General features: G+C 52.9%; 49 protein-coding genes and 1 pseudogene. 23 read left to right on the top strand and 27 right to left on the bottom strand.

What is annotated here, in order from left to right:
* From NP596_RS03630 to NP596_RS21975, 5 genes are all read left to right on the top strand, one after another.
* Window positions 1-1,983: GltB/FmdC/FwdC-like GXGXG domain-containing protein (locus NP596_RS03630; RefSeq protein WP_256613869.1), on the top strand; the 1,983-nt coding region annotated here is incomplete at its 5' end.
* 141 nt (window positions 1,984-2,124) lie between these two features.
* Window positions 2,125-3,864, top strand: a complete 1,740-nt coding sequence (locus NP596_RS03625; protein WP_256613868.1) for a diflavin oxidoreductase — start codon at window positions 2,125-2,127, stop codon at window positions 3,862-3,864.
* Window positions 3,865-4,063: 199 nt separating this feature from the next.
* Window positions 4,064-4,627, top strand: a complete 564-nt coding sequence (locus tag NP596_RS03620; RefSeq protein WP_256613867.1) for a hypothetical protein — start codon at window positions 4,064-4,066, stop codon at window positions 4,625-4,627.
* Window positions 4,628-4,641: 14 nt separating this feature from the next.
* Window positions 4,642-5,160 (top strand): gluconate 2-dehydrogenase subunit 3 family protein, encoded by a 519-nt coding sequence (locus NP596_RS03615; RefSeq protein ID WP_256613866.1) that lies wholly within the window; start codon window positions 4,642-4,644, stop codon window positions 5,158-5,160.
* The gene (locus NP596_RS21975; RefSeq protein ID WP_256613865.1) at window positions 5,157-6,827 is read left to right on the top strand and encodes a GMC family oxidoreductase; all 1,671 of its coding nucleotides are present in this window, start codon (window positions 5,157-5,159) and stop codon (window positions 6,825-6,827) included. Before NP596_RS03615 ends, NP596_RS21975 begins: the two co-directional genes overlap by 4 nt.
* Before the next feature lie 93 nt (window positions 6,828-6,920).
* Here NP596_RS21975 and NP596_RS03605 read toward each other — a convergent pair whose 3' ends face one another.
* From NP596_RS03605 to NP596_RS03530, 16 genes are all read right to left on the bottom strand, one after another.
* Entirely contained in the window at window positions 6,921-8,234 is a 1,314-nt protein-coding gene (locus NP596_RS03605; protein ID WP_256613864.1) for a hypothetical protein, read from the bottom strand.
* A gap of 82 nt (window positions 8,235-8,316) precedes the next feature.
* Complete coding sequence (locus NP596_RS03600; RefSeq protein ID WP_256613863.1) at window positions 8,317-9,258, bottom strand: YbgA family protein; 942 nt, start codon at window positions 9,256-9,258, stop codon at window positions 8,317-8,319.
* A gap of 8 nt (window positions 9,259-9,266) precedes the next feature.
* Window positions 9,267-9,785 (bottom strand): lipocalin family protein, encoded by a 519-nt coding sequence (locus NP596_RS03595; RefSeq protein ID WP_256613862.1) that lies wholly within the window; start codon window positions 9,783-9,785, stop codon window positions 9,267-9,269.
* A gap of 7 nt (window positions 9,786-9,792) precedes the next feature.
* Complete coding sequence (locus NP596_RS03590; RefSeq protein WP_256613861.1) at window positions 9,793-11,160, bottom strand: cryptochrome/photolyase family protein; 1,368 nt, start codon at window positions 11,158-11,160, stop codon at window positions 9,793-9,795.
* A 6-nt stretch (window positions 11,161-11,166) separates the two neighbouring features.
* Entirely contained in the window at window positions 11,167-11,679 is a 513-nt protein-coding gene (locus tag NP596_RS03585) for a hypothetical protein (protein WP_256613860.1), read from the bottom strand.
* 5 nt (window positions 11,680-11,684) lie between these two features.
* On the bottom strand, window positions 11,685-12,599 hold the full coding sequence (locus NP596_RS03580) for a TIGR01777 family oxidoreductase (protein WP_256613859.1): 915 nt from the start codon (window positions 12,597-12,599) through the stop codon (window positions 11,685-11,687).
* Between the two features lie 30 nt (window positions 12,600-12,629).
* Window positions 12,630-13,271, bottom strand: a complete 642-nt coding sequence (gene msrQ, locus NP596_RS03575) for a protein-methionine-sulfoxide reductase heme-binding subunit MsrQ (protein ID WP_256613858.1) — start codon at window positions 13,269-13,271, stop codon at window positions 12,630-12,632.
* A complete protein-coding gene (gene msrP / locus NP596_RS03570) occupies window positions 13,271-14,230 on the bottom strand; it encodes a protein-methionine-sulfoxide reductase catalytic subunit MsrP (RefSeq protein ID WP_256613857.1) in 960 nt (319 codons plus the stop codon). The genes msrQ and msrP overlap by 1 nt, the downstream gene beginning before the upstream one ends.
* Window positions 14,231-14,279: 49 nt before the next feature.
* Complete coding sequence (locus NP596_RS03565) at window positions 14,280-15,107, bottom strand: sterol desaturase family protein (RefSeq protein WP_256613856.1); 828 nt, start codon at window positions 15,105-15,107, stop codon at window positions 14,280-14,282.
* A 33-nt stretch (window positions 15,108-15,140) separates the two neighbouring features.
* Window positions 15,141-15,593 (bottom strand): PAS domain-containing protein, encoded by a 453-nt coding sequence (locus NP596_RS03560; RefSeq protein ID WP_256613855.1) that lies wholly within the window; start codon window positions 15,591-15,593, stop codon window positions 15,141-15,143.
* Between the two features lie 36 nt (window positions 15,594-15,629).
* Window positions 15,630-16,112 (bottom strand): SRPBCC family protein, encoded by a 483-nt coding sequence (locus NP596_RS03555; RefSeq protein WP_256613854.1) that lies wholly within the window; start codon window positions 16,110-16,112, stop codon window positions 15,630-15,632.
* A 167-nt stretch (window positions 16,113-16,279) separates the two neighbouring features.
* Window positions 16,280-16,711, bottom strand: coding sequence for a hypothetical protein (locus NP596_RS03550; RefSeq protein WP_256613853.1), 432 nt, complete (start codon window positions 16,709-16,711; stop codon window positions 16,280-16,282).
* A 72-nt stretch (window positions 16,712-16,783) separates the two neighbouring features.
* Window positions 16,784-18,685: an ATP-dependent zinc metalloprotease FtsH gene (gene ftsH / locus NP596_RS03545; RefSeq protein WP_256613852.1), complete on the bottom strand. Its 1,902-nt coding sequence runs from the start codon at window positions 18,683-18,685 to the stop codon at window positions 16,784-16,786.
* A gap of 16 nt (window positions 18,686-18,701) precedes the next feature.
* Complete coding sequence (gene hflC / locus NP596_RS03540) at window positions 18,702-19,562, bottom strand: protease modulator HflC (protein WP_256613851.1); 861 nt, start codon at window positions 19,560-19,562, stop codon at window positions 18,702-18,704.
* Window positions 19,562-20,719, bottom strand: a complete 1,158-nt coding sequence (gene hflK, locus NP596_RS03535; protein ID WP_256613850.1) for an FtsH protease activity modulator HflK — start codon at window positions 20,717-20,719, stop codon at window positions 19,562-19,564. Before hflK ends, hflC begins: the two co-directional genes overlap by 1 nt.
* Window positions 20,720-20,861: 142 nt before the next feature.
* Window positions 20,862-22,127 carry a sigma-70 family RNA polymerase sigma factor gene (locus tag NP596_RS03530; RefSeq protein ID WP_256613849.1) on the bottom strand — a complete coding sequence of 422 codons (1,266 nt, stop codon included), beginning with the start codon at window positions 22,125-22,127 and terminating at the stop codon, window positions 20,862-20,864.
* Between the two features lie 91 nt (window positions 22,128-22,218).
* On the opposite strand from NP596_RS03530, the gene NP596_RS03525 reads away from it, so the two are divergent.
* Both NP596_RS03525 and NP596_RS03520 read left to right on the top strand, forming a co-directional pair.
* Window positions 22,219-23,121 carry a MerR family transcriptional regulator gene (locus NP596_RS03525; RefSeq protein WP_256613848.1) on the top strand — a complete coding sequence of 301 codons (903 nt, stop codon included), beginning with the start codon at window positions 22,219-22,221 and terminating at the stop codon, window positions 23,119-23,121.
* Between the two features lie 80 nt (window positions 23,122-23,201).
* Window positions 23,202-23,735 (top strand): hypothetical protein, encoded by a 534-nt coding sequence (locus NP596_RS03520; RefSeq protein ID WP_256613847.1) that lies wholly within the window; start codon window positions 23,202-23,204, stop codon window positions 23,733-23,735.
* Between the two features lie 260 nt (window positions 23,736-23,995).
* Here the strand turns inward: NP596_RS03520 and NP596_RS03515 are convergent, their stop codons facing one another.
* Window positions 23,996-27,343 carry an EAL domain-containing protein gene (locus NP596_RS03515; RefSeq protein ID WP_256613846.1) on the bottom strand — a complete coding sequence of 1,116 codons (3,348 nt, stop codon included), beginning with the start codon at window positions 27,341-27,343 and terminating at the stop codon, window positions 23,996-23,998.
* Window positions 27,340-29,187: a PAS domain-containing sensor histidine kinase gene (locus tag NP596_RS03510; protein ID WP_256613845.1), complete on the bottom strand. Its 1,848-nt coding sequence runs from the start codon at window positions 29,185-29,187 to the stop codon at window positions 27,340-27,342. The genes NP596_RS03515 and NP596_RS03510 overlap by 4 nt, the downstream gene beginning before the upstream one ends.
* 345 nt (window positions 29,188-29,532) lie before the next feature.
* On the opposite strand from NP596_RS03510, the gene NP596_RS03505 reads away from it, so the two are divergent.
* From NP596_RS03505 to NP596_RS03455, 11 genes are all read left to right on the top strand, one after another.
* Window positions 29,533-31,392, top strand: a complete 1,860-nt coding sequence (locus NP596_RS03505; RefSeq protein WP_256613844.1) for an ATP-binding protein — start codon at window positions 29,533-29,535, stop codon at window positions 31,390-31,392.
* A gap of 18 nt (window positions 31,393-31,410) precedes the next feature.
* On the top strand, window positions 31,411-33,273 hold the full coding sequence (locus NP596_RS03500; protein ID WP_256613843.1) for a response regulator: 1,863 nt from the start codon (window positions 31,411-31,413) through the stop codon (window positions 33,271-33,273).
* Entirely contained in the window at window positions 33,270-34,271 is a 1,002-nt protein-coding gene (locus tag NP596_RS03495; protein WP_256613842.1) for a response regulator, read from the top strand. Before NP596_RS03500 ends, NP596_RS03495 begins: the two co-directional genes overlap by 4 nt.
* A 142-nt stretch (window positions 34,272-34,413) precedes the next feature.
* Window positions 34,414-34,752: an ArsR/SmtB family transcription factor gene (locus NP596_RS03490; protein ID WP_256613841.1), complete on the top strand. Its 339-nt coding sequence runs from the start codon at window positions 34,414-34,416 to the stop codon at window positions 34,750-34,752.
* A gap of 30 nt (window positions 34,753-34,782) precedes the next feature.
* Window positions 34,783-35,262, top strand: a complete 480-nt coding sequence (locus tag NP596_RS03485) for an arsenate reductase ArsC (protein ID WP_256613840.1) — start codon at window positions 34,783-34,785, stop codon at window positions 35,260-35,262.
* A gap of 16 nt (window positions 35,263-35,278) precedes the next feature.
* Complete coding sequence (gene arsD / locus NP596_RS03480) at window positions 35,279-35,635, top strand: arsenite efflux transporter metallochaperone ArsD (RefSeq protein WP_256613839.1); 357 nt, start codon at window positions 35,279-35,281, stop codon at window positions 35,633-35,635.
* A 12-nt stretch (window positions 35,636-35,647) separates the two neighbouring features.
* The gene (gene arsA, locus NP596_RS03475) at window positions 35,648-37,423 is read left to right on the top strand and encodes an arsenical pump-driving ATPase (RefSeq protein ID WP_256613838.1); all 1,776 of its coding nucleotides are present in this window, start codon (window positions 35,648-35,650) and stop codon (window positions 37,421-37,423) included.
* 1 nt (window position 37,424) lies between these two features.
* Window positions 37,425-37,964, top strand: a complete 540-nt coding sequence (locus tag NP596_RS03470; protein WP_256613836.1) for an arsenate reductase ArsC — start codon at window positions 37,425-37,427, stop codon at window positions 37,962-37,964.
* Entirely contained in the window at window positions 37,961-38,404 is a 444-nt protein-coding gene (locus NP596_RS03465) for an ArsI/CadI family heavy metal resistance metalloenzyme (protein WP_256613835.1), read from the top strand. The genes NP596_RS03470 and NP596_RS03465 overlap by 4 nt, the downstream gene beginning before the upstream one ends.
* Window positions 38,405-38,524: 120 nt before the next feature.
* A complete protein-coding gene (arsB, locus tag NP596_RS03460) occupies window positions 38,525-39,697 on the top strand; it encodes an ACR3 family arsenite efflux transporter (protein ID WP_256613834.1) in 1,173 nt (390 codons plus the stop codon).
* A gap of 462 nt (window positions 39,698-40,159) precedes the next feature.
* Entirely contained in the window at window positions 40,160-40,723 is a 564-nt protein-coding gene (locus NP596_RS03455) for a YqaA family protein (protein WP_256613833.1), read from the top strand.
* A gap of 286 nt (window positions 40,724-41,009) precedes the next feature.
* Here NP596_RS03455 and NP596_RS03450 read toward each other — a convergent pair whose 3' ends face one another.
* The 8 genes from NP596_RS03450 to tusD form a co-directional block, all read right to left on the bottom strand.
* Complete coding sequence (locus tag NP596_RS03450) at window positions 41,010-43,736, bottom strand: ParA family protein (protein WP_256613832.1); 2,727 nt, start codon at window positions 43,734-43,736, stop codon at window positions 41,010-41,012.
* A complete protein-coding gene (locus tag NP596_RS03445; RefSeq protein WP_256613831.1) occupies window positions 43,733-44,155 on the bottom strand; it encodes a hypothetical protein in 423 nt (140 codons plus the stop codon). Before NP596_RS03445 ends, NP596_RS03450 begins: the two co-directional genes overlap by 4 nt.
* Window positions 44,156-44,607: 452 nt before the next feature.
* Complete coding sequence (locus NP596_RS03440) at window positions 44,608-45,393, bottom strand: hypothetical protein (RefSeq protein ID WP_256613830.1); 786 nt, start codon at window positions 45,391-45,393, stop codon at window positions 44,608-44,610.
* Complete coding sequence (locus NP596_RS03435) at window positions 45,390-46,130, bottom strand: type III pantothenate kinase (RefSeq protein ID WP_256613828.1); 741 nt, start codon at window positions 46,128-46,130, stop codon at window positions 45,390-45,392. The genes NP596_RS03440 and NP596_RS03435 overlap by 4 nt, the downstream gene beginning before the upstream one ends.
* Window positions 46,127-47,119, bottom strand: coding sequence for a bifunctional biotin--[acetyl-CoA-carboxylase] ligase/biotin operon repressor BirA (gene birA, locus NP596_RS03430; RefSeq protein WP_256613827.1), 993 nt, complete (start codon window positions 47,117-47,119; stop codon window positions 46,127-46,129). The genes NP596_RS03435 and birA overlap by 4 nt, the downstream gene beginning before the upstream one ends.
* A 38-nt stretch (window positions 47,120-47,157) precedes the next feature.
* Window positions 47,158-47,739 carry a PilZ domain-containing protein gene (locus NP596_RS03425; protein WP_256613826.1) on the bottom strand — a complete coding sequence of 194 codons (582 nt, stop codon included), beginning with the start codon at window positions 47,737-47,739 and terminating at the stop codon, window positions 47,158-47,160.
* Between the two features lie 75 nt (window positions 47,740-47,814).
* Entirely contained in the window at window positions 47,815-48,171 is a 357-nt protein-coding gene (gene tusC, locus NP596_RS03420; protein ID WP_256613825.1) for a sulfurtransferase complex subunit TusC, read from the bottom strand.
* Window positions 48,172-48,177: 6 nt separating this feature from the next.
* On the bottom strand, window positions 48,178-48,567 hold the full coding sequence (tusD, locus tag NP596_RS03415; RefSeq protein WP_256613824.1) for a sulfurtransferase complex subunit TusD: 390 nt from the start codon (window positions 48,565-48,567) through the stop codon (window positions 48,178-48,180).
* A 130-nt stretch (window positions 48,568-48,697) separates the two neighbouring features.
* Here tusD and NP596_RS03410 point away from each other — a divergent pair, with 130 nt between their 5' ends.
* The 5 genes from NP596_RS03410 (at window position 48,698) to recG (ending at window position 55,585) form a co-directional block, all read left to right on the top strand.
* Window positions 48,698-50,152 carry a M48 family metalloprotease gene (locus tag NP596_RS03410; RefSeq protein WP_256613823.1) on the top strand — a complete coding sequence of 485 codons (1,455 nt, stop codon included), beginning with the start codon at window positions 48,698-48,700 and terminating at the stop codon, window positions 50,150-50,152.
* Window positions 50,153-50,609: 457 nt separating this feature from the next.
* Window positions 50,610-50,852: a DNA-directed RNA polymerase subunit omega gene (gene rpoZ, locus NP596_RS03405; protein ID WP_256613822.1), complete on the top strand. Its 243-nt coding sequence runs from the start codon at window positions 50,610-50,612 to the stop codon at window positions 50,850-50,852.
* A gap of 8 nt (window positions 50,853-50,860) precedes the next feature.
* Window positions 50,861-53,038: a RelA/SpoT family protein gene (locus tag NP596_RS03400; RefSeq protein ID WP_256613821.1), complete on the top strand. Its 2,178-nt coding sequence runs from the start codon at window positions 50,861-50,863 to the stop codon at window positions 53,036-53,038.
* A 2-nt stretch (window positions 53,039-53,040) separates the two neighbouring features.
* Window positions 53,041-53,436, top strand: a complete 396-nt coding sequence (gene ridA, locus NP596_RS03395; protein ID WP_256613820.1) for a deaminase RidA — start codon at window positions 53,041-53,043, stop codon at window positions 53,434-53,436.
* A gap of 37 nt (window positions 53,437-53,473) precedes the next feature.
* Window positions 53,474-55,585, top strand: a complete 2,112-nt coding sequence (gene recG, locus NP596_RS03390; protein ID WP_256613819.1) for an ATP-dependent DNA helicase RecG — start codon at window positions 53,474-53,476, stop codon at window positions 55,583-55,585.
* Window positions 55,586-55,603: 18 nt separating this feature from the next.
* On the opposite strand, the pseudogene NP596_RS03385 reads toward recG, so the two are convergent.
* Window positions 55,604-56,442: pseudogene (locus NP596_RS03385) on the bottom strand (hypothetical protein); the annotation flags it as partial.

Here is a 56,442-nt window from a genome sequence, read left to right as displayed (position 1 = left end):
GTGGCCGGCAACACCGGCGGCACCGGCGCGGCGGCGGTTACCAGCCTGAAAAACACCGGCCGTTCGCCGGAAATCGGCATCGCCGAAGTGCATCAGGCGCTGGCGGCAAACGGCTTGCGCGACAAAGTCGTGCTGCGCTGCAGCGCAGCACACCAAAACGGCGTCGACGTGGTCAAATCAGCCATACTCGGCGGCGACTCCTTCGAATTCGGCACTACCGCGCTGATGATGCTGCGCTGCGTGATGGCGAAAAACTGTAACATCCGCTGCCCGGCCGGCTTGACCACCGCCCATGAAGAATTCAAGGGCGACCCGCGCGTTTTGGCCCAGTTTTTCATGAATCTGGCTCATGAAGTGCGCGAAATTCTGGCCAACCTCGGCTACGGCAGCCTGCGGGAAATTCGCGGCAAAACCGAACTGCTGCACTTAATCAACCACTCCAGCATGGTCGGTCAAATTCATCTGCACAAACTGTTGGCGGAAATCCAGGAAATTAAAATCGAAAAACCGATTTATCTGGAAAAAGATTTTGCCATTGACGACAAAATTTTCGCCCAAGTCAAAACGGCCCTATTCGAACAAGGCCAAAAACAGGTGGTCGTCGAAGGCGACGAATTCAAACTGAACAACCGCAACAAAACGGTGGGCGGACAAACCGCCATCGACATCGAGCGTTTATTGCAGTACGGCCTGGATGCCGACCAACTGGCCGCGTCAAAAATCATCTATACCAACCAGCATGGCCGCCGCTATCTGGCCGACGACACCATCATCGTCCGCACCCACGGCTCCGCCGGACAAAGTTATGCCGCATTCAACAACGACGGCATGCGCATGGAACACACCGGCACCTGTAACGACGGCGTCGGTAAAACCGCTTGCGGCGGCACTATCGTCATCAAATCGCCCGGCGGCGGTTCCCAAAAACCGGGCGAAAACGTGCTGATAGGCAACTTCGCACTGTTCGGCGCTTCCGGCGGCAGAACGTTTATCAACGGCGAGGCCGGCGACCGCTTTGCGGTACGCAACTCCGGCGCCATGGCCGTTGTGGAAGGCGTCGGCGACTTCGGCTGCGAATACATGATCAACGGCGCGGTTTTGAATCTGGGCGGCTTCGGCAAAGGTTTCTGCACAGGTATGTCCGGCGGCAACGCCTACCAGTACGACCCGGAAAACCGCCTGGGGGACCTGTACGATAAAACCTCCGTCAGCATACACAGCCTCGCCGACGGCTCCGAGGCGGCCGCCAGCCATGAACAATTCGTTCTGTACATGCTGGAGCAACACATCGAGCACACCGGTTCGGAAAAAGCCAAAACCATTCTGAGCAACTGGCCCGAAGAGCGCCGGCATTTCAAATTCGCGCTGCCGTTGTGGCTGAACAGAACCCAAACCGCGGAATTCCTCAGCCAATCCATGGACCGCAAGGCCATGATCGAGGAATTATCCGTGGCTTACGCGCAGAAACAAATCGAGCTGATCAAACAGGCTTATAAAAATAACACCACGTTATTTAACGGCGCCATCCCCGGTTACGGCGATATCGACAGCGAATTGACCTTAAAGCTGATCAATAGCTACGCCGTTATCGACAAGGCGCAACAAATTGCCAAGGACCAACTGGACAAAGCCGGCCAGCCGCTGACGGAAGCGCTGATCGACAAACACGCCCGCAAATTGGTGATGGACAGACCGCGCAAACTGCAGGACGCCTTGATCAAGAATATCCGCGAAGCCTATAGCCAATACGACGACGGCCAGTTGGCGACCCTGATGGCGGAAAAACGATTGAACGACTACAAAACCACCCTGATGCTGCGCGACGTGCAAAGCATCTATTCCATCGGCTCTACAGCCTGGATCATCGAACAGGACAAACTCAACCGTCAGGCCCTGGCCGGGTTACCGTCCATCGATAAAAACCTGGCAAGCCTGGAAAGCATGGCCATAGTCAAGGACATGCTGGAAAACGAAGCAGCCTAATAAACTGATTAGGTAAGCTGGGTTAAGCGAAAGCTCAACCCAGCTTAATAACCTCTGCCGGGTTTCGCTCTGCTCAACCCAGCCTACGTTGAAATATATAGTGATCGATCCGCACAGAATCGGCTCAAAGTTGGTAAATAAATGAAAGCACCTTTTATCCCATTAAACGCCCCTTACAGTGATACTCAACGCGCCTGGCTGAGCGGCTTTTTCGCCGGCATGCACAGCCATATGCTGCATAGCGCCGGCAGCATTAATCAAGCCGATGCCCGTATTCTGCATATTCTTTACGGCAGCCAGACCGGCAATTCCGAATCGCTGGCCAACGATGCCGCCGCCAGGGCCAAAAGCCACGGCCTGCACCCCCTTGTTAAAAGCATGGACGAAGTGGAAATCGGCCAACTGGCTAAAATGGAATATTTGCTGATCATCACCAGCACTTACGGCGAAGGCGCCATGCCGGATAATGCCGAAATGCTGTGGGAAGCCGCCAACGGTGACGATGTCCCGCGTCTGGAAAATCTTAAATACTCGGTACTGGCCTTGGGCGATACCAGCTACGACTTGTTCTGCCAAGCCGGCATAGATTGGGATAACCGCTTGGCGGAATTAGGCGGCAAACGCCTGTTCGAGCGGGTCGATTGCGATGTCGACTTCGAATCGCCGGCTGAAAAATGGCTCAGCGAAGTGATTCCGCTGATGGCGGAAGGCGCCGCTACCGTGGCGGTCATCGATACCGAAAGCCATGCCGCAAAATCCGCTTATAACCGGAAAAACCCCTTCCCGGCCAAACTCAGCGTCAACCGTATTATCACGGCACTGGATTCATCCAAGGAAACCCGCCATTACGAAATCTCGATCGCCGGTTCCGGCTTGAGTTACGAAGCCGGGGACGCCATGTGCGTGATCCCCAGCAACTGCCCCGAACTGGTCGCCGCTATGTTAACGGCCCTGGGCTGCAGCGGAAACGAAGAAGAGCCGGTCAACGGCGAATTGATGCAGCTTTCGGAGGCCTTGCGCACGCAGTTTGAAATCAAGTTGCCCAGCAAGGAACTGCTGGAAGAAATCGCCAAACGCTCCGGCGATCACGATCTTAATGCCTTGCTGAGAGCGGGCGACAAAGACAAACTGAACGATTATTTGTGGGGGCGCGACACCCTGGACTTACTACTGCAATTCCCCGCCGTCGAATTTTCCGCAGCCGAGTTTTTACGCTTGCTCAAGCCGCTGCAACACCGCGCCTACTCCATTTCATCCAGCGGTAAAAAATATCCGGACAGCGTGCATCTGACCGTCGCCAGCGTGCGCTACGATGCTCACGGCCGCCACCACAAAGGCGTTTGCTCGACCTATCTGGCCGACTTGGCCGGCGAAGGCGGCGAAGTAAAAATTTTCTTTACCCCCAACAATAATTTCCGGGTACCCAACGACGATAGTCTACCGATGATCATGGTCGGCCCCGGCACCGGTATCGCGCCGTTCCGCGCCTTCCTGCAGGAACGCGAATTCCGCAATGCCGCCGGTAAAAACTGGCTGTTCTTCGGCGATCGCAACGCCGCCACCGACTTTATCTACCGCGAGGAAATCGAAGCCATGCAAACCAGCGGCCTGCTGACCAAACTGGATTTGGCTTTTTCCCGCGATCAGGCCGAAAAAATCTATGTGCAAGATCGCATGCTGGAAAACGGCGCCGAGTTATACGCTTGGCTGGAGCAAGGCGGCTACTTCTTCGTTTGCGGCGACGCTTACCGCATGGCCAAGGATGTCGACCAGGCCTTGCACGACGTGGTCCGCATCCACGGCAACAAAACCGTCACCGAAACCGTCGATTACGTCAACCAGCTGAAAAAGGACAAACGTTATGTGCGCGATGTCTATTAATAACCGGTTTTAACGGTATTTGTAAAAAGCCGTGGTTTCTACCGGAAGCCGCGGCTTTTTTTACTCATGTAATACTTACAACCGAGTAAACGTTTTCACATTAACCTAACCGCCGCGAAACCTTAAATCCTACTCGGAATTTTCGTTAGGCGAGTTATTTGCTATCATGCCGCCATTGCCGTCAATTAGGGATAACTCTATGTCTTTCAAAAATGTATTTTATTTTTCCGGGCTATTGGCCTGTCTCGGTGTTCCGGCCGCCGTGGCCGGCTTCGCGTCTGTTACGCCAACCATTACGACTTCAGGAGCATCAACCGTAGGTGTCGATAACGGCTATGCCGGTTTGAAATGGACCCTGGACGGTGGGTTTGCCCCGGCGATCGTGGTCGGCTATCGCCATGCCGAAGTCACTACTGGCGGGAACGCCCAAGGCGCGGATGTATCTTTCAGCTTCAATATTTTTAACGGCTTTGAACCCGGTAAGCTGCGGGTCAAATACTTCAACGGCCAAGAAAATATCCAGGGCGAAGTGGGCGCCGGCTATGATTTCAGCAAGGGTTTATTCGCCGGCATAGGCGCCCAGGGGCCGTTCTCTAATCTCGGCGTCGATTATAACTTTACCGATAGCAACCATTGGGAACCTTACTTCATTATCAATACCCTGGGCGAATACAATAAACCCAGCAGAAACACGATTATTAGCTGCCCGGCAAACTCAACCTATAATAATGCGACGGGTTTATGCGTCTTTAATCCGGCTTAAGTTCTCCGCTGGGTATGAGTTGCTATTTAGGGGGGCTGTTTTCAAAGGATAACCTCTGGTCCAGGCGCCGCTGGCTGAATAGCATTGCCATACTGTGCGGCGCTTGGCTGGGTAAATTCTCCGATACCGACGCTAAAGATTACGAACTCTCCCGCCATGAAGACACCCTACGCATCTTGGTGGACAGCATCCTTCCCGCGGACGATCTCACTCCCGCCGCCAGTACATTGTCCGTACACAGTCAACTTCTCGCAATCGCGCAACAGGATGCAACTCTGGGCAGGCTGATTTCTCAGGGCTGCGGCTGGCTGGAACAAACTTACGGTGCTTTGAGCGCGCTGAATACCGCCCAAATAGAGCAACTGTTGCAAGCCATGAGCGTAGCCGATTGGGAATCCGGCCCGCGGGTGTTTTTTCATGAAATTCGCGATCGTTCCGTACAACTTTATTATGCCGACTCGCGGTCATGGGCGGGATTGGCCGTTAACCGTCCGCCCCAATACCTCGGTTATCCCGCCGCCGTCGAAAAGTGAAATCCGCGGACGTAATCATTATCGGCGCCGGGGCCGCTGGCGCGGCCATGGCTTGGCGGCTTACTCAGCATGGTTTGAACGTGTTGATGCTGGATGCCGGCCCCCGTTATCAGCCGGACCGCGACTATAGGCTGCACACCGATGACTGGGAAATGGCGCAATTTCCTTACAAAGCGCATTCGAAAGGTCAATATAGCTTCGACATCGGTGCCTCGTTATCCCCTGAATGGGAAAATTTACGCTCATGGAACCTTGTGGCCGGCCCGCTGAATCGAACTAGAGTGCGAGCCGTGGCCGGCTCCGGCTACCATCACGTCCGCGGTATAGGCGGCAGTACCTTGCATTATACCGGCGAAGCGCATAGGCTAAATCCGCAGGCCATGAACCTTTATAGCCGGCATGGTGTTGGGGCCGATTGGCCGGTCAGCTACGCCGAGCTGGAACCCTATTATGTCATTGCCGAAAATCTGATCGGCGTGGCCGGACCCGACGACCAGCCGTTCCGCTGGCGCAGCCAACCATACCCATTGCCCGCTCATCCGTTTTGCAAGGCGTCCCGCCGCATAGCCGCAACCGGACCTCTGCTGGGCATGCGCTGGCAAGCCAATAGTCGGGCGGCCCTGTCCAAACCTTTCGACGGCCGTCCGGCGTGCAATTATTGCGGCAACTGCGGTTACGGCTGCCCGATAGGCGACAAGGGGTCGGCGGATGTTACCTTTATCCGTCATGCCTTAAACTCTGGGCGTTGCCTGATTGCAGCCGAAACAGTGGCAACCCGTTTGATCAGCGACCCCGGCGGACGCATAACAGGGGTCAACGTTATCGAAAACCAACAAACCAGCAAAAAATTGGAGGCCCCTATTGTTGTTTTGGCTGGAGGTGCCGTGGAAACCCCCCGTTTACTTTTAAATTCGGCAAATCGTGAGTTTAATCAGGGTCTAGCCAACAGCAATGGCCAAGTTGGCCGTAATTTTATGGACTCCCTGATTTGGGTCAGCACCGGCATGCTGGACACATCGGCGGATAGTTTCCAAGGCCTGCCCGCCGACGCCATTTGTTGGGATTTCAATGCGCCCGATGCCATCCCCGGTGTGGTCGGCGGTTGTCGATTTACCTCCTCTACCCAGGAAATCGGTTTGACGGGGCCTATCAACTATGCCAGACGAATTGTTCCTGGTTTCGGAGCTGCATTAAAGGCCGGGATTCGCAACTCGCTTGGCCACGCGGTATCGGTCTCCAGCTTTGGTGAAATGCTGCCCAACCCGGAAACCCGTATTGATATTGACACCAAGCAAACCGATGCATTCGGCTTACCCCTGGCGCGCATCCGTTCCCGGTTAACAGAAATGGATTTAAAGCGTTTGCGCTTCATGGCCCAGCAATGCCGGCGAATTATAGAAGCGACAGGCGCCGGCCGTTTGGTGGAGGAATTCGGCAGCTACGACCATTTCAGCGCCACCCATGTATTCGGTTCCTGTCGAATGGGAAACGACCCCAAAAGCTCGGTTGTCAACGCTTGCGGACGCGCGCACGAATCGAGCAATTTATACATAGCCGATGCCAGCATTTTCCCCAGTAGCGGAGGCGGCGAAGCGCCTTCGTTGACTATCCAGGCGCTAGCCTTGCGAATTGCCGACCTCATTGCCAGCAATGCAAAGGATTCATGAGGGTCATCGAAAGCCTCCGATCCCAAGGAATAGCGGCTTCTATTTTACTCGTCCGGAAAATGGCGGGCCGTTAGCCGGAATTTAACAAAGACATCATTTTTTAGCTTTGAATCCACCGAACAATCCGCTCAACTGCGAAGCGGCTTTATTTGCCTTACCGGCGGGTTTCCCGGCTTCCGCTTCGGTTTCTTGCGCGGCGGCCGGAGCCGATGCGGACTCGGCCTCCGTTTTTGCCGGCTGAGGCGGAGATTTTTTAAAACCGCCAAGCAAACCGGATAACCTGTCGTTTAAGCCCTTATCCGGTTGGGTATTTTTAACCGGCTCGGCCTGTTCCAAGGCTTCGACCCTTGCCTCGGCCACCGCCGGCATGTCCGCAACTTCGGCCGCTTCCGCTTCGATAACGGCCTTGCCCGGACTACCCAATTTTTCGTCCATTTTGGAGAATTTATCCATCGCCCGGCCGAACAGACCCTTCATTTTATGACCCGCCGCCGGTTTGGCTGATTCCGCCGCCGACGCTTTTGAAACAGCGGCTTGCGGTTTTGGCGTTACAGGGGCAGGTTCCGGTTTAATTGCCGGCGCGACCGGTCCGGTTTCCGGCGGCTTAACCGGCTCCGGCGCTTGTTGAACCGCCGTTTGGGCAGGCGCCTGAGCAACTGCCGCCGCCGCTGCCGGTTTTTCGTACGCTTGCTGGCGCGGCACGTCCGCATGCCGGTGTTGCAGTTGTTGCGCCAGTTGCAGTTTGTCCTGCTCCAACTGTTTTTGCGCCGCTTCGTATTGTTCGACGGCCAATTCCAATTTGACCAGTTGCTGGGTCTGAGTGTCCAAACGATTTTCCAGACTGCCGATCAGCATGTCCTTCTCGGCCAGTTTGGCCGTTTCGGCATGCAGGTTTAATTGCAGCTGGGTTTTGGCCTGTTGCTCATTCTGAAAGCGGTCGGCAACCCGGGCGATTACGGCTTCGTATTCCGGCAACAGATTTTCCGCGTCGGCCGCCGGCAAGTTATGCAGATTCAATTCGAAACAATCGACCAAGTTGACCAAGCTGCCGGCCAATAGCCGATTGCTTGTATTCAAGCGTAACTCGTTATCCGCGGCACGTTGCGACTCGGCCCGCGCGGCTTGCTCGGCAGCCGTCACCCGTTCCGCGGCTTCCGCCAATTGCTGTTGCAAAGTTGCCAACTGTTGATTGGCTTCGTCTAAACCGGCCTGGGTCTGGTCCTTGGCTTTGTTGATTTGGACAATGTTTCGTTTTAAAAACCCGATCCGAATACTGTAAAAAATAGCCGTCAGCAACCACACGGAAACCGCAAGACAAATGGCATATTCCCGATTATGCAGGGTCAATTGGTACCACTGTTGCAGCAATTCTTCAAAAAAAGGCACAAGTTTTTGCACGGTTTCCATTGCGGGTTCCTGTTTTATAATTATTTGAAAATCGGGTCATCGAAAAGACGACGGTAAAAGTGCGTATTGTATAACGGCCAGCTTATATTTCGTTGAGTAACGATAATTCGGCGGGATGCGGGGTCATGTAGAAAGACTCGTCGACAAAGGCATCCGGCTGTTTACGAAAATGATGCCGCAACAAGGTCAACGGCACGATCAAGGGCACGTTACCCTGACGGTAGCTTTCGATGGTATCCACCAACTCCTGCTTATCGTCGCTATCGATAGTACGCTTTAAATAGCCCTGAATATGCTGCAATACATTGACATGATTACCCCGAGTGGCGACGATCTTAAGGCAAGCCATTAATTCGGTAATGTAGCGTTGGGCAATCTCATCGAGATTATCGGCGCGCACTTCGGCAATCAGCCGCCCCAATTCCCTGGCCCGATTTTGCTCGTGGCTCATGGCAATCAATTTATGCCGGCTATGGAAGCGCATCAAGCCGTGGGCGGTTAACGGACTTTGGCACATTTGCCGCCAACGGTGGCGCACAAACACCCGTTGGATAAAGTTCTCCCGCAAGCCCGGATCGCCCAAACGGCCTTCTTCCTCGATGGGCAGGGTCGGAAACCGTTGCTGTAGATAGTCGGCAAACACCCCTACCCCGCTACGGGCCGGTATGTCGTTTTTATAGACTTTGACCCGCTCCATGCCGCAACTGGGCGAATCCTTCTTCAGAATATAGCCGCACAAACCATCCAGCCAGGGGCTTTGTTTTTCGGCTGTTTCCCGCAAGGCTTCCGTGACATCCAGACTGTGATCCTTGACACCCACCACCCGGATATGCGAACCGATGTCCCGCAACTGCACGGCCGGACGCGGTACGCCCAGGCCGGCTTCCACTTCGGGGCAAAAGGCTCTGAACTGAAAATATTGACCCAGGGTGCGTTCGATGTAACTGTGGTATTTGTGCGCGCCGTCGTAGCGGACTAAATTGCCCAGCAAACAACTGCTGATGCCTACTAAAATACTATCCATATTGGTGTTTACGGTTGAGGTTGCAAATAAATCAAATCCTGGGTCGGAAAACCCAGTCCCCGGGCCTTTTCCACCAAAGATTGCACTACGGCACCATCCAGGCTTGGGCTACGCGCTAAAATCCACAAATAATCGGTATTGGGGCCCGCAATCATCGCATACCGATAAGCCGCTTTATCCAGCGCGATGATGTTATAGGCCCCATAAAAAGGTCCGAAAAACGACACTTTCAAGCGACCCTCGTCCGGTCTGCCGATGAAATAAGCTTTGCCTTCGGCCGTTTGCCTTTGCTGCTCCTCGGCGTTGTATCCGCTGTTCAGCACCTTGACGCCGCCATCCTCGCGCAGGCTGTACTCGGCGGTAACCTGGGTCAAACCCCGCTCGAAGCCGTGATCCAGCCGGGCGATTTCATGCCAGGTGCCCAAATAACGGCTCAGTTCGAATCCCGTTACCGGCTCAACCCCTTCAGGTATGCCGGTGCAAGCCGCCAAACTCAAAACCGCAACAAAACATAAAAAACGCCGCATAGTACACCTATAGTTGTTGGCCAGCTTGCTGAAACAGCAGCTTGGCCCGCTCGCTACGTATACCGTGTTCCACCATCGGCGGCGGATAAGCGCCCGCCAATGGTTGTTTAAACCAGTTATGAATCAGCGTCGGCGCATAGCCGTTTAATTCGGGCAACCAGTATTTGATATACACGCAATCGGGATCGAATTTTTTTTGCTGTAGCCACGGATTGAAAATTCGGAAATAAGGCTGGGCGTCACAGCCGGTAGAGGCCGCCCATTGCCAGTTGCCGTTGTTCAGGCAAGGGTCGTAATCCAGCAAATGCCGGGCGAAATAGCGTTCGCCCCAGCGCCAATCAATATGCAAATCCTTGACTAAAAACGAAGCGGTTATCATGCGCACCCGGTTATGCATGCCGCCGGTCCGGTTCAATTGCCGCATGCCGGCGTCGACTATCGGAAAGCCCGTCTGCCCTTCCGCCCAGGCCTGGAATTCGTCCCTGTCGTTGCGCCAAGCTATGTTGTCGTAGCGTTGATGGAAGGCATGTCCGAACACCCGCGGAAAATGAAAGCCGATATGGGTAAAAAAATCCCGCCAATACAATTGCCGCAACAAGGGGTGTTCGGTTCCCAGTTTTTCCACCATCGCATAATAGGCTTCCCGGACCGAACAACAGCCGAACTTGAGATAGGCGGACAAATCGCTGGTGGCCGACAGCGCCGGATAATCGCGTTGTTGACAGTAATCCCGGCACCCTGATAACTCATCCAGCTGTTGCAAAGCCGCTTGCCGCCCGCCCGGCAAGGCATTGCGATGAACTTGCTGTAATCGCGAAATCAGATCGGTGTACTGTTCTCCATCAAGCCATTGTCCATCGGCCAGGCCTTGCGGCAACGCGACCGGATGCAAGCGGGCCCGGTTATAAAAGGCCGTGAATACTTGATATGCCGAACCGTCGCTTTTCAGGGCATGCTCCGGCTCATTGAGCAACGCGTCCGCATAGCTGCAAAAAGCCAGCCCCCGTTGCTCGCAAAAGGTTTGCAACTCGGCGTCGCGCCGGCGGCTGAAAGGGGTGTAATCGCGATTGACGAACACCGCCTCGATAGCCTGTTCCCGTTGCAAACGGCCGACAATTTGTTCGGGTTGCCCATGGTATAAACCCAGTCGGCACTGTTGCGCTTGAAACTGCTGCCGTAAGTCTTGCAAGGCTTCCAGCATAAATTGCAAACCGGGCCCGCTTTGATAGGGATGCTGTTCGATTTGGCGCGGGTCGAAAATAAAACAGGCCAATACCTGTTCGGACTGCTGCAAGGCCGCATTCAAGCCGGCATTGTCATATAAACGCAAATCGCGGCGAAAAATAAACAGGGATTTTGCGAACCTTTTCTTCATGCCGGGCTATACGCAATCGCCCCAGTGAATAATCATTTGCTGGCAGTTAAACAGAATATTGGGGTAATACTGGTAAATCACCCAGCGCAATGCCAAATCGCAATAGGCCGCCACCGTCAGCCAGCGCGCCACGCTGGGCCAAATGCGGCTGGAACTGTTTTTGGAACAGCGCCATACCGCGCCGGTCCAGTAAATCAACGGCATGGCCATTATCACATGCATGGTTACCCAACTGGCTACCGTAAAAGTGCCTTCTTGCACCCGATAGTCGATGTAAAACAAGATGCCGTTAAAAAAAATAAAGAAGGGCCAGAACGCATCTTTTAATTTCAAATAGCCCAGCCAGCTCCATTGCAGATAAAAATACAAGGTCGGCGGGGTGCGTTCTTCCCATTCCGGCAAAGGCGGGGGCGTAATGGCGTAAATCAGAACGGCGAACGCCAAGCCCACCAACAACGCTTCGTACCAGGCGATGAAAGAAGTAAAGGCAAATAATAAAGAGAGGCTGTCGATCAGCATGGTGATTATTGGGCGGGGAGCAGCAGATTGCGCAAGGCAACATCGAGTTGGGTAAATTCAAATACGTGGCCCTGGTCCAAAAGCCGTTGCGGAATGACGCGCTGGCTGCCAAGCACCAGCGCGGCCATTTCGCCCAGTAATAATTTCAACGCAAATTCCGGCAGCGGCAACAACAGGGGCCGGTTTAAAACCCCGGCCAAACAATTGCTGAACTCAGTATTGGTTACCGGAATCGGCGCCGTGGCATTATAAGCCCCCCGCATAGTGGGATTGTCTATCATGGCTTGCACAATTGCCAGCCAGTCGTGTATATGCACCCAGGACATCCACTGATCGCCCCGGCCCAAGCGTCCGCCCAAACCGAAACGAAACGGCAGCAACATGCGTTTCAGCAATCCGCCATTCCGTCCCAAAACCAAGCCTGTGCGTATCAGACAAACCCGCGTGCCGCCGGCTTCGGCTTGCAGCGCAGCCTGTTCCCAATCCGCGCATAATTGCTGGGAAAAATCGACCTGGGGCGAACTTAATTCGGTCAGCAATGCATCGCCCTGGTCGCCGTAAAAACCGATAGCTGAACCGTTAATCAATACATCCGGCGGGCTAACGGAACGGTTAATCCAGTTGGCCAGTTGCCGGGTAAAATCGATGCGGCTTTCTCGCAGTACCTGCTTACGCGCTTCGCTCCAGCGTTGATCGAAAATTCCCGCACCCGCCAAATTCACCACGGCTCTATAGCCGGAGGCGTCGGGCAAGTCTTCGGTTCGTGTCACGGCCTGAACCCGATTGCCGAACGCCCTCTGCACTTTGTCGGCACTGCGGCTGAAAATGGTTACGGGTTGATCTTCCTGCAACCATTTAAAGGTCAACGCACTGCCCAAAAAACCGGTACCGCCGGTAATTAAAATAGGTTTATTTGACATAGGCGCGCTCCGATAAAACTTAATTCAAGATCAGTCGTTTTCTTCCAGCGAAATCGGCCGCCCTTTTGGCAGCATCAATTTTGCCAACTGCCGATTTTTTAGCCAAACCAAAATCCTAAATCCCAACAAAAATACAACGATGGTCAGATAAAACAAAGGCTGAAACAAATTACCTTTAAGTTGCCAAAAATAATGAATAACGGCGGCACCGGCGGCGTAATAAATAAGCCTGTGCAGTTTTTTCCAGTTTTTGCCCAAGCGTTTTTTAGCCGATTTGGGCGAAGTAATCGCCAACGATAAGACAATAACATAAGCGATTACACCGAACCAAATATACGAACTCTCGATAATATCGATCCCTATTACCCCCCACTCGCCGGCATGATCGACAAACAAATAGCCCAATACATGTAAGGTGGCGTAAAAAAAGGCGTATAAGCCCAGCATTTGCCGATAGTCAGCCATTCCCCGCCATTTAGTCATGGTTTGAATGGGTGTGATGGCCAGCGTGAGGCAAAGAAAACGCAAGGACCAATCCCCCAGGCGAATATGAATAGCTTGAATCGGATTTGAGCCCAAATTATCGGTCGCAATATCCAATAACAGCCCAAACAAGGGCAGCAAACAGCCTATTGAAATCGCTATCCATGCATTATTAATACGCAGCCACATCAGTAAAAGTGCCGTAAGTCCATATCGCTATACAAAGAAGCGACTTGCTCGCCATAGCCGTTATAAAGCTCCGTTTGACGGCGCGGGGTAAAAAATCCGCTTCCCAGTTGGCGTTCGCTGAACTGGCTCCAGCGCGGATGCGGTACGGATGGATTGACATTGGCATAAAACCCATACTCGGAAGGCGCGAACTCATGCCAAGTCGTCATCGGCGCTCTTTGCAGCAACTCGATTTTAACGATGGCCTTGATGCTTTTAAAGCCGTATTTCCAAGGCACCACCAAACGCAAGGCGGCGCCGTTTTGCTTGGGCAGTACATCCCCATACATACCGGCCGCCAGAATCGTCAGCGGATGCACGGCTTCGTCGATGCGTAATGCTTCCACATAAGGCCAATTCAGCATGGCATCGATACGCTGCTTAGGCATGCTACCCGGGTCATATACCGAGGTAAATTTAACAAACTTGGCGCCGGACAAGGGTTTGACCCATTTGATGAGCTCCGCCAACGGAAAACCGACCCACGGCACCACCATGGACCAAGCCTCGACGCAACGAAAGCGGTAAACGTATTCTCTCAGCGTCTGCCGGCTCAATATATCTTCCAACTGATAATGGCCCGGCTTTTCCACTTCGCCGCCGATTTCAATCGTCCAATTGGCGGTCGGCAGCCTTTGCGCCAATTCGGTCGAGTCCTCTTTATTAAAAGAAAACTCATAATAATTTGTGTAGTTTTTTACCAACTCGGCCGGGGTTGTCGGGCCTAAGCCGCCGGAGTCAGTGCTGTCCGTTGGCTCCGGCCACCGCGGCTGGAGCTCTGTATTCGCCGAAACCGGGACAATACCGGCAGGAAGCAAGGCGCTCGCCAATAAGGCCTTGATAATTTTTCGCCGCTGTTGAAACACTAAAGGATCGGTGATTTCGCTCGCGGGGATGGTTTTATCTGTTTTTATAATCATCCCGAATTTACCTGCAGGTTGGGCCGTACCGAACAATGCCAGCGTGAAGTTACTTTTTGCCTTTAGGTATCAAACCCAGTAATTGTTTAAACTTACGCTCGGTTATAAAAGCCAGCGAAAACAACTGAATAAAATTTTCGGCTTCAATCAAATCCAAACCGATATTGACCGGCACCAATTCCTTGCGCGTGCCGAAAATCCGGTCCCAAATAGCCAGGACAATACCGTAATTGCTATCATGCTCCATGCGCAAAGTGGAATGATGGGTACGGTGCAAACAAGGCGTAATAATATAATTCGATAACAATTGCTCGTTCGGCACTCGAATATTGGCGTGATGAAAAAATATGAAGAATAATTCCACTATTTCAATTGACAATACCAAATAAGCATCGACTCCGACCACAATTACAAATACGCATTTATAGACTATTTCAAGTAACAGGTCGAATACATGAAAACGAAACCCCGTGGATACATTAAAGCTTTTATCGCTATGATGCACTTTATGAAAACGCCATAACCATTCATATTTATGACTGGCTACATGCCATGCATAGATAGCCAAATCAAAAAATGCGAACGCCAATAACCATTTTACCGGCCCGTTCCCCAAGCCGCTTAATAAGCCAATGGATGAAAATTGTTGCGCCACCAAAAACAAGGAAGACGCCCTTAAAATCGTTAAAATAACATTATTGATTAGAAAGGCAGTAGTATTGGTAACAATAGATTCCTTATAAACTTTTTGAGTGAAATTTCTATAAGGTTTAAATTTTTCCATGGCTAGCAATATCATAAATGCCAATATGGCCAACCCGAACAGAGCGCCGGTAAAAGCCATGTCACCCTTTCCAGCATGTTCCAAAGCCCCCATAGCGCCGCCCCTATCTATAAAACCGCTTAATCATTATTTTTGACCGGCGTTTAATAGCTCGGTCAATGCATTTATTTCGTTATTGGCATCGACTTGCCGGGTAATATCATACTGCACGCCGAGATAATAAATAACCCGATTTTTTTTATCGAATAGCGGAATAACCTTTAAATGGTTATGAAACAATGTGCCATCTTTTTTATAATTGCGCAAAGTCACTTCAACGCCCTCCCGCTTTCTCATGGCCTCGGCGATGAGATACCGGGCGGGTTGTTCTCTATCCTCGCCTTGCAGAAAGCGGCAGTTATGCCCGACGATCTCCTCTTGAGAATAGCCGGTTAAGCGTTCAAATGCTTTATTGGCGTATATTATCGGCGCATCCTCCAAATCCGGATCGGCCAAGGTAACGCCGTTAACGCACTCGTCCAAAATAGCGGACAATACTTGCGGAATAATGCCAGAGTCTTTATCAACAATAAAATTCATGCTCGCGCTCCAATTCAGTCTATTTTTTTATACTTGTCAATTGCATTCGATGGCAATCAGATTTTTTATATTTTCCACGGTATTCTCGGCGCCGTCCTCGATAGCATAACGAATCAGTTTTTCAAACGGACGCATGAAGATTTCCAATTCCAGTAATTCAAAGCGAAAAGTCAGACGGGTAGGTTTCTTTTGGTCATCGGCATCTACAATATAACTGTGCTTATAAGGCTGATCCATACCCATTAAAATTAATTTGTCATGCGGTTTAAAATCCGTGATGGTAAAAGTCGATTCGATTTCGGTGTCGTTATCCTTGCGCACTTGTTTTGCTTTTGCCCCGACAAACATCTTATGGCCGTCCAGCGGCTCGAATTTGACCACTTCGACGGCCCATTTCGGATAATTATCGAAAAATCGTTCCCCGACATAAGCGAATACATCGGGGAGCGGTTTATCTATTTCTATACTGGCCTCGCCGACAACCGGTTTGGTCGAATCAAACGGTAACTTCAAATGCATGACAATCCCCCAGATTAAAACCGAACATTTTCAACTCGAGCAATATAGTTTCTGAAAAAACTTCATCGTCATTACCCGCCATCTTCCAGGACATTTATCGTTGAAAAATGTTTAAAATGCAGCTTATTTAAATTAACTTATTCATGGCTTCACCATTTCAAAATTATTTAGCCAGGTTCCGTTAGCCGCTTTTCCCTAAAAACGCAAATTCCACCGTACAATAAATGAGACAACCCCGCATATAAAAATACTTTTTGATAGTTTTCATCGATTTCGACCTGATTGACCGTTGAATAGTATTCCACGGATATAATCAGCAGCAATAAAAAAGCGCCCAGCGCCACGATGGCAGTGTAATTGCTGCTGACTTGATGGAAGCCGTATACCGCTATTTGCACCAAACACAGATATATCAATACCAAGCGTAAATTATTAGCCAGGGGGCCGTATAAATCGCTGGTATTTTCGAAAAAGAATTCGCTACCCGTCAAAGACAATATACTGGCCAACAAAATGACTATGACGGAGGCGTTAAAGTTAACCTGCAAAACGATTTGCAGAATATTTAACGATGCATGAGATAAAGAGCGGGTATTCATGGTTGATACCTCTTATTGTAAAAAAATACCCTCCCGGAGTACTGCATTGGGAGGGTATATAGAGGAGGACGGTTATGAGGTCATGACGGGCTCTTGTGAAATGGCCTGGATAGGCTCGCCGCCTAACTCGTATTGGGTTTCCACTACCGCCGGTTCGGCTTCCGGCTCGGGAGGCGCAATGGTTTTTCCCTGCATCAGCTCATCGATCTGGTACTTATCGATAGTTTCCCAATCCAGCAGCGCGTGAGCCATGTTGTGCAGAATTTCGATATTTTCCTTCAGAATGGTTTCCGCCCGGTTGTAATTGCTATCGATAACGGCGCGTATTTCTTCGTCTATGGTTTGCGCCATTTTTTCCGACATCGGTTTGGCCTGCGGCCCCATATAACCGCCTTCGTTGTCGCCATAATCCATGGGCCCGAGTTTGTCGGAAAGCCCCCACTTGGTCACCATGTTTCTGGCCAACTGCGTGGCGCGCATAATATCGTTCGAGGCGCCGGTGGTGACCTTGTTTTTACCGTAAATCAAGGCTTCCGCAATCCGGCCGCCGAACAAACTGGAGATTTGGCTTTCCAATTTGTCTTTACTGGCACTGTACTGGTCCCGCTCCGGCAAGAACATGGTAATACCCAACGCACCACCGCGCGGCATGATGCTGACTTTATATACGGGGTCGTGCTCAGGCACCATGCGGCCGACAATGGCATGGCCGGCTTCGTGGTAAGCCGTCATCAACAAATCTTCGCGGCTCATCACCATGGTGCGTTTCTCCGCTCCCATAATCATTTTGTCGCGGGCTTTGTCCAAATCGTTCATGGTCACCACGCGCTTATTGTTGCGGGCGGCGAACAGGGCGCCTTCGTTGATCAGGTTGGCTAATTCGGCACCGGAAAACCCCGGCGTACCGCGCGCTAAATCGGTGATATTCACGTCATCCGCCAAAGGCACCCGCTCGCCGTGTACTTTAAGGATTTGTTCGCGGCCCTTGATGTCCGGCAAGCCGACTTGCACCTGACGGTCGAAGCGGCCCGGCCTCAACAAGGCTTTGTCGAGCACATCGGCGCGGTTGGTGGCGGCGATGACGATAATGCCTTCATTGCCGCTGAAACCGTCCATTTCCACCAACAACTGGTTCAAGGTTTGCTCGCGCTCGTCGTTACCGCCGCCCATGCCGGCACCGCCGCGCTGGCGGCCGACCGCGTCGATTTCGTCGATAAAGATGATGCAGGGCGCCCGCTTCTTGGCTTGTTCGAACATGTCCCGCACCCGGGAGGCACCGACACCGACGAACATTTCCACGAAATCGGAACCCGAGATGGAGAAAAACGGCACCCCGGCTTCGCCGGCAATCGCCCGCGCCAACAAGGTTTTACCGGTGCCGGGAGGGCCGACCATCAATACTCCGCGCGGAATTTTGCCGCCCAGCGCTTCGTACTTGCCGGGATCTTTCAGGAAATCGACCATTTCCACCACGTCTTCCTTGGCTTCTTCAACCCCGGCGACATCTTTAAACCGCACCTTGACTTGGTCTTCTTCCATCAATTTGGCGCGGCTTTTACCAAAGCCCATTTGGCCGTCGCGCCCGCCCGCCATCTGAGATTGCTTGCGCATGAAATACACCAGCACCGCAATCAACAATAAAGTGGGCGCCCAGGAGATGAAAATATTCATCAGGGTAGACGGCGGCTGCGGCTTTTCGACCTTGATCTTGACGCCGTACTCCAGCAACTCGTCGATCATGCGCATGTCGTTGGGGTTATAGGTGGCAAAGCGGGTACCGTTATTGCGTTTGCCGTCCACATAATTGCCATCGACCACCACTTCGGTCACCACTTTATTCCGCACATCCTCGATAAAGTCGGAATAGGAAATTTCGTAATGCGGGTCGTATTCGGGCATGTTTCGATTGAATATCGAAGACACCACTACCCCGATCGCCGCGACGATGACGACAAAAAATAAAATTTTCTTCATGATAGGTTCTCCTAACTCATTTTTCGCTGGAGAAATATTTGAAAAAATCGGAATTCGGCTTTAACACCAAGGTATCCTGAGTATTTTCAAATGAGGCTTGATAGGCCTGCAGGCTGCGGTAAAAGGCATAAAACTCGGGGTTTTTGCCGAAACTTTTCGCATAAATCTCGGCCGATTCCGCATCGCCGCGGCCGCGCAGGTTCTCCGCTTCCCGTTGCGCGTTGGCGACGATCACCTGCTTTTGCTTGTCGGCTTCCGCGCTGATCAATTCGGCGCTTTCGGCGCCTTGCGACCTGAATTCCCGCGCCACCCGTTCGCGTTCGGCGCGCATGCGCTGAAATACCGAGCTGCTGACTTCCTGCGGCAAATCGATGCGTTTAATGCGGATATCGATCAGCTCGATACCGAATTTTTGCGCCGCCGGCGACAATTTCTCCAGCAAGGTATCGCGCAATTCGCTGCGGTCTTCCGAGATCAGCTGTTTGATGGTGCGCACGCCGAATTCGCTACGCATGGCATCCTTCATGATCTGGTCGAGGCGCAAATTGGCTTGAAACTCGTCGCCGCCGACCGTGGTATAAAAAAGACCCACATCACCGATTCGCCACTTGACGAAAGAGTCGACAATAACGTTCTTCTTTTCGGAGGTAAGAAAACGCTCGGACTTGGCGTCCAAGGTCAGCACGCGCGCATCAAACGTACTGACATTATTGATGATGGGGGTCTTAAAATGGAGTCCGGGCTTTAAGTCGGAAGTAACGATTTCGCCCAAACGAAACAGGATGGCTCTTTCATGCTCGTTAACATGAAAAACCGACATAGCCGCCAAGCCTAAAAAAGCCAGGCTGACCGGAAAAACGACTTGTGCTTTGTTCATTATCTGCTCCTGCTGGGACGTAATTCACTAGACGACGAGCTGCGCACATGGTTTTTGTCGGCGCTATGTTGCTCAATATGCGATTCAGGTTCGCTAACCGCCGCGCTGGGAGCCGTTTGAGGCGCGGATGTTTGTTGTAACGGCATATAAAGCGCGGGCGGCTGGTCGGTGTCGACCACGATTTTATTGGTCGAGCTGTAGAGTTTTTCCTTGGCTTCCAGATACAAGCGTTTGCGGGTGATAGCCGGGCTTTTTTCGTATTCCACCAGCAGCTGATCGAAACGTTCGGTTTCGCCCTTGGCTTTCGCCACCTTACCCGCCGCATAGGCTTCCGCTTCCTGCAAAATACGGGAAGCCGCGCCGCGCGCCTTGGGAATGATCTCATTGCTGTAGGCTTCCGCTTCGTTGATCAGGCGTTGTTTGTCTTCCCGGGCCCGAATCGCATCTTCGAAAGCACCCTGTACTTCTTCCGGCGGCTGGGCGTCTTGCAGATTGACGCTGGCTACGATAATGCCGGCCTTGTATTCGTCCATGGCTTCCTGGATCTCTTCCTTGATTTCCGCCACGATTTGGCTACGGCCTTCGGTCAAGACGAAATCCATGTTGTTGCGGCCGATCACGCCCCGTAACACGCTTTCGGTCAACTGCTTCAAGGTATGTTCGTTGCTTTTAACATTAAACAGATAATCCCTGGCACTGTTGATTTGGTATTGCACGGCCAGGCGCACCGCGATGATATTCTCGTCGCTGGTCAACATTAAAGACTCTTGCGGAATCACGGAAGACTTGCTGACGCGGGTCGCATCGCTATAACCCACTTCGATGAAACGTTGTTGTTCGACATTGACCACGCCGACCGATTCGATCGGCAGCGGAATGTGCCAGTGGGGGCCCGGCAGGGTGGTTTCGGTATACGCGCCGAAACGGGTGACTACACCGCGATTACCTTGATCGATAATATAAATACCGCTGATCAGCCAGCCCAATACCAATGAACCGCCCAATACGCCGGCGATTTTCGACAGGGAAAACAGTTTTTCATGTTCGTGGTAAAAATCGACCGTTTTATCGGAAATGGCTTTCCATTGTTTTTCAAACTCCATTTTCCAATCCGGTGGCGGCGTTTGTTTATCGGTATTGTGGTTTTCTGAAGACATAGTCACTCCTCTTGTTGCGTAGATAGCCTAAGCTCGGCATTCGTTGTTATTTTTAGCAAATACTTGCCTAATTAGATACATTATTTCTTGGTTCGAAACAAAAATGGGGTATTTCCGAATTCGAAACAAAAATACAGAGTATTTAAGTATCTTTTGGTTCCAAAAACAGCATAAGGTCAAACCCGAATTGTTGTTTTAATTTTTGCAACGCTTCGTTTTGGATTTGCCTGACGCGTTCCCGGGTCACTTGTAACTGATCCGCGACTGCTTGCAAAGTCATTTCGGTATGATTTTTCAAGCCGAAGCGCATGGCCAGAATAACGGCCTGCTTTTCCGGCAAGGTGGCCACCGCCCTGTCCATATAACTGACCAGATCGGTATCGATCAAATCCTCCAGCGGCAGGCTGAATTGTTGCTGCTGCATTTTTTCCATCATGGACATGCCGTCGTCGTCTTCGTTGGCGCCGGCGTCCTGCATATAGGTGGATTGATAATAGCTGCTGATGGTTTTGATATCTTGTTCCGACAAATCGCAACTGGCTTTCAATTCGGCCAATGTGGGCCAACGTTCGTGTTGCAAATAGCTATTGCGCATCGCTTCGAAGATGGGCGAGGATTTCTCCGCCAATGCCACGGGCAGCGGCACCACCTTATCTTGCTTGACGATCAATCTTGAAATGGCTTGCCGGATCCAATAAATGGCATAGGTTGAAAAACAATTCCCCCGCTCGGGATCGAAACGGTCCACCGCCTTAATCAAGCCCACCATGCCTTCCTGCATCAAATCGTCAAAGCTTAAGGAAACGGTTTTATATTTATGCGCCACAAACGCCACTAAACCGGTATTGCTGGCGATCATTTCCTGGCGCAGGCGTTTAAGCCCGTACCTGCAAACATGCAAACGCGCCTTATAGCCGGGCTCCAGCGCTCCCAACAGTCCCAGTTTATTTTCGGCAATTTCACTGATTTCAATCAGATAAACAGAGAGAAAATGCAAACCCCGCAAAATCCGGTAGGCCGCCGGCGAAATCTCCAGCCGGTCAATCGGCATCTGGCTTAAATCCTGTACAAGCCTATAATCTTGTACAACATTGTATCTGTTAACCGGTCTGACATCGTCCAGCAAGCTGTCGAAAACCGCCTCTTGTTTGGCTACCTCGGCTACGAATCGGTGCAAGGAGTCTTTGTAATCGTCATTGTTCTTAACCAGCAATATGTCGGAATAGTCGATGCCTTTTTTTAAGTCCAATAATAACTGCCTGACAATCAAGCCGGCTACCTGATTGTTTTCCAATAACAAATCCAATAATTGCCGGCGGGCTTTTTCAACGCGGCAAGCCAGGATCACAGGTTCGGACTCGCTGGCGGGACTGGCCGTTTCGGTAACTGCTGCGGAGAGTGCTGACATGGGTTTTTCCCGGGTTAACTATTAAGTTGGCATCGAAGATACAATGTCGTATAATTTTTGTCAAACTTATTTTTATACAAAACATAAACAAATGTATTCGATTAAAGCCATCACATCACTAACCGGCCTGACGGCGGAAACTTTGAGGGCCTGGGAGCGGCGTTACGATTGCATTACGCCCAAACGCAGCGAGAACGGCCGCCGGTCCTATTCCCAATTGGATCTGGAAAAGCTTAAGTTGCTGGTTAATTTGACTCGAAACGGTCACGCCATCAGTAAAATCGCCAACCTGTCCTGCGAACAATTGCGTCAATACCAGCATCAATCACCCGAACAGAACGACCAGCAACAAACGAATTTGTTCAATCAGCTGGTCGATGCCTTAAAAAATTACCGCATCGAACGCTGCGAACAATTGCTGAAACGCGCTCAACTGGCCTACGAACCCTTGGACTATGCCAGAGACGTTTTATTGCCCGCGCTGCATTTAATCGGCCAACTCTGGCATGAGGAAAAAATCAATATCGCCCAGGAACACATGTTCTCCAATTGCGTAAAACGCATCGTCTTGACCATGGTGAACAATCTGCATCAACCTTCGAAGCAAAACCCTTCGATGCTGTTTGCCACCCCCAGCGGCGAACCCCACGAATTCGGTATCTTGCTGGGCTGCCTGGTGGCGGCGGCCCAGCAATACACTTGTTATTATGTCGGGCCGGACCTGCCCAGCCGGGATATTATCGACGCCTGCCGGCATTTAAAGCCGTCCGTGATAGTGCTGGGCATGGTAAAGAACCCGCCGGAAGCGCAAACCCTGATTCAACTCGATCAACTGACCGAGTTTGCCGAAACCGGCGCCGCCAAAATCTGGCTGGCCGGGGCGGGTGCCGAATACTGGTTTAATCGCACGAAATCGCCGCCCACGGGGTGCGAATGGATCGCCAGCATCGACCAATTTCACACCAAGGCCCGGCAGCAGCATTTTTTTAAATGAGACTCCATTTACCCGCCTTGACATTCGCATCCGCCCAATCCAGACTCGAGCACCATAACTACTAAAATAAGAGGTGCGCTATGAGTCGGTTTATTTTGTTTTTGTTACTGAGTGTTTTTGGCTTGTACAACCCTTCCGCCCGGGCGGCGGGCAACTCTCGCTTCGAACCCGGCGATACCGTGCTGACCAATTGCCACCAGATTTATACCAAGGGCACCGTGAAAGCCCGGGTCGACGACGGCTACACCATACATTTCCCGAAAAAAAGCGGTCCCATTAACTGCCCCCCCTTCCGCTGGCATGCGGAATACGTACTGCCTTACCAATCCGTAGCGGAATACCGCCTACCATCTTTCGGCGGCTTAAAGGCGGATAAAGTGTTTCGTATCGGAGAAAGCGTAACCCTGCGCTTCGAAGCGGACAAACGCATCGTCCAGAACAAGGATACGGTGGACATCGCAGCGGAGATTACCGACATTAGCGGCAACGGCGCCGTGGCGCTGAAACTGCTGAGCAGCGATCCGGAATCCGCCGCCATGTTTTGGAAGTGGGTGGGCAGTAATTATGTGGATCTTCGCCATGAAGCGCTGGCGGCGGAAAGGAGTAAACGCTGAACAACCGAGGCCTGACTGTGAACGTAAGGGTTTCGTCAAAAATAACATTCCCGTATTTTGGGGGATGGTTGCCGGTAGGAGGGGCTTTAGCCCGATCAAGGCGCTGCTCATCGCGACTAAAGCCCCTCCTACGAAGGCAATATATTTCGGTAAGTTGTTTCCATCCTTATTCTAGGCGGTTTGCGACACCCGCGCTTGCTTGTTGGACAGGCGACGGCGGCACGCAACCGCGCCCTGGGCGATGTCCGGCTTCATGAACGTTAGCTTGAATTTTTGGCCCGCAGCCAAAAAACCAGCATGGCGTCTGCATCCACGGGCTTGCTGAACCAATATCCCTGAATGATGTGGCAACCGTTTTCCTGTAAAAAATCGCGTTGCACATCGGTTTCAACACCTTCCGCCACCAGCTTGATATTCAGGTTCTTGGCCAAATCGATCACCGCCAAGGGAATGGCCGTTAAACGGGTATCGCTCAAACTCTGTAGACTGGTAATCTCCATGATGAACGAGCGGTCGATTTTGATTTCATCGATAGGTAAATGCCGCAGATAACTCAAACTGGAATAGCCGGTGCCGAAATCGTCGATGGAAATGGCCACGCCCAAGCCTTTAATGGAATGCAGCAGTTCGATGGTGGTCTGCTGCTTGTTCATCACCACCCCTTCCGTGAGTTCGATCTGAATCAAGGCCGGATCTATCGCAAAACTATTCATGGCTTGCGACAAGGTTTTGTGCAGATTGCCACGGTGAAACTGAATCGGCGATACATTGATGGCCACCGGCGCCAGCGTCGCCCCCTGTTCCTGCCATGCCGCCATGGTTTTACACACTTTATTGATCAACCAACAGCCTATATCCACGATAAAGCCGGTTTCCTCGGCGATCGGTATGAACTCGGCCGGCGACACGGCGCCCAATTCCGGACTGAACCAACGCAACAAAGCCTCCGCGCCGACGATATTCTGCCGGTCAAGCGCGTATTTGGGCTGATAATGAATCGCCAGTTCGCCGTGTTTTAGCGCATTGTGCAAGCCATGTTGAATCAGCATGTAGCGTTCGGTCTGGTTTTCCAGGGATTTATCGAAAAACTGAAAATTATTGCGCCCTTCCTTCTTGGCCAGATACATGGCGCTATCGGCATGTTTCAGCAATGTGGCCGAATTTTCGCCGTCCTTGGGGTACAAGCTGACGCCAATACTCAAGGTGATGCGTAATTCCCGCCCGGCAATTTGATAAGTCTTGCTGGACGCCATAAAAATTTTGGCCACCAAGCGGGACGCCATTTTAGCGCTGCCGACATCGGGCAGCAGAACCGCGAATTCATCGCCGCCCAAACGGCTGACGGTATCGGCCTCCCGCACCACCGACTGCAATGCCTGGGCAACGCTGAGAATTAACTCGTCCCCCACGCTGTGCCCCAGCGTGTCGTTAATATTTTTGAAATGATCGATATCCAGGTAAATCACGGCCAACACCGTCCCTTCGCGTTGGGCCTGCAAAATGGCCTGACTCAGACGGTCGTTCAACAGTAAACGATTGGGCAGATTGGTCAGGCAATCGTGATGCGCCAGATAGCGCATTTTTTCCTCGGCCGCCAACCGCTGGGTAATATCGGCAAATACCGACGCATAATTACAAATTTCGCCGTTCTCGTCCCGAATCACGCTGATGTTGATCCACTCCAAAAACAGTTCGCCGTTTTTATGCCGGTTCCATATTTCGCCGGACCAGCGGTCCTGTTTATCCAACTCCTCCCACATTTTGCGGTAAAAGTCGCTATCGTGCTTGCCCGAGCTTAAAATTTTCGGATTGCAACCCAACACCTCGGTATCGGCATAACCGGTAATTCGGGTAAACGCCGGATTGACGCTGACGAAATTGCGGTTTTTATCGGTAATCGTAATGGCCAGCGGCGACGTCATGAATACCGACGACGATAGCTTCAGTTTATGCAAATATTCCGTACGCCGCACGCAATTAGCGATGGCGTTCAGTAATTTATCCCCTTGCAGGGGTTTTACCAAAAACTGGTTGATTTGCAGGCTCATCAGATTTTCGATCAGCGGCGGCCGGGATTGCCAACTGCTGATACCGCTGATCAAAATCACCGGCACCGCCGGGTCGATGGCCCGAATTTTTTGAATCAGCCGCAAGCCGTCGCCGTCCGGCAAAATCATGTCGGTAATGACCAATTGCGGCCGGTAGCGATTGAATAAATCCAAACCCTGCGCGGCATTCGCCGCGGCATGCACGGCCCCCAGCCGCCTTTGCAGGTAACGGGTCAAATGCTCCAGCGCATCGAGATCGTCTTCCACATACAACACCGACAGCCACTTCAGGTCCGGCTGGTCCGGCATAAAATAAGCGGCCGCCCCAACGGACCGGGTTTGAGAGGTTTCCGCCCCGTGCGTAAGAGGCTCCTCTTCCCGCGGCACGGGTTTATATAAGACTTCCAGTAAAGTCACGTCATCCTGACGGCGCGCCAGAGGCACTTGTTCCAACAGCCCGGCGATATCCTCCATCAGCGTCCGGTACTGGCCCTGTTCCATCGCCGACAGGCATTGCCGCATGGAAACGCCAGGGACGTCCGCATCCAATGTCTCCGGCAAACCATCGGTATACAGATAGATTCTTGCGGGATCATTGCAACGGTAAACTTGCAATTCCGGACAGAAATCATCGCCGCTCACAATACCCATGGCCACATGGTTGGACGAAAATTTCCGCGGCTCCCTCTCTTCGTTCGTAAATACCAACAGCGGCGGGTTCCCGCAATTGATCACTTCCAAACGATGCTGTTTGGCATCCATGCACAACAAAGTCATGGTGACAAAATGTTCTCCCATGCCGCGTTGGCACAGAGTCTGGTTCAATTCATCCGCAATCCGCGGCAGGCTAAACTCATGGGCCGCCAACTCCCGAAAACGCCGGGGTAAATCCAGGGCCGGCAGAATAGCCGCCAAGCCATGCCCCATGCCGTCCCCCAACATCACATACAAACTATTCTTTGTGGCCTCCATGCAGTAAAAATCGCCGCTGATCGCGCTTTTTGAGCGGCTGATGACGCGGGCTTCCTGATGTTGGTTGTCGCCGACCAACTGGGTGACGTAGTGTTCAATACGCTGATGTTGATAGCGGTAATCGCTAACCGTTTCCTGCAACTGATCGAGCCTGTGGTTAATCACCCTTTGCGCGCCCAATTTTTCGGTCGCGACGCCGAGCGCTTTCGTCAGTTGATCGAAGCTGATCGGTTTGACGATATATTGGGTTGCGCTCAGACACATGGCCTCTTGCAATAGCTCGACCTCCGAGTGGGCCGACAGGAAAATGATCGGCGTGCAGTCGTCTCCCGACTCGCGTATCGCCTTGCACATTTGCATGCCGTCCATTTTCGGCATCCTGAAATCGGAAATAACGATGTCGGGCCGATATTCCCGATACAACGCCAGCCCCCGCACACCGTCTTCCGCTTCGATAATCCGGGCGCCCTGGCGGCGTAAAAAAATACCCAACAGATTCCGCGCCTCCTTGCCATCCTCGACGCATAGAATTGTCAAGCCTTCCAGGGAATGCTTGTTCGGCATGGATGTGGTTTGCGACAAATTCATAATCCGGGCTCCTGAGCCGCGGTTTGCGGCAGATACACACTGAACCGCGCGCCCTGTTCACGGTTTTTGGCTTCGATTCGGCCGTTCATGGTTTCTCGTATGGATAAATTACTGAAATACAACCCCAGGCCGGTGCGGTCCGGCTTGGTAGTAAAATAAGGATCGAAAATTTTCGGCAGATTTTCCTCATCGATACCGCCGGCATTGTCGCTAACGTGCACCGCCACCCAGGCCTCCGCCGGTTCTATACCGATTTTGATTTCGCCGTTTGTAATATGTTTTGCCAGGATTTGCTCCTTGGCATTGTTGATCAAGCATAACAACACCTGAGAAAATTCCCCAACCTGAATCATTACCCGCGCCGGACAGTCCGCGTTTGCAAACTCCAGTTTAATGCGATGATAAACCATGCTGGCGTGCAATAAACCCATGCAAGTATTGATGCTTTCGGCCAATACCGCTTCGATCAGGTATTTGTCGTTTTTAAAAAAGCCGCGAAATTCGTCTATGGTGCGCGACATGCCGGACAGGATTTCCTGGGAGCGCGTCAAGCCCCGATGCATGATCTCCTTGTCCGCTTCGCCGTGGGCCAGGGCATCGTCCAGATTCATCATGATCACCGCCAAGGCATTCAACGGCTGCCGCCATTGATGGGCAATATTACCTATCATTTCCCCCATTGCCACTAATTTGGCTTGCTGTTGCAACAGCAGATTGCTTTTTTGATTTTTCTCCAGTTCCCGCCGGACCCGTTTATCCAACTCGGCATTTAAAGACAGCAGTCGATTTTCTTCCTGCTTTTGCAAGCCTATGTCATGCACGGAACCCACTATTTGTTGCAATTCGCCGTTATCGTCGAAAACCGCCGCCATATTCAGGCCCATCCATTGCCAGTTTCCGTCCGCGTTTTTTATACGATGCTGCAGATTCGTGACGGCGGCCCCCCGGCTTTGCAAGCCATCCAAGGCATCCAGCATTACGCTCCGGTCCCCGGGATGGAAGCGCTCCGACTCGGCCAAACTTTTCAGTTCGCGGCCGATGAAATCCTCGGGCGATAGCCCCACTATATCGTTCACTTGCGGCGACATGTAGTCGATAACCAAATCGGCGTTACAGGACCAAATAATCACATTGACCACCGACACCAATTGCTTGAAGCGCGCTTCATTGCGCTTGGCTTTACTGATATCGCGCGCAAAAGCGATGTTATATTCCGCCTCGCCCAGGCGTACATAATTCGCCATTACCGTGACCGGATAGCGCTTGCCGGCGCTATTTCGATGCTGGGTTTCCAGATAGATCAACTTTTGTTGCTTCAGCTCTTCCCAATGCTTATGCCATAGAGGAAGAGGAAATAACGGATCCACATCGCCGATCCGCAATTGCAAAATCTCGGCCTGGCTATAGCCCAAGGCACGGCAGGCCTGCCGATTGGCATAACGGATATAACCGTCCCTATCCAGCCAATACACCTCGATGGAGACGCTATCCATCACGAATTGGCTCAATTGCAATTGCTGTTGCGGGTCGCTGGCCGGCAAGGCGTTGCCGATCTTGGCGAGAATATAGCGGTTCTCCCGATCGCTAAAATATTCCAGCTGCAATAACACCGCGCTAGGCGCTCCCTGCTTGGGTTGTTGTAGGGCCTCAAACACCACGCCGGTTTCCTCGCCCGCCAGCAAGGCCTGAAAACAGGCGTGGCGCTGCAGCCGCGGAAAAACCTCGGTAACCGGCAACGACAGGCATTCTTGACGGTTATAGCCCAAGCGTTGCAAAGCGGCTTCCGTCACCCAACAAAAATGTAAACTATCCGCATTGAACACATAGCATTCGTCCCGGTTCATTCCGCTTTACTCTCCGCGCTTTCCGTCATAATTTGCCTTGCCAAAATAAAATCGAACTAGCGGCCGGTTCGAACGCTAGTCTCTAACAGCCCAACTGCAGACTATAAACCATGTAAGCAAAAACCGACTACAATCTAAAGGGGTTAACGTTCAAAACCTAACCGGCGCCGCTTAAGGAAGCTCCGAACAAGTTGATTCCGCTCACGGTTCGACACACTCACCGCGAACGGAATCAACAACTTAGCGCTCGTCCCGAGACTATCGAAGGACTTAATCTGAGCTTCCTTAAATATACGTCTAAAAAACCATTTTTAACCTTGCCTGCTTGAAACGCGGAGTCCAAAAATGCAGTTTGCCAGCCAATTGGAGGTATTGCGAAAAAAATTCGCCGCTGATTTGCCGGCGCGTTTTCAGGAAATTAAAACCTTATACCACAATCAAACCCGACAACCGGGAGGCGGCGATCCCACGCAACTGCGCCAGGCGCTACACCGCCTGGCGGGTTTGGCGGGCACCTTCAAAGCCAATCACATCAGCGAACTGGCCCGCAATCTGGAAAACCGCTATGCGCAGGAATCGACAGATTCGAGGGATGAAAACCAACGCATCATCGTTATTTTATTCGGCCGCCTGGAAACCGCCATCCAGCAATATCTGGCAAATGTTAACCAAATCGATAGTTACTATTTGGCAAAAACGACCATCGGCAAAAACGATAAAGCCATTTGCCTGATTGCCCCGGAAAATCCGCAAACCGAATGGTTTGCCGGCGTACTCGGCGAAAACGGCTATTCGATCAACCGCCAGCCCGATCTAAAAGCATTTGCCGAGAGCATCGGCAACCAGCGCAAGCTACCCTCGATGATTATCATGGACGCGGCATTGAATAGCCCCGGTACTGGCCAGCCCGGCATCCATAAACTCAAAGCCGATATCAAGGATTTCCCGCCCCTGATTTTCGTGTCGGAACGCGGCGACACCTTATCCAGACTGGAAGCGGTGCGGGCGGGCGCCAGCGATTATTGGCTAACCCCCGTAAACCGGGATTTTTTACTGGACACGGTCGCCCAATACCTGACCCCCACCTCCCGCCAAAAGATCCTGATCGTCGATGACGATGCCATCGGTGCCGAATACATAGCCGGCATCATCAGGGCCGCCGGTTATCAAAGCCGGGTTCTCAACGAACCGCTGCGCGTTTTCGAGGTATTGGAAGCATTCAAACCCGACCTGCTGATTCTGGACATTTATATGCCGGATTGCAGCGGCATCGAACTGGCGAAAGCCATTCGCCAGTGTTGCTGCCATAACATCATGCCCATCCTGTTTTTAACCACGGGCACCGACATCGACCAGGAGCTTTGCGCCTTGGGCAGCGGCGGCGACGAATTCATCCGCAAAACCGATCCGGATTGTTATCTGCTGGAAAAGCTGTCCTACCGCTTACGCCGGCTCGAGCAAATCCGTACCCTGCACCAGCAGCTGAAAACCGCCCAGCAGCGCTCCGAACGCCTACGTAAATCGCAAAGCGATTTCCTGACCTATGTGGTACATGAATTGAAAGCGCCGCTCAACCTGATACTGGGCTTTAGCGAATTGTTGCAAATGGACGGCGGCCTGCATGCCGAACAGCAAGACATGGTCAAGGAAATTGTCAAGGCCGGCCATACCCAGCTGGCCATGATCGAAGAACTTGCGGAACAAGTGCAACTGGCAACCGGCCGCTTCACGTTGAATAGCGAATCGCTTGATATTCTTCCCTTGTTGAACCGGGCCTCCGCCAATGCCGCCATGCTGGGACTCGAAACCGGTATCGGCGTGCACGCCCGCTTCGCGCCGCAACCCGGGGTTTACGTGCGGGCCGACCGGCGCAGGCTGGAACAAATCCTGGCCAATCTGCTGTCCAATGCCATCAAATACAATAAACCCGCCGGTCAGGTATGGATAAACATGCAACAACGCGCCAACAATATGTTGCGAATAAGCGTGACCGATACCGGTATCGGCATCGCCCCCGAGGACGCCGAGATCGTGTTCGAAGCATTCGAGCGTTTAAATGCGGCGCAACTGGGCATAGACGGCCTCGGTATCGGCCTGTCGATTTGCAGCCAGCTGCTGAAACTGATGAACGGCCGCATCGGCCTCGACAGTCAATTGGGTGACGGCTCGACGTTTTGGATAGAATTGCCGCTCTCCTTGGAATAATTCAGCTCGGAATCCCTTATGACGACAGACAGCCTCATCGACGACCTGCAAAACCAGATCAAAAACTGGGAGATACGGCATCGCACCTTATTGAATACCTTAAGCGATGCCCTGATTACCATAGACCGGCAAGGCATCGTCAAAACCTTCAATCCGGCCGCCGAATTAATTTTCGGTTACCCCGCCCGCGAAGTCATAGGGGAAAAAATCAATATGTTGATGCCGCAGCCCCACAGCGACGAGCATGACAAATACATGGACCGCTACATCAACACCGGGCACAAACACATTATCGGCACCGACCGCGAAGTGATGGCGCTGCGCAAGGACGGCTCGACCTTTCCGATCGAACTGGCCGTCAGCGAGATGTGGCAGGACGGCGAGTTGCAATTTACCGGCCTGATCAAGGACATCACCGAACGCAAAAAAATAGAACGCCTGAAAAACGAATTCATATCCACCGTCAGCCATGAATTACGTACCCCGCTGACGTCAATTCGCGGCGCCCTGGGCCTGATCAACAGCGGCCTTTGCGGCCCCCTGCCGGACAAGGTTAACGCGTTATTGACCATAGCCACCAACAACACCGAACGCCTGCTGCTGCTGATCAACGATATTCTGGACATCGAAAAAATCGAATCTGGCCATCTGCGCTTCGATTTCAAGCGCCTGGTTTTGGCCGATTTGATCGAGAAAGCCATAACCGATTGCAGCAGTTATGCGGTGGAACATCAAATACAGTTTGCCTTCAGCGCCGCCGACCGTCTGGTACAGGTCAATGCGGACCCGGACCGCTTAATCCAGGTCATCAACAATTTATTGTCCAACGCCGCCAAATTCTCTCCGAAAAACGGCACGGTCGACGTGTCGTTGAACCTCCGCCCGGGCTTTGCCCGCATCAGTATCGCCGACCACGGCGCCGGCATTCCGCGGGAGTTCCTGCCGCGCTTGTTCGACAAGTTCTCTCAGGTCGACGGCAGCGACAAACGCCACACCGGCGGCACCGGTCTGGGTTTAAGCATAGCCAAGGCCATCGTAGAAAAACACCAAGGCAAAATCGGCGTGGAAACCGCCGAGGGCGCGGGCACTACATTTCATGTCGACTTGCCCTTGCAGTCCATCAACGACATTAAAGAGCAATTGCCCATCGATCCCGCCGCCGCGGCAACGATTTTGATTATCGAAGACGACCCCGATGTGGCGCACCTGATTAAACGCATTCTGTTCGATGCCGGTTTCAACGCCGAAATTGCCTATGACACCATCCAGGCCAAACAGTTATTGCAGCAAAACCATTACGAAGCGATCACCCTGGATATTATTTTACCGGGGCAGTCCGGACTGGACTTTCTGAAGGAATTGCAAAACCAGGGGGATGATATCCCGGTGGTGATCGTTTCCGTCGACGATAATAAAAAATACGCCGACAACACCTGCATCAATCAAGGCGTGGTGGATTGGCTGCAAAAACCCATAGACAGTCAAAAGCTGATCGACGCCGTCCAGGGTATCCAATCGGCCGCCCGGCATTCCCGGCGGCCGTTGGTTTTGCAGGTTGAGGACGAAGCCGATGTGCGCAAGATCGTCGAACTGATTCTCACGGATACCGCCGACGTAGTGGCCGCCGGCAGTTTGCGGGAAGCCAGGCAACAATTGAGCCGGCAACAGTTCGACTTGGTGCTGCTGGATGTGGGCCTGCCCGACGGCAGCGGCCTGACCCTGTTGCCGGAAATCAGGCAGCGCCACCCGCACACCAAAGTGGTGATTTTTTCCGCCCAAGACGTGGGAGAAGGCGTGGCCAGCCAAGTCAGCGCGGCACTGGTTAAATCCGTCACCAGCAACTTCAAGCTGATTCAAACCATTAAAGCCGCGATAAAATGATGACGCCCAGAAAACAGCCGCGTTTTCCCTGTGTCGGTATCGACTTGATGTTTTCGCCGTTGCAGGACGATTACGTCGAAGCGATGGGCGCTAAAATTTACCAGGCCGTTTGCCACGACATGAGTTTTTCCGGCTTGTCGTTCGATGTCATCAAGGCGCTGCCGGTCGGGGAGCGGCTGTTGATCATCGTGGAAAATCAATTTCAGCCCAAGGAACAACTGCATGCCGAAGTCCGTTGGTGTAAAACCGTTTCGGAGCAGGTATACAGAATCGGGGTAAAAATATTGTTGGAGCAAGCGCTCGATTTCCCCGACTCTCAGCTTGCATTGGACGATATCGCCGCGCATGACCTGTCGGTACCCAGCGGCGCCGAATTACGCTGCCCCTCCTGTTTGGAGCGGTCGGTTTTCGAACTGGTCGACCACCAAACCGGCCAATGGGCCAAGGGTTTATTACCCTTATACAACTGCTCGATTTGCGGCACCACCCGCACCATTCCCAATATCCTGGAATTCAACCGCCGCTTTTACCTCAACGAGTTTAAAAGCAACCGCTTGGTTTTTAAACAAGCGGACGTCCCGCCGCAACCTCGCCACAAGCTAGTCAAAATTTTGTACGTGGAAGACGACCCGGACATTCAGACCGTTGCGAAAATGGCCCTGGAAATGCTCGGCGGCTTCGAACTCGAGGTATGCGGCGACGGTTATCAAGCCCTGGAAAAAGCCCAGGCCTTTGCGCCCGATCTGTTTTTACTGGATATGATGATTCCCGGCATGACGGGCATACAAACCCTGGACCGCTTGCGCGCCCTGCCCGGCCTGGAAAAAGTGCCGGCTATTTTCATGACCGCCAAAATTCAAAATCACGAAATTGAAGCCTATAAACGCCAGGGCGTTCTGGGCCTGATTCCCAAACCCTTCGACCCCATGGCCCTGGCCAACGACATCAACAGCATCTGGCAAACGCACGCCAACCCGCCGCCTTTGGCTGATGCCTAGGCAGCGGTCCGGGGAAGCGATACCCGGCCAAGCCGTTTCCGGTTCGGGGTTTCGTCAAAAATAACATCACCGTATTTCGGGATTGTTGCCCGAGCTGGAAATTTTTATTTACACATTTCAACTATAGTTGTAGAGTAATAACATGAATAAAGAACTCGCCACCCTGCTTTTCGAATCGCTGTCATCCGGCATCCGCCTGGACGTGTTTCGCTTATTGGTCAAACGCGCGCCGACCGGCTTGGTCGCCGGGGAAATCGCCACCGAATTGGCTTTGCCGCCGACTAACCTGTCGTTTCATCTGAAAGCGATGACGCACGCCGGTTTGGTCAACGTCACCCAAGAAGGCCGCTTCCAGCGTTACCGGGCCAATTTAACCGTCATGCAAGCGCTGATCGATTATCTGACGGCCGAATGTTGCACGGGGCATCCCGAACTGTGTCTCGATGCCGGTAAAACGTCCGGCTGTTGCGATAGCGACTGATTTTTCCTCCACTTCCAAAAGCCATCCGCCATGAATGTTTTGTTTCTATGTACCGGTAACTCCTGCCGCTCGTTGATGGGCGAAGCCATTTTCAACCATCTGGCCCCCGCCGGCTGGCATGCGATCAGCGCGGGCAGCAAACCCATCGGCCGCTTGAACAGCGGCGCCGTGGCCTTGCTGCAAGAAAAAGGCGTCTCGACGAAAAGCTATTACAGCAAATCCTGGAACGATCTGCCGCTGACGCCGGACATCGTCATCAGCGTCTGCGGCAATGCCGCCAACGAAACCTGCCCCGCCTATCTCGGCCCGGTCATGCGCGCCCATTGGGGCGTGGAAGACCCGGCGCACGCGGAAGGCACGGAGGCGGAAGTCAAAGCCGCTTTCGAAACCGCTTACGGCATTTTGCGCCACCGCATCGAGACCTTCCTGGCCTTACCGCTTGATGAATTAAAAAACGATCCGGCACGCCTGAAAGCCGAGCTGGACCGTATCGGCACCTTGTTACCTTGATTTTTGGGAGTTTGCGATGAGCACTATTCAAATTTTCGATCCTGCCATGTGTTGCAGCACCGGCGTCTGCGGCGTGGACGTCGATCAGCAACTGGTGGATTTTTCCGCAGACCTGGATTGGGCCAGGCAAAACGGCGCGCAAATCGAGCGTTTCAACCTGGCCCAGCAACCGATGGCGTTCGCGGAAAACACTGTCGTCAAAGCCTTTTTGGAACGTTCCGGCGCGGAAGCCTTGCCGTTGATTCTGGTCGACGGCGAAGTGGCTTTGGCTGGACGTTACCCGAATCGCAACGAACTGGCGCGCTGGGCTGCCATCAATGCCGTTGAAGAAAGGGCCTCGTCCGGTTGTTGCAGCGGCAGTAAATGCTGTTAAAAAGATCAGTCTATGAAATTTCTCGATCAGCCTCCGCGCTTTTTGTTCTTTACCGGCAAAGGCGGCGTCGGCAAGACCTCCATCGCCTGCGCCGCGGCGATACATTTGGCCGACGCCGGCCGCAAAGTGTTGCTGGTGAGCACCGATCCGGCTTCCAATGTAGGGCAAGTATTCGGCGTCAACATCGGTAACACGATCACGGCGATAGAAAGCGTACCTGACTTATCGGCGCTGGAGATCGACCCGCAAGCCGCCGTCCAGGCTTATCGCGATCGCATCGTCGGCCCGGTGCGCGGACTGTTGCCGGAAACGGTCGTCAAAGGCATAGAAGAACAACTATCCGGCGCCTGTACCACCGAGATCGCGGCCTTCGACGAATTCACCGCGCTGCTGACCGATAGCGCGCTGACGGCGGGTTACGCTCACATCCTGTTCGATACCGCGCCGACCGGCCACACCATACGTTTATTGCAACTGCCCGGCGCCTGGAGCGGTTTCCTGGCAGCCGGCAAAGGCGATGCGTCCTGCCTGGGGCCGTTGGCTGGCCTGGAAAAACAGCGCGAACAATACAAGGCCGCCGTCGACGCCTTAGCCGATGCCGAACGCACGCGCTTGATTCTGGTCGCGCGCGCGCAGCAAGCCACCTTGCGCGAAGTCGCCCGCACCCATGAAGAACTGGCTGCGATAGGTTTATCGCAACAACATATGGTCATCAACGGCATCCTGCCGCAGATTGAAACCGAGTCCGATCCCTTGGCCGCTGCGATTCACGAACGCGAACAAGCCGCGCTGCAAAACATTCCCGCCGTTTTGCAAACGCTGCCGCGTGATCGGGTGATGCTCAAGCCTTACAATATGGTGGGCTTGGCCGCATTGCGGCAATTATTCGACGATACGGCCGCAACGGTCGAAGTCGCCGTCGATTCGCCGCTGGAACTCGATGAACCCAACCTATCCGAACTGGTCGACGAAATCGCCGAGGACCAACATGGCTTGATCATGCTGATGGGCAAGGGCGGGGTCGGCAAAACCACCCTGGCCGCCGCGATTGCTGTGGAACTGGCCCGGCGCGGTTTGCCGGTACATCTAACCACATCCGACCCGGCCGCCCATTTGAGCGAGACCTTGAACGGCACCCTGGACAATCTAACCGTCAGCCGCATCGACCCGCAACTGGAAACCCAGCGTTATCGCCAGCATGTGTTGGAAACCAAGGGCGCCAAGCTGGACCGGCAAGGCCGCGCCTTATTGGAAGAAGACTTGCGTTCCCCGTGCACCGAAGAAATTGCGGTGTTCCAGGCCTTTTCCGCCGTCATCCGCGAGTCCGGCAGCAAATTTGTCGTGATGGACACCGCGCCCACCGGCCATACCTTGCTGCTGCTGGATGCGACCGGCGCCTATCACCGCGAAATCAGCCGGCAGATGGATACGACCGGACTGCACGACAGCACGCCGCTGATGCGGTTGCAAGACCCGAAACGCACCAAAGTGCTGATCGTCACCCTGGCGGAAACCACGCCGGTATTGGAAGCCGCCAATCTTCAGGCCGACCTGAAACGCGCCGGCATAGCAGCTTGGGCCTGGGTCATCAATGCCAGCGTCGCGGCAAGTCGTGCCCGGTCGCCCTTGTTACGCCGGCGGGCCGCCAATGAATTGCGGGAAATCCATACCGTCGCCAGTCGGCATGCCCAGCGCTATGCCGTAGCCCCCCTGCTGCAACAAGAGCCGATAGGCGTCGAGCGCTTGCAGGCCCTAGCCGGCGACCGGCGGATGCCCGCCGAGCCGTGAGATGACCGGCAAAACCTATCGGGTTTTATTCATCTGCACCGGCAATTCGGCGCGCAGCATCATGGCCGAAGCGATATTGAATCAAATCGGCGGCGGCCGCTTTCGCGCCTACAGCGCCGGCAGCCATCCCGCCGGGAAAGTACATCCAAGGGCACTCGAGCTATTGCAAGGCCTGTATCACGACACAGCTGCCTTGAGAAGCAAGTCGTGGGATGAGTTCACCGGCACCGATGCGCCGCGCGTCGATTTCGTGTTTACCGTCTGCGACAAATCCGCCGGCGAACCCTGCCCGGTCTGGCCCGGCCAGCCGATGCGCGCGCATTGGGGCGTGGCGGATCCGGCCATGCTGTATGCCGACGAAGAACGGATGCAGAAACTGTTTTTCGACACCTACATATTATTGAAGCGGCGCATAGAACTGTTTTGTAACTTGCCGCTGCACAAGCTGGACGCCATCACGCTCAAACACCAACTCGATGAACTCGGCGCCACGCCGTCATCGGCCGGCTTACATTCAAACTCGGAGGAGCCATTATCATGAAACGCCTGCACATACATATCGCCGTCGACGATCTTGAACAAAACATCCGTTTTTACAGCGCCTTGTTTCAAAGCGGGCCCACTGTTCTCGAAGCCGATTACGCCAAATGGCTGCTGGACGATCCGCGCGTCAATTTCGCCGTTTCCAATCGCGGCCGCCGGCCGGGACTGGATCATCTGGGCGTACAAGTGGAATCGAACCAGGAACTGGAAGCCGTGCAACAAGCGCTGGCCGCCGCGGCTCTGCCGGTTGCCGAACAAAAACAGGCCGCCTGCTGTTACGTGCAATCGGATAAATACTGGAGCGTCGATCCGCAAGGCATTGCCTGGGAAGCTTTTCATTCCCTGAGTTCGATTCCGATGTTCGGCGAAGACCAAGTCATACAACTTGAGCAGGCTTCGGCTTGCTGCAAACCGTCAACTTCCGACGGCGCATCCTAAGCCGGTGCATCGCCCCGAAACATAAAACACAATCTTGTGGCAGCGACGCCATCGTCGCGATGGCGCCGCCGCTCCCACATTGATTTTCAAAGTAAAACTAAAGCATACGAGGCCAACACCATGACAGCCAAACCACACGCCATGGGATTTTTCGAACGCTATCTGACCCTCTGGGTGGGCTTATGCATCGCCGGCGGCATCCTGCTGGGCGCTTATGCGCCGGATTTCGCCAAGACCCTGGACGGCATGAGCATCAACGTCAACGGCGCGCCGGTCGTCTCCATCCCGATTGCGATCTGCCTGTTTTTCATGATGTACCCCATCATGGTCAAGATCGATTTCGCCGAAGTGGTCAAGGCCGGCAAGAGCATCAAACCGGTTAGCCTGACATTGATCGTCAACTGGGCGATCAAACCTTTCACCATGTATGCGATTGCCTATTTGTTTTTGGGCGGCTTGTTTCAAGGCCTAATCGGCGCCGACGCGGTGGATTTGGTGAAAATGCCGTTCGGCCTGGATTTACCGGTCGGCAGCGAATACGGGGCCGGCAGCGTGGTGCTGCAGGACGGCGTCAAAATGCTGCAAGTGCCGTTATGGCGCAGCTATCTGGCCGGCTGTATTTTGCTGGGCGTGGCGCCGTGTACGGCGATGGTGCTGGTGTGGGGTTATCTGGCCGGTGGCAATGCCGGCCATACCCTGGTGATGGTGGCGATCAATTCATTGGCGATGCTGTTTTTGTATGGCCTGATCGGCGGCTTTTTGTTGGGGGTCGGCCAATTGCCGGTGCCCTGGGAAGCCTTGCTGTTGTCCATCGGCATCTATGTCGCCCTGCCGTTGGTCGCCGGATTCTATTCGCGTAAATGGATCATCGCCCATAAAGGCCTGGACTGGTTCGAGCAAAAATTCCTGCATGTGCTTACCCCGATCACCATTATCGCCTTGCTGTTGACACTGGTGCTGCTGTTCTCCTTCAAGGGCGATGTCATCACCGCCAATCCGTTGACCATACTGTGGATTGCGATTCCGTTGGCGATACAAACCGTGCTGATCTTCGCCATTACCTATTCGGCCGCCAAACTGTGGGGCTTTTCCTACGAAAACGCCGCGCCGTCGGCGATGATAGGCGCCTCCAACCATTTCGAAGTCGCCATCGCCACGGCAGTCATGCTGTTCGGCCTGTCGTCCGGCGCCGCGCTGGCCACCGTGGTCGGGGTGCTGATCGAAGTGCCGCTGATGCTGGCCTTGGTCGGTTTTTGCAAGCGCACCCAACACTGGTTCGGCGGGGCGCGCTAAAGATTTGGTCGATAACGAACTTACCGAAATATATTTCCTTTGATGGAAGCGGCTTTAGCCGCGACGAGCGCCGTGATCGGAGTTGTTGTTTTTGACGCCCCCGGCCGGCCAATGCTAAAACCGCACTAGCCCACAACGCCGCCGCCAACCCGACCTGACAACCTGGCCTAGCAGCACGCATCGCGTGCCTTTTTGGCTCCTGGGTAATTGGAACGCCCAACAAAGTACGCAATGCCCCCCTTGTCCTGGATCGCCGGCAACGATCGGAATCAAAGCCGGACGGGCTTTGTCGCCGCCCAACATGCCGGTGATCCGCAACGTTCGTCTCGCTGGTGATTGTGATGGCGGCCGGGTGCGGTTTGCTGTACGGTATGGCAATGAACCCGCTCTGATCAGCGATTTCGCCGGCAGCAAACGGTTTAGCCATGTCCCGTAGCCAGATCATTTAGTAAAAAACAACCGATGCTCAAGGAAAATTTATTTAAGGCGCTAGCCGGCATACTGTTACTGACGGCCGTGATGGCCGCGCTCGGCTATTGGTTTGACGAGCAAATGCGCTTTGCGACCAATTGGGTGGTCGAACGGATCGGCTTTGCCGGTTTATGTCTGATTCTGTTCGTCACCGACACGCTGGTAACGCCCATTTCGCCGGATATTCTTCTGGTCGTAATTGCCCACAGCGATTTAGCGGAGCACTGGCTGTTCTATGTATCGATTTTAAGTTTGGTATCGGTTGCGTCCGGCATGCTGGGATGGTGTATCGGGCGTTGGCTGTCGCATTTCAATGTAGTGCAAAACCTGTTCGGCCAGTTCAATCAAGAACAACGCCAATTCATTCAAAAATACGGTTTCTGGGCCATTGTGTTGGGCGCCGCAACGCCGCTGCCTTATTCGGTAACCTGCTGGACAGCCGGCGCGTTGCAGGTTAAATGGACGACGGTCCTGACCGCTTCGATCTTATTTCGAATTCCCCGCATCATCGTCTATTACCTGTTCATCGCATCGGCCAGCAATCTTTTTGCCTGAAAACCCAATGACGAAATAAGGCTAGCAACCGTATAGGTTGCGCCGAAGCCCGCGAGGGGCAAGGCCGGGAACGATACGCCCGACGGCCGAACCCTATGCGGCATGGAAGTTTCGCGCGACGTATCGGGGTAACAATTCAGGATCGTTGCGCCCGCGAAAGCCCGATACAATCGGCTGCGAACTGCTGCTTGCCTCTAAGCTGACATTGATTGGTGAAGGATTCTCTGCAAATGTAAAAACGCGGCATTCACAATTGACAACCTTGGCTCTGTTTATGATTCGGCTATTAAAATGGTAATTTAACTGAATTACGCTGAATCAGCGCTAGCACTTTCGGTCGGGCGGTAGCTGTTAACTGAAATCCTAATCCAGTGCGGTAGCTTTCCGGCAAGTAAAATCGTTTATCATCTTTTTTATCTTTGTCTTCGAAAACCACACCCAGTTCTTGCAAAGCATTAGACATGCCAGGCTCAAGTTTGACGGAAACAGCATTGAATGGCACGTATTTATCGGCCTCAGGTACGCTTTTAAGGCTGTTATACCAACGACTAAGAACATCGATTTCGGCAATTGCCTCTTCGACTTTTTTATTACTGCAATCTTCAACTGATCTGCGAATTGCTTCGGGTATTAAAACTCTATCCTCCCATTTATGGGATTTATCAGATAGGCTTCTTTTTGCGGCATGATACAAAAATCTAACTAAATCCCTTGCCTGCAAACGACCATTTAAATCACAGATCGCCGCAAATATCCACCGAGCAGAAAATGCTTCCTTTGAGCCCGGTGTACCCAGCTTTTTACCCCAAAGTTTTTTCAATTGCTCTAATAATTCTATAGCTGATAATTTGTCAGAATCGTCTTTGTTTGCCCAATCTAAACCGGTTTCTGCAGAAATCCAATAGGCAAGCCGCAGGAAAGATTCAGCTGTCCATTCTAAAACAAAGGGTTTATATCGAGCCTCGAATTGCCCGCTATTTTGTTGAATGACAGTGCGCACATAATCAGAGCGAATAAATTCTATAATGCCTAAATTACCATCGCGTAATTCTCTTAATCTATCGGGAAGCCTTAACAGAGCTTCTAACGCTTCTTTTTGCGTAGGCTTTTCTTCAAGTTTAGAAAATTGATCTTCCAATCCGTCAATGAGAAGAATAAGGCGAAGATTATTTTTTGTTAAAAAATCGCTAAATTGTTTTAAGTCATCGCCTTTAATGGAAAAAGCATTCATTAGTTCAATGATCCAAAATTTAGACCAAACAATAGTTCCGTCTAATACATTTTGATCAATGCGATCATGTAATTCAATTTCTGAAAAATTTCCTGGCAGACCAAGAGTTTCGAAACAATTTTGGCGACAACTCTCGACTATCGTTTTAGCGTGTTCTTTTAAATTTTTTGACGAAAGGAACGGAAAAATTAACGTATCTATATTATTGGTTTGAGAAAACCCAAGCTTATTAAGAAAATTTCCCCATTTTTTCTCTCGACAAAGCTGTAAAAAGTTAAAAGTCTTTCCAGCACCTTTTGCGCCAATTGAAACAGTTATTGGGACATTTTTCTCATAATGTTTTGCCAAATTTCTCAATGGTTCTGTTACTAACAGGTTTTCTCCTTCTCCATTTTCTGCATAAATATATTTTTCACATAATTTAGCAAGTCTATCTGCGTTGTTATTGATATTAGTGGCTGTATGAGACACGGATGGGAGGATGGATTTTTCAGTTGAACCCTGAAACGTTTCGGCCCATTGTTTTGCTTGTATAAATAAATTACTGTTTTTGGTAAGATCAATCGCTTGCTTAAGGTCTCTTATGCTCATAAGATTCTCATTGAATCCGGCATCAACGAATTCAATACTGGAACTAATGCCGTCATTTTCAAGAGAGCTTGGAAATGCCGCGTTCATCTGAAGCACCGCTTCCTCATAATCTGAAGATTCGCGTAAAGAAGATGTTAGCAAGCTTAATATTACTGTTGGTACTGAGGCTGGATTTTCTACATCGGTCGTTAAAGCTCGGAGTAAAGCCATTTTCCTCAGAACAAGAGCCGCACCAATGACTGATTGCTTGGCCACAGTGGAAACGATAAATTTTTCAATTCGAGGATCAAATAATATGGGACTTGCTAATTCACTAAGCCCCGCCCTTAAATCAATTAATACCAACTCCACATTTAACGCATCAGCCAATTTTGAAATGGCATCTCCAACGCACCAAGGATTCTTTGTGTTACGAGCTAAATGCTCAGGAAGAATGGGGGTATCGAGTAATTCAATCGGGTTTTTAGGATTTATGCAGGCGGGCAAAACAAATAGTTCGTGCATCCCATCTAAGGTTAATGAAACTTTTCGTAATTCATCGGCACAACATTGAATAGACGCCTCGACAGAAGCCGCTGGATAATGCACAGATTCAAGAAATTTGACGAAAGAAATATTAGGTTGATTGACACTGTCAAGCCAATAGGTGATACCGGGCGCCTCTAAGTCCGCATCAATTAGCAATACTTTTGTGTTGCGTTTTTTAGATTGTTCTAAATAGGCGGCTAAATGAGTTATTAACGCAGTAGTGCGTCCTACTCCCCCTTTGAAAGAATGAAAAGCAGCAATACGTTTTGAGACTAAATTTTTCGGTTGAGCAATAAATTCTGCATTGTCAGGATTTAAATATGCCAGATCATGCCATAGAGGATAATGCGAAAGCGATAATGCTTTGTTGTTTGATTCTAAAATCACTTCAAGTGGGTATTTTACTTTATCAATGCTAAGGTTTAAGTTATTCTCCTGCTCATCTAAGAAGTTACCAAAATAGCTAGTAAGCCATTCACGTAAAGTAGCTTCATTAGAGCTTTCTTTTATAGAAATCTCAGCTCCATCAGCATAACAATTTATGCTATTTATATAGGCAGGAAGCAGACTAAATCCAAAAGTTATTTCCCGAAAGAAACGCTCAACATCTAGCCATGTAAGTAATAATGCTGGTTTTTCGAAGCCAAAATTCGTGGCGTTCATTTTAGTTCTCCGTTAATCCAATCATCAATAGCACATAATTTTTCTTCAAGCTCAGCGTCTGTAGGGGTTTTTGCTTGCGCGCCATACCTCCATACTTGATTTAAATCGCAAGTTCCAGTGTTTCGTTGTTTATGAGGTTTTGATAGAGTGAGGTCATCTAAATGAATATCTTTAGGGAGATGGAGTTCCCGAGCGACTTTTAGTTCGCTCAGCAGCTTATTCAAGTCATGTTTAATATCGAAAAACATATTCTCAGAATCTTGTTTGCCCTCCCGTTTGAGCATAACTGCTTTCAGACCGGTTTCGACCGCGTAAAACAAAATAAGCCGATGAGCATTGGTTTTTTGTTCGCATTCTTTAAATACTGAACTGGATTCGCGCCAAGCGCGCTTAAGTTCCCTAAGAGAAAAAACAATCATCTTTGATCCGACATCTAAGCAATGGTTTGGATAGTTTACCTACTGAAAGTAACAATGAAAAAATTATTAGCCGTCCAGGTTTGTAGACTAGCCAGAATGGTGAAAACACTGATGTAATTACTCCATTTTTTAGCCTTCGTTAAATTCAACATTGTCTATGATATATTCCATCGTCCAGTTTTGACCGACAGAAGCTAAATTACTGGAAACTCAACCTATGCCGGAAAAGTTTTCGGCAGCAAATTCGGGTCAAGTTCGATCGATCGTATATTGGATGAGCGCGATAAGGGCATGCCAAGATAAACGTGCTGGCTACGAATGTCCGTTGCTATCCAACTTAAAGGTCTGCCCGAGCATACCCATTCTTGAATTTCTCGCCGCGACGTTGTGCGCTTGCCGATTCGATTGCGCTATATCCCACGGTCTTTTTGATGTGCTCCGTTCCCGGAGGCCTAATTGGCCGGACAGGGCGACAGCTTAACAGCCGGCGACTCGTATTGTTTGAAGGCGGTTTTGTCCAGCATCAGTCTGGCAAACCATTGCGCTTGGGTCTTGTCGCGCGGGCGGATTTCGGCCGCTACGCCGCGGGCGGCCAGTTGGGTTTTAAATAAAACCGCCCGCGCTTTATCGTTAAAAACCCCTAGGGAAATCGCTCCTTTTTTGTCGCCCTCTTGAATCGTCCAAATATCGGACAGGCCCTTTTCCTGTAAGAAAAACTTGTCGGCGCGCGCCTGTTCGGGCGTTTTGGCGGCCGGAAAATAGACTTGAAAATCGCTGCCGATGAGCTTGTCTCTTGCCAGGAGCTGTTTGCCTGCCAAGGCTTTTTGCGCCAGCCATTTTTTGGCGCCTGCCTCGTCCGCGAAAGGGCCGGCTTCAAAGCATTTGCGCACAATGGCCGGTTGTACCGGCGGCAGCGGTTTTTCGGCTTGGGCCTTTGTAACGATAGGCCGCGGCTTAAGCGGTTTATCGATTATTTTGGCCGGCGACATATAGTCTTGCGGCCCCCGCAGATCGGCCACTATATTTTCGATTTCGGCCTGTTGCCAGCGCTTGACGCCGTCTTGGACCACTTCCGAAATTTGAGAACCCCTCTGTGCCCGCCCGTATTCTTCGACCGTCAACACGCTAGCGCCGGACCGGGCCTGGGGCGCAACTGCGGGGCCGAGTTTGCCGGCATGGAATTGCCACAGCAAAAAAACCGCATTCAACACGCAGAGCAGAAAAAACAGCGGTTTCACGAACTCGATTCCTCCCGGCAAAAAATCGACAAGCCTTTCAGCACCAAGTCCGGATCGAGCAGATACGGCACGGTTAACGACGGCGCGATGCAGGCGGCGTCGCCGCCGGTCAACAACAGGCGGTAGCCGGCATCCAGTTTATGCAGCGCCTGCGCTATCAAGCCGGTTACGGCCATGCACACGCCACTGGCAATGGCCGCATCCGTCGCCGCGCCCAACGCCGTATGATAAACCCGGTCGGTAAAAGCCAAATCGGCTGTATTGGCGACCAGGGCTTGCTTCATCAGCTTCAACCCCGGGCAGATCAGGCCGCCCAAATGCCTGCCGTCGGCTTGCAGCGCATCGACCGTGACAGCGGTGCCGCAATCGGCGATGCAAATATTGCCCGGATAATGCCGGTGGGCCGCTATCATCGCCAACCAGCGGTCGATACCCAGCTTTTCCGGCTGTTCGTAAGCGCTATTGACCCCAAAAGCCGAGCGGGAGGCTTGCGGTATCACTAACCGGCATTGCGGCCACAGCGTTTGGACCAGTCGGACCAGGCTATCGAATACCTGTTTGTCGGAAACCGAGGCTATGGCCGCATTGCGCGGCACGCCGATAGTCTGCCAAGCTTGGCCGAGATCGGTTAAAAACTCCGGCCGGCGATAATCGCAGGCTTGGCTTTCAAGCAGGCGGCCTTGTTGTTCGACGGCCCATTTAAGGCGGCTGTTCCCGATGTCCAGCAATATGTTCATGCCGGCCTGAAACTGACTTCGCCCGAGGCAAACGCGCGTACCCGGCCGGCATGATCTTCCAGCAACAACAAACCCTGATCGTCTATGCCCCGCACAATCCCGGCAAACGCCTGTTCGCCGATCAAAACGTTTACCGCCTTGCCCCGCATGCAATCGAAGTTTCGCCAATCGTCTATGAAGTCTTGCAGGGTCCGTTGTTCGAAATCGGCCAGCACCGGCAGCATTTCGTTCAAGAGTAAAGCCACCAACCGGTTGCGCTGCCGCATAACCTCTTCCCCCATAATATGCCGCAAATCCACCCAGGCTTGCTCGATCGGCTCGGCCTGCCGTTCCGGCAAATACAGATTCAAACCCAAGCCCGCGACGGCATGGCAAGGCCCGCTGCTTTCTCCGGACACTTCAATCAGAATGCCGGCCAGTTTGCGTCCGCGCCAATAAATGTCGTTAGGCCATTTCAAGCCTACCTCTTGCACGCCGGCACGGGACAGGGCTCTCACCACGGCGACGCCCAACGCCAAACTCAAACCGGTAATGGCGCCCGGCCCGGTTTGATAATGCCAAAGTACGGATAAATAAACATTGTGCCCAAACGGAGAAACCCAGTGCCGGCCGCGCCGGCCCTTGCCCGCTGTTTGGTATTCGGCCAGACAGACTCTGCCTACGGATGGGGTATGCCGGGCAAGTTCCATCAAATGGCCGTTGGTCGAGGCGATGGCGGGATGAATCTCCAGCTCGGAAATCAAGGCTTCGGCCCGCGGCCCGAGTTGGTCCAGGATATGTTGCCGATCCAGCAATTGCAAAGGCCGCTGCAATTTATAGCCTTTGCCGCTTACCCCCACCAACTCCACGCCTAAACCATCCAGCGCCTGCAAATGTTTCCAGATTGCCGAGCGGCCGACGTCCAACGCCCTTGCCAACTCGGTGCCCGAGTGAAAGCGGCCGTCGGCCAACAAATGCAGCAAGCGGATCAGTTGATCGGAAATCGACATAAGGATTTTAAAACCGGCCCAAACAGCCGCGGGCAACGTTAGGCATTTTTATCGCGCAACTGCTGCATTTGTTTTTTAATCACATGCTTGATCAGCAGTTCCCTGTCTTCTTCTTTCATATTGACGTATTCGACGCAAATCGCATAGGGGTGTTCGGCGTTGTCTTGGGAAATATCCTTGCACTGCGCCACCCGGCCATAGGCCACGATGACGGCCAGGCAGGAGGTCAGCACCATGCGCAGCTCCAGCAAGGTATCGATGGGTAGCGCAACGTCGTTGGTAAACGCTACGCCCGCCGCGCTTAAACTGACTTCGCGTTTGTCCTGTTCGGAAAAGTCATCCTGCCGGGGGCTCAAGGATTGCACGATCAAATTGATCTTATTATCGAGAATTTTCAAATACTCGAACATTTCCGGGTCGCGCCTGTCCAGCCTGGGAGCCAGGGCCGCCGCTTCCTGGTTCAATACATCGAGCGCGGCACTCAGGCTGCAGGTACTTAAAACGTCGTAGGAAACATGGCTAAGTTTTTTTATCCGCGCTTCGTTAATAACTTGATAGAGCAAACTGATGTTGTCGTTAACCCTGAAATAACGTCTTTTCTCTTCAAATTCCTCGGCCATGTTTACAGTCCTAACAGGTGGTTGTCCGCGCCAATTTTAGCCGATGGCAGCTTAAAACCGGCAAAATTTCCGGCTTTAATCCGGCACGATCACATCGTGGCGCCGCATCAGTTCATTGACGGCGGCGCGCGGAATGCTTTGAACCGGCAATATCAGGTCATCCGTTCCCAAGCCTCTGTCCGCCAGCGATTCCGCTTCCGCAAACACGTCCTTTATTTCGTAGAGCGCCAACGCGGTAAAGATCGCCGCGGTATTCTTTAACGCCATGTTTTGCGGGTTTTGCCCGGCTTTCAGTTGGAACACGCCGTCATCCAGCAGCAACACCGAAACAGACTGGTCGAAGGCGGCCGTCGTCAACATTTGGTCCAAGGCTTCCTGCACGTGGCTGGTGAGATGCGGCAAGCGGCGCATCACAAACAAATATTTTTTCATGACGGCTTACCCGAACACCAGACAGCGGTCGGCTTTCAGGCTTGCCTCCAACCACTGGCCCAAGCCGGCGATGCGAAACCCGTCGGCCAGCTGATTGTCCGCCAACCCCTGGCGCCGGGCCTCGTCCTCGCATAACAAGCCGCGCCGTTGGGCCGCGGAAATGCACACGACCAAATCGATACCGAATTCCCTGGCCAGTTGCGGCCACATCGCGTTTAAATTGGTTTCGTCATCGGGCGGCAAGGCGTGGCGGAATGCATGCTGAATGCCTTCCCGGTAAAAAAACACCTGCGCAATCCGGTGGTTTTCCCGCAAAGCCGCCTGAATAAAGCGGTGCGCCACTAAACCGGCATTGGACGCATAAGGAGCGGCGTTAACTTGAATAGCATATTTCATGGCTTTATGAGGTATTTAAACTAAATCACTTATAATTGATCATATTGTTATCAGCATAACACGCCGGCCTGAATTTCCCGGTTATACCCTTAGCACACAACCCCATCGACTCCGGCACGCCCTACTGACCATGAAATCATCCGCCCTAACAATAGCCATTGCCTTGAGTTTGTTCCCCGCGTTGCCCCGCGCCGTCGAAATCGAAAAAATCCAGCTACCGGACATGGGCGATTCCTCCGGCGCACTGATTTCACCCATTGAGGAACAGGAATTCGGCGCGTCTTTTTTTCGCAACCTGCACTCGCAAACGGAAATCAGCCAGGATCTCGAGATACAGCAATATATTCAAAGCATAGGCCGGCAACTGGTCGCGCATAGCGACAACCCGTCCACCCCGTTTCATTTTTTCGTGGTGATGGATCCCAACATTAACGCTTTTGCCGGCCCGGGCGGCTATATCGGCGTAAATTCGGGGCTGATATTGCTCACCGAAGCCGAAAGCGAGCTGGCCTCGGTCATGGCCCACGAGATCGGCCACGTCACCCAACGCCATCTTTACCGGCAAATCGAAGCCGCCAGTAAAATGTCGATTCCGACCGTGGCCGCCACCTTGGCCGCTATTTTAATCGGCACCCAGTCTCCGCGCATGGGGCAGGCCGCGCTGATGGCGGTGCAGGCCGGCAGCGTGCAATTTCAGATCAACTTTACCCGCGACAACGAAAAAGAAGCCGACCGGGTCGGCATGCAAACCTTGGCCGAATCCAGTTTCGACCCGCGCAGCATGCCGACCTTCTTCGAACGCCTGCAGCAATCCACCCGTTACTACGGCAAGGGCGTACCGGAGTTTCTGCGCACTCACCCGGTTTCCGAAAGCCGGATCGCCGATACCCGCGGCCGGGCGGAAACCTACCCCTACCGGCAATATCCCGATTCGATGGGTTATTTGCTCACCAAGGCCAAATTATATGCGCTGACCACGCACGATAAAAATGCCGCGCTGAACCATTTTTCCGCTCTGGAGCAACAGGGCACCCCCGAACAGCGCGCGGTCGCCCGCTACGGCATCGGCTTGGTCCATTTGCATAATTTACAGTACCAGGCCGCCGGCGAAATATTTCAACAATTGGCGGCACAATACCCTAACCAACCCCAATATATCGCCGCCCTGGCCCGCACGGCCGTGGAAAATCACGAGCTTGATAAAGCCAATCAGCTATTTGCCAAGGCGACGCAAAACTTTCCCAGCAACGACGCCATTAAAATCGAATACACGCGCTCCCTGCTAAAAAACGCCAAACCCGAACAAGCCAAGCAGGTACTGTTGAGCCTGTCGGACAACCAAAAAGAACGGCCGTTTTACTATCAGACCTTGGCCGAAATTTACGCCGAGCTGAAGCAACCGGCGGAATCGCACCGCTATATGGCCGAACATTATTTCGCCGCCGGACAAACCGAAGACGCCATCCTGCAAATCCGCTTGGCCAAACAGGAAAAAAATCTCAATTACCAAATGCAGGCCATCCTGGATGAGCGTTTAAATTTTTTCCTGAGCGAATGGGAAGAGATGAAAAAGAAACGAGACTAAGCATTAGAAAATAGCGATATTCACAAGTTTTTGTTTCGACAAGTTAATTTCGGCCCGAAACTAATTCGCGGAGAAAACTTACTTTTTTTGATGGACATCGCATTTTTTTTCACATAGACTCTGCCCACCTTATAGGAGTGCACAAGGTCTAAACATAAATAGACCATGGCTTTGAGGGGAGGGAAGCGGCCTGTAGCTAAGGCGCATAATAACAACAATAACAGTAACTGCTTGACTACACTGCCATTGCTGGCAGACGTCCAACATAATAATAGCAATAATAAGGACGAGCCCGCTTTATGCGGGCTTTTTATTGCCCGCCGCTGGTGAACTTATTGCTTGTTCATAAGCCTGACAAGTGGCTACCACAGTCCTTTTTCAATTATAATAGCCACTTACGGCTATCGGCTGTTACGTTTAGTTCGATTCATCCACCCATTCCCAAAAAGGTTCAAAAATGGCACGTGTTACCGTTGAAGATTGTTTAGAAAATATTGAAAACCGTTTCAAACTGGTTTTATTGGCCGGCAAGAGGGCCAGACAACTGGAAAAAGGTGCCGACGAATTCTTGCCGCGCGGAAAAGACAAGGACACCGTGCTGGCTTTGCGCGAAATCGCGGCCGGCTTCGTCACCGAAGAAAATATAGAGCGTTTGCACCGTGGCGGCCACGTGTCCGACACCCATCTGGAAATCGGCTGATTCCGCCAATGACCGAGATAGCCGCCCCTTCGCCCCTGCCCCAGGTAGAGCATCCGGAAGAAAAACTGCTCCACCAGCTCCGCGAGATTTTACACGGCTATCTCGACCAGCAAAATATCGGCAACATCGTCCGCGCCTATCACTTCGGCGCGGCGGCCCACTCCGGGCAATTCCGCAAAAGCGGCGAAGCCTATATCTGCCACCCTGTTTCGGTGGCCATTACGCTGGCCAGCATGCACATGGACGCCCACGGCATCATGGCGGCCATCCTGCACGACGTCATAGAAGACACCCCGGTCAGCAAGGAACAACTCGCCGCCGAGTTCGGCCAGGAAGTCGCCGAACTGGTCGACGGTGTCACCAAACTGTCCAAAATCGATAGCCGCTCGCGCGCCGAAGCGCAGGCGGAAAATGTGCGGAAAATGTTTTTGGCCATGGCCCAGGACCTGCGGGTCATCGTGGTCAAACTCGCCGACCGCTTGCACAACATGCAAACCATGGGCAACATGCCGATGGACAAAAAGCGCCGCATCGCCAAGGAAACCCTGGAAATCTATGCCCCCATCGCCAACCGGCTGGGCATGAACGATATGCGCCACCAGTTGGAGTCGCTGGGATTCAAGGCGCTCTACCCCAACCGTTACACCGCCATCAACAATGCGGTGAAAAAGTCGCGCGGCAACCGCAAGGAAATCGTCGACACCATCCAGAGCTCGATTCAAAACCGCCTGAAGGAAACCGGCATGGATTGCACGGTGGCCGGCCGGGAAAAAAATATCGCCAGCATTTACCAAAAAATGCTGCACAAAAAAATCTCGTTTACCGATGTGTTCGACGTGTATGCGTTTCGGATTTACTGCCATCAGGTCGACGATTGCTACCGGGCCCTGGGCTGTGTGCACAACCTGTTCAAACCCATACCCGGCCGTTTCAAGGATTATATCGCCCTGCCCAAGGCCAACGGCTACCAATCGCTGCATACGATTTTGATCGGCCCTTACGGCGTCCCCATAGAAATCCAGATTCGCACCCACGAAATGCACCGCCTGTCCGAATCCGGCATCGCCGCGCACTGGCTGTATAAATCCGATAACGAAAAAAGCGAGACCATACAGGCCCGCGCCAACGAATGGCTGCGCGATTTACTGGAAATTCAAAAATCCGCCGGCGATTCGCTGGAATTCATCGACAACCTGAAAGTCGACCTGTTTCCTCAAGAAGTCTACGTGTTCACCCCCAAGGGCAAGATCATCAAACTGCCGCGCGGCGCCACCATCGTCGACTTCGCCTATATGGTGCATACCGACGTCGGCAACGCCTGCATCTCGGCGCGTATCGACAAAAAACTGGTGCCGTTGCAATCCAAGCTGGAAAACGGCATGACCGTGGAAGTGATTACCGCCAGCTGGGCCCGGCCCAACCCGCTGTGGCTGAATTATGTCGTCACCGCCAAGGCCCGCAGTTGCATCCGGGCCTATCTGAAAAACTTCAACCAGCAGGAAGCCATCAATCTGGGCCGCCGCTTGCTGGAAAAGGAACTGCTCAGTCTGAACATTCAGCTCGACCAAGTCGACGACACCCAAATCGTGCAAGTCCTGCACGCGATGAAAAAACACTCCATGAACGATTTGCTGGAAGATATCGGCCTCGGCAACCGCATGCCGTTTCTGGTCGCCAAACACATCGGTCAGATCGGCAATAATCCCGGCCTCAAACTCGACGATAACGATCAACGCCATAAGTCGCCCTTGATCATCAAGGGCACCGAAGGCATGGTGGTCAGTTTGGCCAAATGCTGCCGGCCGATTCCCGGGGATTCCATCATCGGCTTTTTCAACCCGGGCAAGGGTATCGTGGTGCACCACCACGAATGCCGCAACAGCAATGAAGTCAGAAAAAAACAAACCACCTGGCTGGACGTGGAATGGAGTCCGGACGCGGCCGGCGAATTTCCGGCCGAAATCCGTATCGAACTGTTAAACCAGCGCGGCTCGCTGGCCACCATCGCCTCGACGATTTCGTTCATGGATTCGAACATCGAAAATATCCATGTGGTCAGCCAAGACGACCGGGTATCGGTAGACCTGCTGACGCTGGCCGTCCGCGACCGGGTGCATTTGGCCAACATCATTCGCAAGCTGAAAAAACTGTCCATTGTGTTAAAAATTACCCGCATCAAGGCCTGATTATGACTAAAACCATCATCTCCACCGCCTCGGCCCCGCAAGCCATCGGCACCTATTCGCAAGCCGTCAAGGTCGACAGCACGGTTTATTTGTCCGGCCAGATTCCCCTCGATCCGGAAACCATGCAACTGGTGGACGGCGACATTGCCGCACAAATCCGCCGGGTGTTCGACAACCTGCTGGCCGTGGCCGAAGCGGCCGGCGGTAATTTTTCCGACATCGTCAAGCTCAACGTTTTTCTGACCGATTTGGGCAATTTCCCCATCGTCAACGAAATCATGGCCGAATACTTCACGCTGCCCTACCCCGCCCGCGCGGCGGTCGGGGTGGCGGCGCTGCCCAAGGACGCCGGCGTGGAAATGGATGCTGTCATGGTATTACGTCAAGAATATTACTGATCTAGTTCAGGCGATTTAACGCCCAACGCCTCTCGGTATGACGCAGCGAGAACCGGCCCAACTGCCCGTCACCCGCCTGACGGGCATCGGTTCTCAGACCGCCGCCCGCCTGCAAAAACTGGGCATCCATACCCTGCAAGACCTGCTGTTCCATCTGCCGCAACGCTATCAGGACAGAACCCGCGTCTCGGCCATCGCCAGTCTGGCGCCCGGCATGACCGCGCTGGTGTGCGGCCAAGTGGAATACGTCGACACCCCGCAACGCGGCCGCAACAGCGTGATTTGCCGCATCGGCGACGCCAGCGGCTTGCTGTCGTTACGGTTTTTTCATTTTTCGGTGCAACAGATTCAGCAACTCAAGCCCGGCACGCAACTCAGTTGTTTCGGCGACCTTCGCATGGGTTTTAACGGGCTGGAAATGGTTCATCCGGAATACCGCATCCTGCATGCCGGCGACGACCCTACCGAAACCAGCCTGACGCCGGTTTACCCCCTCACCGAAGGCCTGGCCCAATCGACCTTGCGCAAGGCCGTCACGCAGGCCTTGGAACTGTGTTTCAGTGATACCGGCGCGTTGAAGGATTGGTTACCGGCAGCCATCCGGCAACAATACGATTATCCGACCTTGACTGAAGCCTTGCTCACCTTGCACAGCCCGCCCCCCACCTTGTCGGCGGAGAGTTTGGCCAACGGCAAGCTACCGGCCTTAAAACGCTTGGCCTTCGAAGAATTTCTGACCCATCATCTTGCGTTGTTGCTGGGCAAACAGCATTACAAAACCTGGCAAGCCCCGGCGTTAACTTTAAACGACGCGGCAAAACAGCGTTTTCTGGCCGAACTGCCTTTTCGGCTCACCGCTGCGCAACAACGCGTAATTGCCGAAATCGAGGCCGACTGCGGCCAGACTCACCCCATGCTGAGACTGGTGCAAGGCGACGTCGGCTCCGGCAAAACCCTGGTGGCGGCGCTTGCGGCGCTTGCCGCGCTGAATTCGGGTTTTCAGGTAGCTTTGATGGCACCCACCGAACTACTGGCCGAACAACATTTTCGCAACTTCAGCCAATGGTTTGCCCACACCGGCCTGCCGGTATTTTTTTTAAGCGGACAAATCAAGGGCAAGGCCCGAGCCGGCACGCTGGAAGCCATGGCAAACGGCAGCGCTGGGCTGGTGATAGGCACGCACGCGCTGTTTCAGGACAGCGTCAATTTTCACAAACTGGGCTTGGTGATAATCGACGAACAGCACCGCTTCGGCGTCCAGCAACGCTTGGCCCTGCGCGCCAAGGGCCAAACCGAAGGTAAGGTGCCGCACCAACTGGTGATGACCGCCACGCCGATTCCGCGCACGCTGGCCATGCTGCAGTATTCCGATCTGGATATTTCCGTCATAGACGAACTGCCGCCCGGCCGCACGCCGGTCACCACCAGCGTGATTCCGTCCGAGCGCCGCGCCGAAGTGATAGCCCGTATCAGCCTCTGGGCCGGGCAAAAACGCCAAGCCTATTGGGTGTGTACCTTGATCGAGGAGTCGGAACAGCTGCAATGCGAAGCGGCGGAGAACACCGCGCGTTATTTACAGGAAACCCTGCCGGGCGTGCGTATCGGTTTGGTGCACGGCCGCATGAAAGCCGCCGACAAAGACGCGGTGATGCAGGCTTTTAAACAAGGCGAGTGCGATTTATTGGTAGCCACCACGGTGATCGAAGTCGGCGTCGACGTGCCCAACGCCGGCCTGATGATCATCGAAAATCCGGAGCGTTTGGGCTTATCCCAACTGCACCAGTTACGCGGCCGGGTCGGCCGCGGCAGCCTGGAGAGTTACTGTCTGCTGTTGTATCAAGCGCCGCTGTCGGAATCCGGCAGACAGCGGCTGGGCATATTACGCGAAAGCAACGACGGCTTTGTGATCGCCGAAAAAGACCTGGAATTGCGCGGGCCGGGCGAAATCATCGGCAACCGCCAGACCGGCCAAATCCCCTTCAAAATCGCCGACCTCAACCGCGACCGCGAATTGCTGGAGCATGTGCAGGCTGCGGCGCAACTGATTTGCCGGGACCATCCGGAAACCGTACAACCTTTGCTGCGGCGCTGGACCGGCGGCTCGCTGCAAAATCCGGACGACCTGTTTCACACCGTTTACAGCCCTTGAACCGGCCGGCGGCGGGCGTTATTTCAAGCCATACACCTTCAATTGGCTGCACACCTTTAACTGATTATCCGGTACCGTGCAGTCGCCGGTATTGAGCCGGTAAATCATCACGTAGACTCTGCCGTTGGCCACCACCGGCGGGATCATTCTGGACATTTTGCCCAGCCCGCCGTTGTTATCGTCGCCGGTGCGGAACAAGCGCTTCATGCGATTCCCGGGTTCGATGGTGGTGGCGTCGTAAGCCACCAGTTGGCCTTCGGCAAATTCCTTGTTGGCGTCGCCGAACTTGGAATATACCGACCACAGAATCGCCGAACCGAAATCGATCGCATGCGGAAAACCGGAAGTGGCGGACGGCTTGCCGGACACCATCAATAGCCCACCCGGCATGCCGCCGGGCGATTCGTGTCCCACGGAAGCCATATCGTCGCCTTCGGCCCGAAAAGTCGGCAGCTCGCCGTCCAGGGTGGAAAAATTGTAGCTTTTTAAACGGGAATTTTCTCCCCAGACATAGACGATGCCGCCGGTCTGATTGCGTTGCGCCAATGCCAACGAATGGATATGGTGCATCTTGTTGTTTTCCGGATCCCCACACGGTACAAACCAGCCGTGATCGCTATGCCCGGAGGCCGGGCACGGCAGGCTGCGATTCAAATGCTGGGCTCTGTCCCAATTCTGGTTAATATCGCCGCCATAATAAGACGCCACCAGCGGCGGTTTGGACAACAGCCGGTTAAATCTGTCGTCCTTGCCGAGATTGAATTTATCCAGCGAATAAATAATCCCGTCCTTGGTACCTTGCAGCAGCAAACTGGAACCCGGCACCAGCATCGGCCCCGCCGCGCCGAAATCCCAGT

The organism is Methylomonas rivi, assembly GCF_024505165.1.
GTDB classification, from domain to species: Bacteria; Pseudomonadota; Gammaproteobacteria; order Methylococcales; family Methylomonadaceae; genus Methylomonas; species Methylomonas rivi.
This window is presented reverse-complemented; position numbering and strand designations above follow the sequence as displayed.

Coding starts and splice junctions, on each gene's coding strand:
- NP596_RS03450 (WP_256613832.1), bottom strand. CDS start 43,736: ATGAACGCCACGAATTTTGGCTTCGAAAAACCAGCATTATTACTTACA.
- NP596_RS03410 (WP_256613823.1), top strand. CDS start 48,698: ATGAAATCATCCGCCCTAACAATAGCCATTGCCTTGAGTTTGTTCCCC.
- ftsH (WP_256613852.1), bottom strand. CDS start 18,685: ATGAAGAAAATTTTATTTTTTGTCGTCATCGTCGCGGCGATCGGGGTA.
- NP596_RS03425 (WP_256613826.1), bottom strand. CDS start 47,739: ATGGCCGAGGAATTTGAAGAGAAAAGACGTTATTTCAGGGTTAACGAC.
- NP596_RS03520 (WP_256613847.1), top strand. CDS start 23,202: ATGAGTCGGTTTATTTTGTTTTTGTTACTGAGTGTTTTTGGCTTGTAC.
- NP596_RS03625 (WP_256613868.1), top strand. CDS start 2,125: ATGAAAGCACCTTTTATCCCATTAAACGCCCCTTACAGTGATACTCAA.
- NP596_RS03485 (WP_256613840.1), top strand. CDS start 34,783: ATGAATGTTTTGTTTCTATGTACCGGTAACTCCTGCCGCTCGTTGATG.
- arsB (WP_256613834.1), top strand. CDS start 38,525: ATGACAGCCAAACCACACGCCATGGGATTTTTCGAACGCTATCTGACC.
- ridA (WP_256613820.1), top strand. CDS start 53,041: ATGACTAAAACCATCATCTCCACCGCCTCGGCCCCGCAAGCCATCGGC.
- NP596_RS03595 (WP_256613862.1), bottom strand. CDS start 9,785: ATGCGGCGTTTTTTATGTTTTGTTGCGGTTTTGAGTTTGGCGGCTTGC.
- NP596_RS03565 (WP_256613856.1), bottom strand. CDS start 15,107: ATGGGGGCTTTGGAACATGCTGGAAAGGGTGACATGGCTTTTACCGGC.
- hflK (WP_256613850.1), bottom strand. CDS start 20,719: ATGTCTTCAGAAAACCACAATACCGATAAACAAACGCCGCCACCGGAT.
- recG (WP_256613819.1), top strand. CDS start 53,474: ATGACGCAGCGAGAACCGGCCCAACTGCCCGTCACCCGCCTGACGGGC.
- NP596_RS03445 (WP_256613831.1), bottom strand. CDS start 44,155: ATGATTGTTTTTTCTCTTAGGGAACTTAAGCGCGCTTGGCGCGAATCC.
- NP596_RS03490 (WP_256613841.1), top strand. CDS start 34,414: ATGAATAAAGAACTCGCCACCCTGCTTTTCGAATCGCTGTCATCCGGC.
- arsA (WP_256613838.1), top strand. CDS start 35,648: ATGAAATTTCTCGATCAGCCTCCGCGCTTTTTGTTCTTTACCGGCAAA.
- NP596_RS03555 (WP_256613854.1), bottom strand. CDS start 16,112: ATGCATTTGAAGTTACCGTTTGATTCGACCAAACCGGTTGTCGGCGAG.
- NP596_RS03470 (WP_256613836.1), top strand. CDS start 37,425: ATGACCGGCAAAACCTATCGGGTTTTATTCATCTGCACCGGCAATTCG.
- arsD (WP_256613839.1), top strand. CDS start 35,279: ATGAGCACTATTCAAATTTTCGATCCTGCCATGTGTTGCAGCACCGGC.
- NP596_RS03495 (WP_256613842.1), top strand. CDS start 33,270: ATGATGACGCCCAGAAAACAGCCGCGTTTTCCCTGTGTCGGTATCGAC.
- NP596_RS03435 (WP_256613828.1), bottom strand. CDS start 46,130: ATGAACATATTGCTGGACATCGGGAACAGCCGCCTTAAATGGGCCGTC.
- NP596_RS03400 (WP_256613821.1), top strand. CDS start 50,861: ATGACCGAGATAGCCGCCCCTTCGCCCCTGCCCCAGGTAGAGCATCCG.
- msrQ (WP_256613858.1), bottom strand. CDS start 13,271: ATGTGGCTGCGTATTAATAATGCATGGATAGCGATTTCAATAGGCTGT.
- hflC (WP_256613851.1), bottom strand. CDS start 19,562: ATGAACAAAGCACAAGTCGTTTTTCCGGTCAGCCTGGCTTTTTTAGGC.
- NP596_RS03620 (WP_256613867.1), top strand. CDS start 4,064: ATGTCTTTCAAAAATGTATTTTATTTTTCCGGGCTATTGGCCTGTCTC.
- NP596_RS03510 (WP_256613845.1), bottom strand. CDS start 29,187: ATGAACCGGGACGAATGCTATGTGTTCAATGCGGATAGTTTACATTTT.
- NP596_RS03525 (WP_256613848.1), top strand. CDS start 22,219: ATGTATTCGATTAAAGCCATCACATCACTAACCGGCCTGACGGCGGAA.
- NP596_RS03465 (WP_256613835.1), top strand. CDS start 37,961: ATGAAACGCCTGCACATACATATCGCCGTCGACGATCTTGAACAAAAC.
- NP596_RS03550 (WP_256613853.1), bottom strand. CDS start 16,711: ATGAATACCCGCTCTTTATCTCATGCATCGTTAAATATTCTGCAAATC.
- NP596_RS03605 (WP_256613864.1), bottom strand. CDS start 8,234: ATGGAAACCGTGCAAAAACTTGTGCCTTTTTTTGAAGAATTGCTGCAA.
- tusD (WP_256613824.1), bottom strand. CDS start 48,567: ATGAAATATGCTATTCAAGTTAACGCCGCTCCTTATGCGTCCAATGCC.
- NP596_RS03505 (WP_256613844.1), top strand. CDS start 29,533: ATGCAGTTTGCCAGCCAATTGGAGGTATTGCGAAAAAAATTCGCCGCT.
- NP596_RS03560 (WP_256613855.1), bottom strand. CDS start 15,593: ATGAATTTTATTGTTGATAAAGACTCTGGCATTATTCCGCAAGTATTG.
- msrP (WP_256613857.1), bottom strand. CDS start 14,230: ATGATTATAAAAACAGATAAAACCATCCCCGCGAGCGAAATCACCGAT.
- NP596_RS03580 (WP_256613859.1), bottom strand. CDS start 12,599: ATGTCAAATAAACCTATTTTAATTACCGGCGGTACCGGTTTTTTGGGC.
- NP596_RS03600 (WP_256613863.1), bottom strand. CDS start 9,258: ATGGATAGTATTTTAGTAGGCATCAGCAGTTGTTTGCTGGGCAATTTA.
- birA (WP_256613827.1), bottom strand. CDS start 47,119: ATGTCGATTTCCGATCAACTGATCCGCTTGCTGCATTTGTTGGCCGAC.
- NP596_RS03530 (WP_256613849.1), bottom strand. CDS start 22,127: ATGTCAGCACTCTCCGCAGCAGTTACCGAAACGGCCAGTCCCGCCAGC.
- NP596_RS03615 (WP_256613866.1), top strand. CDS start 4,642: ATGAGTTGCTATTTAGGGGGGCTGTTTTCAAAGGATAACCTCTGGTCC.
- tusC (WP_256613825.1), bottom strand. CDS start 48,171: ATGAAAAAATATTTGTTTGTGATGCGCCGCTTGCCGCATCTCACCAGC.
- NP596_RS03590 (WP_256613861.1), bottom strand. CDS start 11,160: ATGAAGAAAAGGTTCGCAAAATCCCTGTTTATTTTTCGCCGCGATTTG.
- NP596_RS03500 (WP_256613843.1), top strand. CDS start 31,411: ATGACGACAGACAGCCTCATCGACGACCTGCAAAACCAGATCAAAAAC.
- NP596_RS03455 (WP_256613833.1), top strand. CDS start 40,160: ATGCTCAAGGAAAATTTATTTAAGGCGCTAGCCGGCATACTGTTACTG.
- NP596_RS03585 (WP_256613860.1), bottom strand. CDS start 11,679: ATGCTGATCGACAGCCTCTCTTTATTATTTGCCTTTACTTCTTTCATC.
- NP596_RS03515 (WP_256613846.1), bottom strand. CDS start 27,343: ATGAATTTGTCGCAAACCACATCCATGCCGAACAAGCATTCCCTGGAA.
- rpoZ (WP_256613822.1), top strand. CDS start 50,610: ATGGCACGTGTTACCGTTGAAGATTGTTTAGAAAATATTGAAAACCGT.